This is a genomic window from Achromobacter sp. GbtcB20 (assembly GCF_019091095.1).
Classification (GTDB): Bacteria; Pseudomonadota; Gammaproteobacteria; order Burkholderiales; family Burkholderiaceae_B; genus Achromobacter; species Achromobacter mucicolens.
In genome coordinates, this window is sequence record NZ_JAGXJZ010000002.1 from 113121 (window position 1) to 170031 (window position 56911).

Sequence of the window (56911 nt, forward strand, 5' to 3'; positions counted from 1 at the left end):
AAATCGACGGTTTCCTGGTCGATGTCGGCCAGAAGCTCGTGCGCGATCTTGGCCAGGCGGATTTCGGTGTAACGCATCGCGGCGGCGTTGTCGCCGTCGATGGAACCGAAGTTGCCCTGCCCGTCGACCAGCATGTAGCGCATGGAGAAATCCTGCGCCATGCGGACGATGGTGTCGTAGACGGACTGGTCGCCGTGGGGGTGGTACTTACCGATGACGTCCCCGACGATACGCGCGGACTTCTTATAGGCGCGGTTCCAGTCGTTGTTCAGCTCGTGCATCGCGTAGAGCACGCGCCGGTGGACGGGCTTCAAGCCGTCCCGCACATCCGGTAGCGCCCGACCGACGATCACGCTCATCGCGTAATCGAGGTAACTGCGGCGCATCTCTTCTTCCAGCGATACCGGAAGCGTCTCCTTGGCAAAGGAATCCATATATATAACGACAGAATCGTGTAAGGAGGAACCCGGGCCGGGTAAACAGGAAATTCTATCATTCGATTGAGGGACCGGTCGGATGGGCCGTCGGAAGGCGCCGCAAGCGGACCGCGACGGATCGATTGGAAACGCCGCCCGGCCAAGCCCACCCGCGCCCCGCGGCCCTGTTGTCAAAAACCAACATGGGAAACGGCAGGAGTGCCGAAAACGTCATATCCAGCATTAATGCGCCTGTCCAGGGAAGCCAAAGCCCCCCAAATGCCTTAAGATTGTTTCCAGCACGCAGGAAACCCAGTAGCTATTCCTTTGAACCAGCTCTTGGCGTTGCTATACTGGCCCCGTTTTCCTGATATGCGGCGGGGGTTCGCTGCGAGTCACTTATCCAGCTTCAAGCTCAACGAGGAGAAACATGAACAAACCCTCCAAATTCGCTCTGGCGCTCGCCTTCGCCGCCGTCACGGCCTCTGGTGTAGCTTCCGCGCAAACCGTGGACAACTGGCGCAACCCGTTCGGTAACGTTTGGAAGAACGGTACGAACGAACTGTGCTGGCGCGATGCCTTCTGGACCCCGGCCACCGGCATCCCCGGTTGCGACGGCGTCCCGGTTGCCCAGCAGAAGGCGAAGCCGGCCCCGATGGCGGCAAAGGTCGTGTTCAATGCTGACACGTTCTTCGACTTCGACAAGTCGACCCTGAAGCCCGAAGGTCGCCAACTGCTGCAGCAAGTCGCTCAGCAAGCCAGCACCATCGATCTGGAAACGATCATCGCCGTCGGCCACACCGACTCGATCGGTACCGAACAGTACAACCAGAAGCTGTCCGAGCGCCGCGCCGCTTCGGTCAAGGCTTACCTGGTCAGCCTGGGCATCGACCCCAACCGTATCTATACGGAAGGCAAGGGCGAACTGCAGCCGATCGCTTCCAACAAGACGAAGGAAGGCCGCGCCCAGAACCGTCGCGTTGAGATCGAAATCGTGGGTAGCCGCAAGTAATTGCTGGACTAGCTACAATAAAGGGGCCTCGCATAGCGAGGCCCTTTTTTTCGCCTGCGCCGCGCCCATCGGGTGCGGTGCCGAGCCCTCTCCTCGCCTAGCGCGCTGGACCCCTCTATATATAGAGCAGCCTTACGCCGGACCGCCCATGAACACGCAAACTCACGACACCGCGCAAGCCTCCGTCAACGCCGACCAGGCCGAAATCGACAAGTTCAGCGCCCTGGCCAGCCGCTGGTGGGATCCCGAAAGCGAGTTCAAGCCGCTGCACGCCATCAATCCGCTGCGCCTGGAGTGGATCCAGGAATGCGCGGGCAGCCTGGCCGGCCGCAAGGTGCTGGACGTGGGCTGCGGCGGCGGCATCCTGTCGGAAGCCATGGCCCGCAGCGGCGCCGAGGTGACCGGCATCGACCTGGCCGACAAGTCCCTGAAGATCGCGCGCCTGCACGGTCTGGAATCGGGCGTGAAGGTGGAGTACCGCAAGGTGCCCGTCGAGGAACTGGCCGCCGAGCAACCCGGCCAGTACGACGTGGTGACCTGCATGGAAATGCTGGAACACGTGCCGGATCCCGCCTCGATCGTGCGCGCGTGCTCGACCCTGGTGAAACCGGGCGGTTGGGTGTTCTTTTCGACCCTGAACCGCAACGCCAAGTCCTTCGTGTTCGCCATCATCGGCGCGGAATATGTCCTGCGCCTTCTGCCGCGCGGCACGCATACCTACGACCAGTTCATCAAGCCGAGCGAACTGTCGGCCGCGGCGCGCGGCGCCGCGCTGGAGCCGGTGAGCATGCGCGGCATGGAATACAACCCGATCACCCAGATCTACTCGCTGTCGTCCGACACCTCGGTCAACTACCTGATGGCTACCCGTAAATGAGCGCCCTGATCCTGTTCGATTTCGACGGCACCCTGGCCGACACTGCCCCCGACCTGGCAGCCGCCGCGAACCGGCAACGCACCCGCCGCGGCCTGGAGCCAATGGCTTACGAGGCGCTGCGTCCCGTGGCGTCCCAGGGCGCGCGAGGCCTGCTGCGCGTGGCGCTGGACCTGCAACCGGGTCATCCGGACTACGAGCCCACCCGCCTGCAGTTCCTGGAAGACTACGCCGCCAGCTCGACGGTGCACAGCAAGCTGTTCCCGGGCATCGAGGAGCTGCTGGCCGATATCCGCAACCGGGGCATGTCCTGGGGTATCGTCACCAATAAGGTCACCTACCTGACCTTGCCGATCGTCGAATTCCTGGACCTGACGCGCGACAGCGCCGTGCTGGTTTGCGGCGATACCACGGCCCACGCCAAGCCCCACCCCCTGCCCCTGCAGCACGCCGCGCGCGAAGCGGGCTTTGAGATCGACCGCTGCGTCTACGTCGGCGACGACCTGCGTGACATTCAGGCTGCCCACGCCGCCGGCATGCCCGCCGTGGCGGCTGCCTATGGCTACGTGGGCGAAGAAGACAACGTCATCGCCTGGCAGGCGGAAACCTGCGCCAATTCGCCCACGGAATTGTGGGCGGCCATCGAGCCCTTGCTGCCGCGCGACCTGCGCTGACCGCCGCGCACGGGCGGCCCGCCGGCTGCCCGTCCCGCCGGGGCGGCGCCCGCACCTGCCGGGTGCCCGCCACTGTTCGGCCTTATTAGCGCAACTGACCGAACAATCTATCCGGACGCCGGGGCTTTATCCGCCCCGCAATCTCCCCTAAAGTGTGAACCGTACACCGCGCTCCGGTTTTTTCGGATCGCTTCGCTACCGGCGCATGCCGGCGTCGTGGCCCAAGCAGGCTGCGGCGACTTCCCCGTGCTGACGGCCCTCAGCATCCCGTCGCACCGTGCCCCGCCCGCCTGGCGTGGCGCACGCCAGACCTTTTAGACCTTGCCTTCAACTCCCTGCACGCGCGGCGCCTTCCGGCCTCGCGCCCAAGGAATGCCTATGCTTTTGCCCATCCTGCTTCTTTCCGCCGCCGGCTTCACCATCCTGACCACCGAGTTCCTGATCGTGGGCCTCCTGCCCGGCCTCGCCCGCGACCTGAACGTGACCGTTTCCCAGGCCGGCCTGCTGGTGACGCTGTTCGCCTTCACCGTCGCGGCGACCGGCCCCCTGCTCACCGCCCTCATGGCCAACATGGAGCGCAAGCGCCTGTTCATCGGCGTGCTGGTGCTATTTGGGCTGTCCAATGCGCTGGCGGCGGTGGCGCCCAACATCTGGATCATGGCGATCGCCCGCTTCGTGCCGGCGCTGGCGCTGCCGGTGTTCTGGTCGCTGGCCAGCGCCACCGCCGTGGAACTGGTGGGACCGGCACGCGCCGGACGCGCCATCTCGACGGTGGCCTTCGGCATCGTGGCCGCCACGGTGTTCGGCATTCCCATCGGCGTGCTGATCTCGGACGCCTTCGGATGGCGCGCCGCATTCTGGGTGCTGTCCGCGGTGGCATTCGCCAAGGCCCTGCTGCTGCTCCTGACCTTTCCCAGCACGCGCGTCAGGGCCGACAGCGTGCGCCTGGTCACGCAATTGCGCATCCTGCGCGATCCCATGGTGGTCAGTCACGTGTTGCTGTCGCTGCTGGTGTTCACGGGCATGTTCACCGCCTACACCTACCTGGCCGACATGCTCGAGCGCATGGGCGGGTTTGACGGCGAGACCGTCGGCTGGACAATGATGGCGTTCGGCGCGGTCGGACTGGCCGGCAACACGCTGGGCGGGCGCCTCGTGGACCGCAGCCCGCTGGGCGCCACGGCCCTTTTTTCGGCGCTGATGGCCGTGGGCCTGACGTTCGTTGCACCCGCCATGCAGTCGCATGGCCTGCTGGCCGTGGCGCTGGGAATCTGGGGCATCGCCCAGGCCGCGCTGTTCATCGTCTGCCACGTGCGGCTGATGAAGTCCGCCCCCGAAGCGCCCGCCTTTGCCGCGTCGCTGAACATCTCGGGCGCCAACATCGGCATCGGCCTGGGCGCCGTGGTGGGCGGGCACGTGATCGACCACTACGGCCTGACGGCGCTGGGCGGCGCAGCCGCCATCATCGTGGCGGTTTCCGTGGGCCTGGCCGCGCTGATGATGGCGGCGGCGCGCGGCCGTCGTCAGTCCAAGGCGGCGTGCGCCAACGCCGTCTGAGCCGGCGCCGGTGTCCAGGCCGCCACGCCGGTTCCGGCGGGCAATTGCGCGATGGCAGGCTATTGCGTTTGACAGTACAATAGAGGTTCTTGGGGCCGATCCGGATTCGACGTGGGTCGCGAAACAACTCAGGGCATGCCGAGCACCAGTACGCTCGTTAAACCACTGGAACACTACAAACGCCAACGACGAGCGTTTCGCTCTCGCCGCTTAAGCGGTGAGCCGCTGCACTGATCTGTCCTTGGGTCAGGCGGAGGAAGGCAACTTCCTAGGGGGGTAACCCTCGAACCGCAGCAGCGACATTCACAAGGAATCGGTCTGCGCTGGGGTCACACGGCTCAGATTTAAATTACGTGAATCGCTTTGGTCCGGCCTGTCGGTTGGCTAAGTCCAAAGTTAAAACCAAATAAATCGACTACGCATGTAGAACTGGTTGCGGAGGGCTTGCGGACGGGGGTTCAATTCCCCCCGGCTCCACCAAATTCCGTTCAGCAACGTCAGCTGAAACCAAAAATCCTCAAGGGTGCAAATCCTTGAGGATTTTTTTCGTCTGGGCCCGGCTGGCGCGCCGGCATTGCGGCGTCACTGCCGGTTGATCCAGTCTTGCGCGCCCTCAATGAACCACGGCAGATTCAAGCGTTCGCCCTCGCCGGACTGGATGGTCAGGCGCTGACCGGACGGGTTGGATTCTGCCCCTGCGGGGGAATCCAACGGCCGGCTGCGGTAGTCCACGTTGCTGCGCGGTTGCTGCGGCGTGTCGGCGCAGGCTGCGAGGGAGGCGAGGGCTGCTCCGGCAAGGAGCAGCCGCATCGCTGCGTGATGTGTCTTCATGGTGTGCGGGTTCCTGCTGGCGGCACAGGCCGGTGTGCCGGGCAATAAGGCCTTCCCCGTACCTTACTCGCATTGGGCTGCCCGCGTCAGCCTGCCCCCATCCGGCTGCCGCATCGACGACCAGATCAAGCTGCACGGCTACCGCATCGAACTGGCGGACTGGACGCACACGCTGGGCCGCCGGTCCTCGTTTGTGCGGGCGATCAATCCGCACGTGAATCCGCTGCAGGCGCAGGTCGCCCAAGGTCCGGTGCAGGAGATCGGCCCAGACCGGCAAGCCACCACCTACGCCATCGTGCAGGGGCAACCAGCCCTTTGACGTGCGCATCGACGGCAAGCTCGCCGGCACGCTGCAGGTGGCGCCCGACACGTTCAGCACGCTGGTGCCGCGGCGCGACGGCGGCAGGCTGTCCTTCAGCGCCATCGACGACAGTGCCGGCCTTGCAACCCAGTCACGCGCTTCATTGCCAGCGAGATCGCACCCCACTATGCCGAGTAGGAAGCCGGTGGCGTGACTCCGCGCGCGCTGTGGCGGCGCTCGGGTGAAGAGGGGTTGCTCAACTGCGCGCTGCCGGACCCCTATGGGGCAGGCGGCGACTTCGGTCATGCGGCCGCGTGATCGACTACCAGAACACCCGCTTCAACAGGCGAATGCGCGCGCGCTGCGCATCTTCGGGGGCACAAGCGAGGTCATGCTGGAAATCATCGGCCACAGCTTCAATTGACGCGGCGCGCGTCAGACGCGCGCGTCCATCCAGGCCTGCATCAAGGCCTGCGCCTCGGGCGTATCGCCGATCACCCACGGGTCCAGCGCGAAAGCCACGATGCGCTTGGCGCCATAGCCGCGCGCCACTTCCCATTGCTCGTACACCCGGGGAAAGTCGGCCGAACGGGCCTTGAACGTCGAGCCGTCAGTCGACCCCGACGGCAGTTCCTCGAAGAGCTCCAGGATCAGGTCGAACGACGCACGGCGTTCCAGCAGCATGTCGTGCAGCGGCGCCAGCGCGCGCAGATTGTCCATTCCCGCCACGCCCACGCCATCCTGGATCATGGGATGGATACCCACGTGGTCAAGAATGCGGCTCCACAGTGTCGCCAGCGACCCGTTGCCCGGCAGCCGGCTGAAATAGGTGGAGATGCAGGGCACGTTGCCGCTGGTCTCCTGCGCCGCGCGCGATAGCGCGTCCAGCCACGGCAGCAAGAGCGACTGCCGCTCGTCGGACGCCCAGTTGTACTGTTCCAGCTCATACGGCAGATACCATCCGCGGAAGGCGCGGCGCTGGTTCCAGCCGGATTCGCGCATGTACGCGCTGCCGCGCTCGCGTGTCTGGTCCAGGAAGGCGGCCAGCGCGGGGGTGTCGCCCCGGGCCAGCACGTCCCACCAGCGCTGGTCGTACGGCAGGCCGACGTGGATGCCCAGGCCCTGGTGCGCGGCTTCGTCGAACAGCGTGTCCAGCAGCGCGCCGGGCGCCATCCAGTCGTCTGGCCGCCCGCCTTCCAGGCCGGTCCATTGCAGGAAGATCTCGCGGCTGCCCAGCCGGCGGAAACTGCGCAGCCGCAGCCGCCAGTCGTCAGGCGTCAGGTCCGCGTGGCTGCGCCAGAGCTGCAGGAACGTGGCATTTACGGAAACTGGCGGCGAGCATGCCGCCAAGGGCGCCAGCGCGCCGAGGGCCAGCGCCTGAAACAGGCGCCGGCGCAGGGGGGACTTGAGCCGCGGATGTTCCAGAAGACTGCCCTGCCCTTATCCGCGGTTGCCGAAAATGCCCGAAAGCGAACCCAGCAGATCGGCCGGGTTGAAGGATTGGCCGGGTTGCACCGCGCCGTCAGGCGTGGCCTTGTCGACCAGTTGCGGCAGCAGGGCCGACAGGGAATCCAGCACGGCGCTCTCGTCTTGCCCCGTCTTGGCGGCCAGTTCGTTCACGACGCCGGGATCCAGCACGGCGCCGAGCTGGCTCGGGCTGACGGGCAGGTTCTGGCCCGTGCCCACCCAGGACGCCACGACTTCGCCCAGTCCGCCCTTCTGGAAGCTGGCGATCAGCCCGGTCAGGCCGCCGGGGTACTTGTTCAGTTGTTCGATCAGCGCGGGCAGCAGCGAGGCCGATCCGCCTTGCTGACCGCCGCCGGCCATCGAGGCCAAAGTGTCCAATAGGCTCATTGCCGCGCTCCTGAAAAAGTCGGGAAATCAGTATAGGCCCATGAAAAGCGCGGTGTGCGTCAATGCTGTTGCCGCCGGCGACGACTTTGCAAAAGTTGTAAATCGCGCGCGCGGCCTCGCGATCCGGTTCAGCCTTTGGCCGGCGCGGCCGATGCCCGCAGCGCCTTCAACGCCTTCTGGCCCGCGCGCCCGTCCGGCGGCAGCCCCAGTTCGCGCTGGGCGGCCTGCAAGGCCTGGCGCGTGCGGGCGCCGATCATGCCGTCGGGTTCGCCCAGGTCGTAACCCCGGGCGATCAATAGGCGCTGCAGTTCGCGCCGCTCGGCGCGTGACAGGCCAGGATCGTCCGTCGGCCAGGCCTGCAACAGCGGACCGCCGCCCCGCAAACGGTCCGACAGATGCGCGATCGCCAGCGCGTAGCTTTCGGCCGCGTTGTACGAGTACAAGGCGTCGAAGTTGCGCGTGACGAGGAACGCCGGGCCGTTGCGGCCGGCCGGCAGCAGCAGCCCGGCAGGGGTGTCGCCCGCCGGCAACGCCTGCCCGTCGGCGCGCGTCACGCCCTGTCTGGCCCACGCGGACATCGGGCGTTTGTTCTTGCGGCCTGCCCCGGCTGTATCCAGCCCGGCCGGCAGCTTGACCTCATAGCCCCAGACCAGTCCCGGATTCCAGCCCGCGCGCTTGAGGAAATTGGCCGTCGACCCCAGCGCATCCGGCACGCTGTCGACCAGATCCCGGCGGCCATCGCCGTCAAAGTCCACCGCCAGCCGCAGGTAGGTGGACGGCATGAACTGCGTCTGGCCGAAGGCGCCCGCCCAGGATCCGACAAGACGCTCGGGCGCAATGTGCTCGTCCTGGATGATCTTCAGCGTGGCAAAGAACTCGCCGCGGAAATACGCCTGCCGCCGGCCGTAGCACGACAGCGTGGACAGCGAGGTCAGCAACGGCCGGCCGCCCAGCGTGCGGCCGAAATTGCTTTCCACGCCCCACACCGCGGCGATGGTGGCCGGGTCCACGCCATAGCGCACCGAGGCCCGGTCCAGCTCGGCCTGCCAGCGCGCCATGCCGGCCTGCCCGTCGGCCACGCGCTCGTCGTCCACCAGGCCCGCCATGTAGTCCCAGATGGGCGTCTTGAATTCCGGCTGCGCGTCCAGCAGATCGATCACCGCCATGTCGGGCACAAGCTGGGCGGTATGCGTGTCGAACGTCGCGCCCGAGACGCCGGCCTTCAAGGCGGGCGCCCGCAGTGTCGACAGGCAGGCGGCAAAGGAGTCGGCCGCCAGCGCCGCAGGCGCGGGCAGGATCAGCGCGGCGGTCGTCATTGCGGCGGTCGTCACCGCGGCGCGGGCGCGCGCGCCGCTCAACAGGGATTTCATGCTTGGGATTCCTTGGGAGGTGCGATCGCGGCATCGCCTTGCAGGCGCCGCGTCCAGTCTTCGACTTCACCGGCACGGGCGCGCTTTTCAAACAGGGCACGCCAGTTGGGCGACAGTTCGGGCAGCGCGGCAAGGGCGTGCAGCACGTCGGGAGCGAGCACCCGGCGGTTCAGGATGTCCTGCACGCGCGCCAGCGTCCATTGCGGATGCAGCCGCTGCGCAAGCGTGAGGGTGTCGCCAGCCGACAGCCAGCCCGTCTGCAGCACGCGGTAATACCAGCCCGTCATGCCGCTGGCCTGAACCTGCGCGGCCATGCCCTTGTGCTGGAACCGGTGGTCCAGTTTCCAGCATGGCTGGCGCGCCTGCGACACCTGGATCAGCGCCGTGCCCGCGCGATAGATGTCGCCCACGCATACGTCGCTTTCGGTCATGCCGGTCGTGGAAAGATTTTCGCCGAAGGCGCCGGGCGCACGCAGCACGGCGCGTTCGCCCAGCGCCTGGCGCCACGCGGGATAGTGGTCGCGCGCATAGTGATGCAACGCCTTTTCCGGGCCGCCATGAAAGCGCCGGTCCGCCTGTTCGTCCCCGTCCAGCCCTTCCAGGCCCAGCCAGCGCCGTTCGGCAACCGGCTGCTTGTCGATGCCGCTATCGCGTCCCGAATCGCCCAGCGGCCGCACCGCGCCCGTCAGCAGGGCCTCGATCGTGATGTTCATCTTTCCGTCTTCCAATCAGCCGGCCTGTAGCGCGGCAAGCTCGTCGTCGTCGAATCCAGCGGCGCGCCGCGCCTCCAGGTTGAAGGGGCCACGCAGGCGGGGCGCCTGATAGCGCGCCGCCAGTTCGGCGTAGCAGGCAACCGGCTCCCTGCCCGCCAGCGCGCACTGCTGCTTGTACCAATGGTTGCCGATCGCGACATGGCCGATCTCGTCGCGCAGGATGATGTCCACGATGGCGGCGCTTTGCGCCTCGCCCGCGCCCGCCAGCTTGTTCCGGATCATGGGGGACGCGTCCAGACCGCGCGCTTCCAGCGTGCGCGGCACCAGCGCCAGGCGCGCCAGCAGGTCGTCCCGCGTGCGCTCGGCCATGTCCCACAAGCCGTTGTGCGCGGGGAAGTCGCCATAGACGAATCCCAGCGCGTCCAGGCGCTGGCGCAGCAGGTCGAAATGCAGCGCCTCTTCGCGCGCCACGCGCAGCCAGTCGCGGTAGAAGGCCTCGGGCATGCCGGCAAAACGCCACATGATGTCCAGCGCCAGGTTCACGGCGTTGAACTCGATGTGGGCCAGCGCGTGCAAGAGCGCCGCGCGGCCCTCCTGCGTGGCCATGGAACGCTGGCTGACCTGGGCCGGCGGGACCAGTTCGGGCCGCGGCGGGCGGCCAGGCAATCCCGCAACCGGCGCAAAGACGCGTGCGCAATCGAGCCGCGCATCGTCGGCAATGGCGTGCACGCGCGCCAGCTTCTCGGGCCATGCCGTGGCGGCCAGCGCCGCCAGCGCCTGCGCGCGGATGCAACGCGCATCGTCCTCCTGCCCGCCGGGGGCCGTCTTGCTGCTGTCCATGTTGCCGTCGTTCCCGGGCGCCGCCTGGGCGCCTCAAATCCCTGTCATTGCCATGGCTTGCACGCCAGGCATTGCCGAAGACTTTATCATTCGCGGATGGATCCCTTGCGCCTTACCTTGGAAACCGATCTATCCCGCATCGACGCCCGCCAATGGGACGCGCTGGCCGGGGATCAGCCTTTTCTGCGCCACGCCTTTCTGCTGGCGCTGCACGAGACCGGCTGCGCGTCGCGCCAGACGGGCTGGGCGCCGCATTTCATGGCGCTGTGGCGGGACGATGTGCTGGCCGGAGCGGTGCCGCTCTACCTGAAGTCGCATTCGCGCGGCGAGTATGTGTTCGACTACGCGTGGGCCGACGCCTTTCAGCGGCACGGCATGCGCTACTACCCGAAGCTGTTGTCGGCCATCCCGTTCACGCCGGTCACCGGCCCGCGGCTGTTGGCGGCCAACGACGAAGACCGCGCGACGCTGGTGCGCGGGCTGGTCGCGTTTGCCGAAGAGGTCAACGTGTCGTCGCTGCACCTGCTGTTCCCCATCGACGCCGACGTGCGCGCGTTGCGGGATGCCGGCTTCATGATCCGCGAGAGCGTGCAGTTTCACTGGACCAATGCGGGCTACGCCGAATTCGACGCGTTCCTGTCCGCCATGAGCCACGACAAGCGCAAGAAGATCCGCCAGGACCGCAAAAAGGTCGCGGCAGCGGGCCTCGCGTTCCGCTGGCTACGCGGCGGCGAAATTGGCGTGGAGGAACTGGATTTCTTCTACAGCTGCTACTGCCGCACCTACTTCAACCACGGCAACCCGCCCTACCTGAGCCGCGAGTTCTTCGAGCAGGCTCATCGCGACCAGCCCGACGCCTTCGTGCTGATCCTGGCCGAACGCGACGGCGAGCCGGTGGCGTGTGCCCTCAACCTGGCGGGCGGCGACGCCCTGTACGGGCGCTACTGGGGCGCGACGGAATACGTGCCGGGACTGCATTTCGAGACGTGCTACATGCAGTCGATCGCGTATTGCATCTCGCATGGCATTGCGCGCTTCGAAGGCGGCGCGCAGGGTGAACACAAGATGGCGCGCGGGCTGCTGCCTACGCCGACGTGGTCAGCGCACTGGGTGGCGCACCCGGGTTTTGCCGAGGCGATCCAGAACTTCCTGGACGAGGAAACCGCGGCAGTGACGGACTATCTGGGCGAACTGGAATCGCATACGCCGTTCAAGGGGCCGCGTGTCTGACACCGACTTTAAAAAGCCCGCCTGAACCGTCAGAGAAACCGGTCCAGCAGCTTGCGGCTGTGCTTGTCCAGCGACTGGATGTCGCGCACCAGGTAGAAGATGCCGTGGTTGTCGGCGATGAGCAGCGTCTGCGCGGACAGGCGGCGGATGTCTTCCTCGCCGCGCAGCGTGAACGAGGTGGCGCCGCGGTCGGTCTCGACCTTCCAGACGCTGGGCGTGGCGTAGGTGGACACGCTGGTCAGCTTGCGGATCTCGGGCATGAACTCGCGGCTGGCGAGTTCTTCTTCGATCAGGGCGCGCGGCTCGGCGGGGACGTCGGACAGGTGTTCGATCCACAGCAGCTCATGCCCGTCGCTGGTCACCAGCGACAGGCCGCGGCCCGCCTCGCTGATCGGGAAGGCGCGCACCGGCAGGACGCCTTCATGCGATTCGCCGTCGGCGGACTGGAACTCCAGCCGGCCAAAGGCGTTGCGGCGCAATTGAAAGAACGGCAAGGTCATGGCGAGGTTATTCCGTTTCCGCGTCAGGCCACGGCGGCCATGTCTTCGCTGCCCGACGCCTGGGCGTCGGCTTCCGCCTGGCGCGCCTGCGCCTGATAGAGGCGGTAGTAGGCGCCCTCGCGGGCCATCAGTTCTTCGTGCGGGCCCTGCTCCACGATCTGGCCGCGGTCCAGGACCACCAGGCGGTCGGCCTTGCGCAGCGTGCTCAGGCGGTGCGCGATCGCAATCGTGGTGCGGCCGCGCACCAGGTTGTCCAGGGCCTTCTGAATCTCTTTCTCGGTCGTGGTGTCCACCGACGACGTCGCTTCGTCCAGGATCAGGATGCGCGGATCGATCAACAGCGCGCGCGCGATCGAGATGCGCTGGCGTTCGCCGCCCGACAAGGCCTGACCGCGTTCGCCCACCAGCGAGTCGTAGCCGTGCGGCAGGCGCAGGATGAACTCGTGCGCATGCGCGGCGCGCGCCGCGGCCACGATCTCGTCACGGGTGGCGTCAGGCCGGCCGTAGGCGATGTTCTCGGCAATGGTGCCGAAGAACAGGAACGGCTCCTGCAGCACCAGCCCGATATTGCGGCGGTAGTCGGCCACGCGGACCGAACGGATGTCGGCACCATCGACCAGCACCGCGCCTTCGGATACGTCGTAGAAGCGGCAGATCAGGTTGATCAGCGTGCTCTTGCCGGAACCGCTGTGTCCCACCAGCCCGATCATTTCGCCCGGTGCGATAGTCAGGTTCAGCCCGCGGATGACCTGGCGGTTGCCATAGCGGAAACCGACGTCGCGCAGCTCGATGCGGCCATTGATGTGCGGCAGCTTGGCGGGGTTTTGCGGCTCGGGCACGCTGGACACATGGTCCAGGATGTCGAAGATGCGCTTGGCGCCGGCAGCGGCCTTTTGCGTGACCGACACGATGCGGCTCATGGAATCCAGGCGCATGTAGAAACGCCCGATATACGCCAGGAACGCGGCCAGCACGCCCACGGTGATCTGCTTTTGCGAGACCTGCCAGATGCCGAAGATCCACACCACCAGCAAACCGACTTCGGTCAGCAGCGTGACGGTGGGCGAGAACAGCGACCACGTGGTGTTGACGCGATCGTTGACTTCCAGGTTGCGGTTGTTGGCTTCACGAAAGCGCGCGACCTCGCGTTTTTCCTGCGCAAACGCCTTGACCACCCGAATGCCGGGAATGGTGTCGGCCAGCACGTTGGTGATCTCGGACCAGATGCGGTCGACTTTTTCGAAGCCGTGACGCAGGCGGTCGCGCACGGCATGGATCATCCAGATGATGAACGGCAGCGGCACCAGCGTGACGAGCGCAAGCCACGGATTGATGCTGATCAGGATGACCGCCGTCATGGCGATCATGAGGATGTCGGTGGCGAAGTCCAAGAGGTGCAGCGACAGGAACACGCAGATGCGGTCGGTTTCGCTGCCGATGCGCGAAATCAGGTCGCCAGTGCGTTTTCCGCCGAAATACTCAAGCGAAAGCTGCTGCAAGTGCGCATAAGTGGTGGTGCGCAGATCGGCCCCGATACGTTCGCTGACCCACGCCAGAATGTACGTGCGCGCCCAGCCCAGCCCCCACGCCAGGATCGCCGATCCCAACAGACCGCCCAAATACAGGCGCACCAGGCTGTAATCGATGGGTGCGCCGTTCTGGAACGGGATCAGCACGTCGTCCATCAAGGGCATCGTCAGGTACGGCGGCACCAGCGTGGCCGCGGTTCCCAGCAATGTCAGCAGAAAGCCGGCAAACAGCGGGCCGCGATAGGGCCGCGCAAACCGCCACAACCGCAGCAGCGCCCAGGTGGTCGACGGCGCGGCCTGTTCCTGGTTGCAGGTCGGACATTCTTCCTCGCCCGCAGGAATGACGTTATTACAGATGGTGCAGGTGCGCTCTTCCAGCGCTTCGGCCTGTTTGCCCGACAAACGGATGGACTGCTGGGTTTCAAACTGCGCCAAAAGCCGCAACGCCGCGGGATTGCACGCCAGCGTGAACCGCCAGACAGCAAGGCGCGCGCTGTCGTCATGCAGTTCCAGCACGGCGGCGCCGGCATGGTCGGTGAGGGATAGCTTCAGTTGGGGGCCATATGGCCAGGATTCCCAACCGGAATCGTCGGGAAGGCGGGCGATCAGCCGTTTATCGGTGACGGCGACCAGCCCCGGCTGGAACTTCAAGCGCTGATCGAGGTCTATTTCGACCCAGGCCAGAAGGGTTTCGTCATCCGCCAGTTCGGTGCGGATTTCATCCCGCCAGCGGGCAGGAAATGCGTCGGCAAGGCCGGAAAGCAGGTTTGGTTTTTTCATTGGAACGCATACCGGGCCAGGACTCTGCCCTACTAGGCGGCAACCGGTTTGACGCCAGGGGCGGCAAACGTGTCCCTTCCTTACAACACAACGAGTTCACGCCATGAAGGCGTCGTATAGTATCAGCCGATTTTTCTAATTAGGAACATCTGGGATCCCCCACTCGTTGGCATTATTCTTTAGGCGCAACCCCAATAAAATCGCGGTCTTGCATAGGGGCGTCCGCGCGTGCCAACCTGCTTCTCGAGCGAATTAAAACATGAAAAAGAAAGACATTGAATTTATCGATGTCGTGGCTTTGCGCGGCCCGAACATTTGGACGTATCGTCCGGTCCTTGAAGCATGGGTGGATATCGGCGAACTGGAGGACTACCCCTCCAACACGATTCCCGGATTTTATGAGCGCCTGACCGAATGGTTGCCGACCCTGATCGAGCACCGGTGCAGCCCCGGCGTGCGAGGCGGTTTTCTGGCCCGCCTGAAGGAAGGCACCTGGCCCGGCCACATTCTCGAGCACGTCACGCTTGAACTGCAGAACCTGGCTGGCCTGCGCGGCGGCTTCGGCAAGGCGCGCGAAACCTCCAAGCGCGGCGTCTATAAAGTCGTGGTGCGCGCCTGGCAGGAACAGGTGACCCGCACCGCGCTGAACGAAGCGCGCGACCTCGTCATGGCCGCCATCGAAGACCGCCCGTTCGACGTGTCCGCCACCGTCGCCAAGCTGCGCAGCCTGGTCGACCGCCATTGCCTCGGCCCCAGCACCGCGTGCATCGTGGATGCGGCCGACGACCGCGACATTCCGTATATCCGCCTTTTTGAGGGCAACCTCGTCCAATTCGGCTACGGCTCGGCGCAACGCCGCATCTGGACGGCCGAGACCGATCGCACCAGCGCCATCGCCGAGGGCATCTCGCGCGACAAGGACCTGACCAAGGAGCTGCTGTCGACCTGCGGCGTGCCGGTGCCCGAAGGGCGCCTGGTCGACAGCGAGGAAGACGCCTGGGACGCCGCCGAAGACATCGGCCTGCCCGTGGTGGTCAAGCCCTACGACGGCAACCATGGCCGCGGCGTCTTCACCAACCTGACGACCCGCGAGGAAGTGGTGTCGGCCTACCGCGTCGCCGTGGACGAAGGCAGCGGCGTCATCGTTGAACGCTTCGTGCTGGGCAACGAACACCGCCTGCTGGTGGTGGGCAACCGCATGGTCGCCGCTGCCGCCGGCGAACCGGCGTGGGTCACGGGCGACGGCAAGTCCACGGTCACCGAACTCATCGATAGCCAGATCAACACCGACCCGCGCCGCGGCCGCACCGAGAACCATCCGCTCAATTTTGTGCGCCTGGATTCCGCCGCCCGGCTGGAAATCGCGCGCCAGGGCTTCACCGAAGACAGCGTTCCACCCGAGGGCCAGCGCGTGCTGGTGCAGCGCAGCGGCAACGTCGCATTCGACGTGACCGACCGCGTCCACCCCAGCGTCGCGGCCACTGTGACGCTCGCGGCACGCATCGTCGGCCTGGACATTGCCGGCGTGGACCTGGTGGCCGAAGACATTACGCGCCCCCTGGACGAACAGCGCGGCGCCATCGTCGAAGTCAACGCCGGCCCGGGTCTCCTGATGCACCTGAAGCCCGCCGACGGCGCGCCGCGCCCGGTGGGCCGCGCCATCGTCGATCACCTCTTCCCGGAGGGCGAGGCTGGCCGCATTCCCATCGTCGGCGTGACCGGCACCAACGGCAAGACCGTCGTCGCCCGCCTTGTGGCGCGCCTCTTGCACCTGTCGGGCAAGCGCACGGGCCTGGCGTGCAGCGAAGGCCTGTATCTGGACCGCCGCCTGGTGCAAAAGGGCGACCGCGCCGACTACGCGTCGGGCACGCGCCTTCTGATGAACCGCAACGTGGACGCCGCCGTCATCGAGAACGACAGCGGCGTGATCCTGGGCCAAGGCCTGGCCTACGACCGCTGCCAGGTCGGCGTCGTCACCAACATCGATGACGGCGACCATCTGGGCGACTACGACATCAACGAAACCGAGCGCCTGTTCAACGTGTTCCGCACGCAGGTCGACGTCGTCCTGCCCGATGGCGTGGCCGTGCTGAATGCACGCGATCCGCGCGTGGTCGAAATGGCCGAGCTCTGCGACGGTTCCGTGATCTTCTTTGGCATCGACCCCGCCCTGCCCGCCATCGTGCAGCACCTGGCCCAGGACGGGCGCGCGGTATTCGTGCGCGACGGCAGCATCGTGCTGGCCCGAGGCAGCCATGAGGAACGCCTGGCCGACGTCGCCGCCATTCCGCTGACGCACGGCGGCCGCGTGGCCTTCCAGGTCGAAAACGTGCTGGCGGCCGTGGGTTCGGCCTGGGCGCTGGACATTCCCGTTGAATTGATCCGCGCCGGCATCGAGACCTTCGACATCGATCAGGCGGATGCCCCGTGGCAGTTCACGCTGTTCGAGCGCAATGGCGCGACCGTCGTCGTGGACGACGTGCACAACGCGTCGGCGCTGCGCCCGCTGATCGCCGCCATCGAGCAGTTTCCTTCCGCCAAGCGCGCCGCGGTCTACTCGGCCGGCGCGGACCGCCGCGACGCAGACCTGATCGAGCAAGGCAAGCTGCTGGGCGACGCCTTCGACCGCGTGGTCCTCTACGACGACGCGACGGTGCGCAGCAAGCGACCCGAGGGCGAGGCGCGCGCGCTGCTGCGCCAGGGCCTGGCGCAGGGCAGCCGCGTCAAGGACATCCAGGAAGAGCCTGACCACGGCAAGGCCATCGCCAGCGTGCTCGATGGCATCGGAAGCGGCGACTTCGCCCTGCTGCAGTCCGACGAGGCGTTCTCCGGCCCGACCATCGACCTGGTCCGCCGCTGGATCCAACAACACTGACACTATTGCGCACGCGTCCGCCCCCCCGTGGCGGACGCGCGCCAGACGACAGGAAACCCTGCCATGGAAGTCTCCCGTATCCGAGCATTGCGCGGCCCCAACCTGTGGAGCAAGAACACCGCCATCGAGGCCATCGTGTCTTGCAGCGATGCCGAATGCTCCATCGATAACCTGCCCGAGTTCGAAGCCCGCCTGCGCGCGCGCCTGCCGCAGACCGGATTGCTGCGTCCCGAAGGCCATCAGGGCGCGGTGTCGATCGCGCATGTGCTGCAGATCGTCGCGCTGACGATGCAGGCGCACGCCGGCTGCCCCGTCACGTTCGGCCGCACCGCCTCCACCATCGAGCCCGGCGTGTTCCAGGTCGTGGTCGAGTACAGCGAAGAAGAAGTCGGCAAGCTGGCCATGGAACTGGCCCAGGACCTCGTGCGCGCCGCGCTCGATGACACGCCGTTCGACATCGCCGACGCCTTGAAGCGTCTGCGCGAACTGGACGAAGACGTCCGCCTGGGACCCAGCACCGGCTCCATCGTGAACGCCGCCACGGCGCGCAACATCCCGTACCGCCGCCTGACGCAAGGCAGCATGGTGCAGTTCGGCTGGGGCAGCAAGCAACGCCGCATCCAGGCCGCGGAAACCGATCTGACCAGCGCCATCTCGGAATCCATCGCGCAAGACAAGGACCTGACCAAGATGCTGCTGGACGCCGCCGGCGTGCCGGTGCCGATGGGCCGTTCCGTAACCAGCGCCGAAGAGGCCTGGGAAGCGGCGCAGGAACTGGGCGGTCCGGTCGTGGTCAAGCCGCGCGACGGCAGCCAGGGCCGCGGCGTTGCGGTCAATATCGAGACCCGCGAGCGCGTGATCCAGGCCTTTGAAGTGGCCGAGGAAATCAGTTCCGAGGTCATCGTCGAACGCTACATTCCCGGCCACGATTTCCGCCTGCTGGTGGTCGGCGGCGCGCTGGTGGCGGCCTCGCGCCGCGATCCTCCGCAAGTCACGGGCGACGGCCAGCACACGATCCGCCAACTGGTCGATCAGGTCAACGCCGACCCCTTGCGCGGCGATGGCCACGCCACGTCGCTGACCAAGATCCGCTTTGACGACATCGCCCTGGCGACGCTGAAAAAACAAGGCTTTGACGCCGATTCCGTGCCGCCCGCCGGCACGCTGATTTTCCTGCGCAACAACGCCAACCTCAGCACGGGCGGCTCGGCCACCGATGTGACCGACGAGGTCCATCCGGAAATGGCGGCGCGCGCAGTGTCCGCGGCCCGCATGATCGGCCTGGACATTTGCGGCGTGGACGTGGTGGCCGAAAGCGTGCACTACCCGCTCGAAGAGCAGCACGGCGGCGTGGTCGAGGTCAACGCCGCGCCCGGCCTGCGCATGCACCTGAACCCCTCGTTCGGCAAGGGCCGCGCGGTGGGCGAAGCCATCATCGCCAACATGTTCGCGGACGGTGAGGACGGCCGCATCCCGGTCGTGGCCGTCGCGGGCACCAACGGCAAGACCACCACGGTGCGCCTGACCGCGCATCTGCTGGGCGTGGCCGGCAACCGCGTGGGGATGACGAACTCCGACGGCGTGTACGTGGACAACCTGCGCATCGACACCGGCGACTGCAGCGGCCCGCGCAGCGCGCGCAGCGTGCTGATGCATCCGGACGTGGACGCCGCCGTGTTCGAAACCGCGCGTGGCGGCATCCTGCGCGAAGGGCTGGCGTTCGACCGCTGCAACGTCGCCATCGTCACCAACATCGGCATGGGCGATCACCTGGGGCTGGGCTACATCAGCACGGTCGAGGACCTGGCCGTGGTCAAGCGCGTGATCGTCCAGCATGTGCATCCGAGCGGCATGGCGGTGCTGAACGCGGCCGATCCGATCGTGGCCGAAATGGCGTCGAGCTGCCCGGGCGCGATCACCTACTTTGCCGAAGACCGCAATCATCCCGTGCTGGCCACGCACCGGGCGCAGGGCCTGCGGTCGGTGTATCGCGATGGCGATGCCATCGTGGCGGCGCAGGGCGCCGACGAAGTGCGCTTCCCGCTGGCCGAGATTCCGCTCACCCGCAACGGCACGATCACCTTCCAGGTCGAGAACGCGATGGCGTCGATTGCTGCGGCATGGGCGCTGAACCTGGGCTGGGACGTGGTGCGCCGCGGGCTGGCCACGTTCGTCAACGATGCGCAGACGGCGCCAGGCCGCTTCAACGTGTTCGATTACCGCGGCGCGACCGTGATCGCCGACTACGGCCACAATCCCGACGCCATCCAGGCGCTGGTGCGTGCGGTGGACGCCATGCCGGCCAAGCGCCGCTCGGTCGTCATCAGCGGCGCGGGCGACCGCCGCGACGAAGACATCCGCATGCAGACCGAGATCCTGGGCGCCGCCTTCGACGACGTGCTGCTCTACCAGGATCAATGCCAACGCGGCCGCGAGGACGGCGAAGTGCTGGCCTTGCTGCAGCAGGGCCTGGTGGGCGCCAGCCGCACCACGCACATCGACGAGATCCACGGCGAGTTCCTGGCCATCGACACGGCGCTGTCGCGTCTGAACCCGGGCGATCTGTGCCTGATCCTGGTGGATCAGGTGGAAGAAGCGCTGGCGCACATCGCCCAGCGCATCGCGCAACCCTGACCGGGTCGCGGGATGAAGACGGGGCGCTCAGGCGCCCCGTTTTTTTGTCCTGACCGCCTTAGCCCTGCGGCGCGGCCACGGGCGCCGAAGCCTGATACCTGTCGGTCACATGGGTGCATCCCACGGCAGCCATGGCGCCCAGCGCCAGCAAGATCGCGCTGCAAAGTCGTTTCGTCATGCGGGCTTTCTCCCTTCGGATGTGTCGAACCGCCAGCCGGTTCCCCGTGGACTATACCGGCCCGCGGATCGCCCGGCCACCCGCGCCATTGCTGGCGTTCGAGCGGATCGGTTACTAGCCGCGCTCAAAAGGGGTCAAATCGTTGCTCAAATGTAACTCGGCACCCTTGCTCCGGGGACGCGATTTCTCGTCTCAAACACGGGGCTTTTTCCACATTGGCGCAGTTACATTTCTCCACAGCGTCGTTTGACAGCCCCAGGGGGCGACTCGTAGCTTAGAACCTAGCTGATCAGTACCCAACACACCGCGTCACGGCAGCTTCATAGGCCATGAACCTGCCGCCGCACGTAACCAGAGAGAGGTCACCATGAACAACGACATCATCGCCGGAAAGTGGAAGCAACTGACGGGCAAGGCCAAGGCGGCTTGGGGTGAACTCACCGACGACGAGCTGACCCGCACCGAGGGCAATGCCGAACGCCTGGCTGGTCTGATCCAGGAGCGCTACGGCAAGACCAAGGACGAGGCGCAAAAGGAAGTCCGGGATTTCTTCGACCGTAATCCCTGATCTACATAAACACCAGGAGAAGCTGTCATGTTGCATTACGCCGTAGTTTTCTTCGTCATCGCGATCATCGCGGCTGTCCTGGGTTTCGGCGGCATCGCCGCCGGCGCCGCGGGGATTGCCAAGATCCTGTTCTTCGTCTTTCTGGTTCTGGCACTGCTGTCCATTCTGGGCGGCGCCTTCCGCAAGAAATAGAACGAGCACCTGAACGTTTTTAGTTAGTCATTGCGTCTCGAACGCGCTGAACACCAATAAAAAGGAGCATTACTATGGAAATTCGCAAGCTGATCGCCGCCGCCGCACTGGGTACGGGCGCTGTCTTCACTTCCATGGCTTTTGCCGCCGACGACGGCAAGCCGAAACAGTCCGTGGGTGAATACGCGTCCGACGCCACCGTGACCACCAAGGTCAAGGCCGCCTTCGTGGCCGACAAGCAGCTGAGCGCGCTGGAAATCGCTGTTGAAACCAACAACGGCGTTGCCACGCTGACCGGTACGGTCGGTACCGCTGCCGAAGCGGATCATGCCGCGACGGTCGCCCGTGGCGTCGAGGGCGTGAAGCAGGTCAAGAACAACATCAAGGTTGATCCGGCCAAGAACCGCAAGTAATCAGGCATCGAACTTTCGACGCCGGATTTGAAAACGGCGCCTGTGAAAACACAGGCGCCGTTTTCACGTTCGCGATCCGGAAAACGCCAATGCTATAGCGTAACGGTCCCTCGCCCGATTTCCAGCGCGCGACCGCCCACCAGGATGCGGCCGTCCGCCGGAACATCGAGCAGCAGGCGGCACGGACGGCCGGTCCGGTCGCCCTGCTCGACCAGCACGCAGGCCGGCAGCGCCGCCTTGCGATGCAGCAGCCAGCCGCCCAGGTTGGCGCAGGCCGAACCGGTGCCGGGGTCTTCGTTGATGCTGCCGCCGGGCTTGGCATAGAAGTAGCGGGACACCACCACCTGCCGCCCCGCCTGAACATTGCCTTCGTCGAAGGCGAACAGATACATCGTCTTGCGCCCCAGGGCGCTGGCCTGCCAGCGGTTCAGCAGCGACACGTCCGGGACCGCGCGCCGCACTGCATCCACGCTGGCAACCGGCACGAGCAACTGGTCCGCGCCGGTGTCGACCCAGATCGGGTCGGCTGCCAGGTCTTCCTCCGACAGTCCCATCAGTTGCGCGATGCCCGCGCGGTCCAACGCCGGCGTGGCCGTGCGCACGCCGTCCGGACAAGGCGCGGTGAAGGTCCAGGCATCGCCCTGCGCCGTCATGGGCACGACGCCCGCCTGAAACTCCAGCGTCACCGCGTCTTCGGCCTGCCGCAGGTCACGCACGACCTGCGCGGTTCCGATGGCCGGATGCCCGGCAAACTTCATTTCAAAGCCCGGCGTGAAGACGCGCACGCGCGCGTCCGCCCGCTCGGACGGCAGGATGAACGTGGTTTCGGACAGATTGAATTGCGCCGCGAGATTGAGCATGGTGGCGTCGTCCATGCCGCGGGCGTCTTCAAAGACGCAGAGCTGATTGCCGCTGAATGTCGAATCGGCAAAGACGTTGAGAAGTCGGAACGCGTAAGTGGCCATGGCGAAAAGCTGAAAGGGATGACGCCGGCAACGCCGGCGCGGTTCCCAACTTTATCGCAGCGCTGGCACGCCCGCTTACCAGACCGCGAAGAACAGCACCCACGCGATGCAGAACGGCGCCAGACCTGCCGCCAGCACCAGGCCCGCGCCGAGCTTGCGCGCCATGCCAACCGGACGCGCGTTCAGCAGGCGGGCGTAGAGACGCAGCGTCCACAGCACCGCCAGCGTCAGCAGCGTGAACCGGACCGGCGTCGCCCATGCCGCCTGCACGCCTTCATGCTTTAGCAACGTGATCGTCGTGGCGGACAGGCCCAGGAACACGCCAATGCCGGCCGACGGAATCAGCGCCTGCGCCAGCTTGTGCAAGCCCGCCCGCCCCCAGCGCGATACGGGCGCATGGGCAGCATGAGAATTAAGGGGCGCCTGCGGCACGGGCGCAGCGGGCGCAATGCGGTCCGCAATCCACAGCGACAGGAATGTCGCGCCGCCCACGCACACCGTGGCGCCGACGACAAAAAGCAGGATGCCGGCGCCGTCCAGCCACGAGAAGCTGTCGTTCACGTCGGGGTAATGGGTCAGGATGAACCACGGCGCGTTGTCCATCAGCGGCCACAGGATGTCGTGCTCGACCAGCCACGTCGCGGCCCACTGCTTGGCCGTCACGAACCAGGGGCTGGCGCTCCAGAGGAACGCGCCGATCGCAATGCCCATCAGGCCGAAGCACAGCAACGCCGTTTGCCACGGGTCGCCATCGGCCACGTGCACGATCTCTTCCTCGGGCGAACGCGGCGTGAGCGCGATGGCGCCGCGATAGCCGCTGCAGCGGCCACAGACGTGGCAGTCGCCCGCGCCCTTCATGTGGCGCAGCGGCACCAGCGGCGCACAGTTGATGGGTTCGATGCGGATGACCGGATGGCGCCACTTTTCTTCGTCGACCTTGAAGTGCCACGGCGCCAGCTTGGCCAGAAGATTGAACACGCCATTGACCGGGCACAGGTACTTGCACCACACACGCTTGCTGCGGCCGTAACGCCAGCCGACGATCATGGCCGCCACGGTGGAGCCGCCCAGCACGGCCAGCACCGCCAGCGGGTACTGGTAGACGCTGACGAGCTGCCCGTAGATGGTCGTCAACGCGAAGGCCACGAACGGCCAGCCGCCCCAGCGCATCCATTTCGGAATGGCGCGGCCCTGGCCGCGCTCGCTGGCCCATTCGGTCAGCATGCCTTCCGGACAGAGCCAGCCGCACCAGGCGCGTCCCAGGATCGGCATGGAGATCAGCACGAACGGCCACCACACGCCCCAAAACGCAAACTGCGCCACGACGGTCAGGTTGTTGAACACCGACGCCGCGTTGTCGGGCAGCGGCAGCAGCGCCGGCACGATCAGCAGGAACGCGTACAACGCGACAATGCCCCACTGCAGCTTGCGCAACAGCGGGGCATGGTCACGGAGGAAGTCGGCGATGCGGGAGGTTGCCCTCCCGAGTGCAGCAGCCATGGTCAAACCTTCAAATATTCAGTCCGGAAAAAAACCGGAATCAGGATGCTCCCCGGGCGGCGGCCACGGGTGCGGGCCGTCCGCCCGCCCAGCGCAGGAGCGCCCAGACGATGATCCAGTAAGCCACCCACAGCAGCACCGAGGTCAGCGCCGGCAGTGCGCGGTAACCCGCGAAGTCGGCCAGCACCTTGCCCACGCCCGTGCTGTCGCTGAGCAGCCAGGAACTGTCCCACACCGGGTCCACGAGGGTCGGCAGGACATCCAGGGAAATCAGGTGATCCAGCCCGCCCACCAGCAGCGAGCCGGCCAGGAGCAGCAGCAGGATTTCGGTCACGAAGAAGAAGCGGCGCCACGTGATGAGCTTGCCGCCCAGTTGCAGCAGCCAGAACGTCAGCAGCGCCACGGCGAAACCCGCGATGCCGGCGACGGCCAGCATCAGCATGTCGCTGCCGCCCTCGCCCGCCGACACCGTGCCGTACAGGAACACGACGGTCTCGCTGCCTTCGCGGGCGACGGCGATGGCAACCAGCACCAGGAGGCCCCACCAGTTGTCGTTCGCCACGGAGGCGCGCGCCCCGCTCTCGAGCTCGCCCTTGAGCGTGCGGCCGTGCTTTTTCATCCACACGACCATCTGCACCACCAGCGCGCACGCCGCCAGCGACATGATGGCCTGGAACCATTCCTGGCCTTCATCGCTGAGCCACGAGGACACGCCCAGCAGCACCAGCGCCAGCGCGACGGCCAGCGCCAGCCCGGCCGCGACGCCGCCCCACAGGTAGGGCAGCCCGCGCTTGCCTTCCGGCGTGGCGCGCAGCCAGGTGTACAGGATGCCCACCACGAGCAGGGCTTCGACGCTTTCGCGCCAGACGATGAAAAGTACCTGTTCCATGCTTTGGTGCCGCGTTATTCCTTGGGCTTGACGACCAAGGTGCCTTTCACGCTCTGGTGAAAGTCGTCAAAAAAGGGATACTCGCCCGGACGCGAGATGGTGATGACCACGAAGGATTTCACCCCCGGTCCCAGGACTTTTTCCTTGCGCAGCGGAATGCTTTCGAATTCCACCGGCTCATTGCTTTCATTGATGAGTTCGATCTTGAAGCGGCCCGCCGGGACTTCGAGCGTGGCAGGCTCGAACGTGCCGTCGGGCTTGAACCGCAAGGTGAACGTGGGCAGCTCGTCCGCCTGCGCGGGCGCCATGCCCGCCACGCCGGCCAGGCCGATCAGCATTGCGGCAAGTACGCGAAGCAGGCGGCGCACGATCAGTAACCGCCCTTCTTGCCGGTGCCGGCGTACACAAATTCATATTCCAGGTCGAACGGCTCGAACCAGTCGGCCACGCCGGTTTCCTTGTCGATGTGGCGGCCGAAGTGGCTCATCTTGTTCGCGGTCGGCGGCAGGATCGTGTACTTGAGCTTGTACTTGCCCGGGCCTTCCAGCTTGATGTTTTCGCCGTAGTGCGGGCCGTCGTTGGCGACCATCGGCATGAACGTACCCTTTTGCACGTTCTGGCTGCCGACCTTCTGGATCTCGTAGTTCACGACCAGGTAAGGCACCCATTCGCCTTCCGGAAAGCCCGTCTTGTTGCCGGCGGTGGCGTGGATGTCGGCCTCCAGGTGCACATCGGAATCCTTGGCCGGACGCATCATTCCGGGCGGATCCATTTCGATCGGCTGCAGGTACACCGCGCCGATTTCCATTCCGCCCTTCTCGACAGGCTTGCCGATGGGGTATTCGGCGGCATGGGCGGCGGACACGCTCAACGCGACAATGGCCAGCGCCAAGGCTTTCTTGATCATGTGCATAATCCTTGAGACACAAAAGAAATAGCGGCTCTCAAAACACAAACAAGAACCGTTTTCATTAATTTAGTGGATTTTGCTGACACAACCCTGAACCTGGGCCGGCTAAAAGTGCCAGATCATTGCGTTCAGTCAATTGGCAAAAAGCCGCCTGGCATTCGCCAAGGCGGCTTTTTTGCACTACGGCGGGCCACATCGGCCCGGCATCTGGCGGGATTACTTGCGGCCGGAGCCCGGGTTGCTGCCCGGCGTGAACGGGAAGGTCGAGAACATGGCGCGGGTCTGATCCTGCATCTGGTCCTGCATCTGCACGAACAGATTTTTGCTCTGGTCGATGTAGTTGTTCATCATGTTCTGCAGCATCGGCGTCTGCACATTCATGAATTGCGTCCAGGCTTCCGGCCCGAACTGGCTGCCGTACAGGCCCTTGGACTGCTCGGCCATGCGCTGCTGGATCTCCATGAAGGCCTGGATGTTCTTCTCGAGGTAAGAACCCATGATGCCTTGCATGGCGTGGCCGTAGAAACGGATGATCTGCGACAGCATGTTCGAAGAGAACATGGGCATGCCGCCGCTCTCCTCTTCAAGAATGATCTGCAAGAGAATGCTGCGCGTGAGGTCTTCGCTGCTCTTGGCGTCGACGACCTGGAATTCCTCGTTGGCCAGGACCAGTTGCTTGACATCTGCCAGGGTGATGTAGGTGCTGGTCCGGGTGTCGTATAAGCGACGGTTGGGGTATTTTTTAATCAGGCGCAGGCTGGCGCCGGGTTGTGCTTGCGTCATGGTTGTCCCCGGATCGGGCGATCTCTTTAGGCTTCGAATAATGTGAGTGTAATGCCGTACGGCCCTCTGCCCGAAGCCGTACAGCGCCAGCGGGCCGCCCGGAGGCGGCCCACGTCGCGTCAGCCCATGTGCAGGCCGCCGTTCAGCGAGAAATCCGCGCCGGTCGAAAAGCCGGATTCATCGGACGCCAGCCACGAGGTCATGGAGGCGATTTCCTCCGGCGTGCCAAGGCGGCGCACCGGAATGGTGGCAATGATCTTTTCCAGCACGTCCGGCCGGATGGCGCGAACCATGTCGGTGCCGATGTATCCCGGCGAGATCGTGTTGACGGTCACACCCTTGCTGGCCACTTCCTGCGCCAGCGCCATCGTGAACCCGTGGATGCCGGCCTTTGCCGTGGAGTAGTTGGTCTGGCCGAACTGCCCCTTTTGGCCGTTGACCGAGCTGATGTTGATGATCCGCCCCCACTGGCGCTCGACCATGCCGTCGATGACCTGTTTGGTCACGTTGAACAGGCTGTTCAGATTGGTGTCGATGACCGCGCGCCAATCGTCGGCGCTCATCTTCCGGAACAACCCGTCGCGGGTGATGCCCGCATTGTTGACCAGCACATCCACCGGCCCGAGGTCGGCCGTCACCTTTTCAAAGGCGGCTACGGTGGAGTCCCAATCGGACACATTGCCCACCGACGCGTAGAACGTAAAACCCTGTGCGGCCTGCTCATCCAGCCATTGCTGGTAGTTGCGGCTGGGGCCGCAACCTGCCACGACGCGAAAGCCATCCTTGGCCAAGCGCTGGCAAATAGAGGTGCCGATCCCGCCCATCCCGCCTGTTACGTAAGCCAGTTTTCCGCTCATTGGACTTCCTCCTGTGTGCGACGGACGCCTCGTTGATTAAACATCTTTCTGCCGGGGACCGGACCGCGGTGCGCGGTATCAGGCCGCCCGGACCTTTACATATCTGCCAGGCGCCGGCTCGATCGGCCGATACTTGGCATTGCCTGCCTTTGCCCTCGCCTTGATCTGCTTGCCCGAATGTCCTGCCAGCCAACCGGTCCAATCGGGCCACCAGCTGCCGGGATGCTCCACCGCCTGCGAAAACCAGGTGTTGGGGTCGCCGGGCAGCGGCTGGCTTTGCTGTTCGAGCGCATCGGCCACCCAGTAACTGCGGCGCTTCTTGGCGGGCGGATTGACCACGCCCGCGATGTGGCCGGACGCGCCCAGCACGAAACGCTGCGGACCGCGAAGCACCTGCGTGGACGCGTAGGCCGACACCCAAGGCACGATGTGGTCCTCGCGCGAGCCGAATATATAGGCGGGCATGCGCAGGCGCGTCAGGTCCAGCGGCAGGCCGGCGGCCTGCGCGCGGCCCGGCACCTTGAGATTGTTCTCGAGGTAGGTATTGCGGAAATACCAGGAAAAGAAAGGCCCCGGCAGGTTCGTGCTGTCGCCATTCCAGAACAGGAGGTCGAAGGCCGGAGGCTTTTGCCCCTTGAGGTAGTTGCCCACCACGTAGTTCCAGACCAGTTCGTTGGGCCGCAGGAACGAGAAGGTGGTGGCGAGATCGCGGCCCGGCATCAGGCCGCCGTTGCCCAGTTGATGATCGCGCATCAGCGCGTGGGCCTCGTCGACGAACACGTTCAGGATGCCGGTGTCGTGGAAATCGAGCAGCGAGGTCAGCAGCGTCAGCGACGCCACCGGGTGCTCGCCGCGCGCTTCGGCCAGCGCCAGCGCCGAGGCCAGCATCGTGCCGCCCACGCAGAAGCCCAGCGCATTGACCTGCGGCTGCTTGGTGATGTCGCTGGCCACGCGCAGCGCCTGCAGCACCGCGTCGTCCAGGTAGTCGGACCAGGTGGCGCGGTCCACGCCGTCGGTATCGGCAGCAACCGGATTGCGCCAGGAAATCAGGAAGACCGTGTAGCCCTGCCCCACCGCGTGGCGCACGAAGGAGTTCTCGGGCTGCAGGTCCAGGATGTAGAACTTGTTGATGTTCGGCGGCACGATGACCAGCGGCCGGTCGTACACGGTGGCGGTCGAGGGCGCGTACTGGATCAGCTGGAACAGCTTGTTTTCGAACACCACGTCGCCGGGCGTCGTGGCCACGTTGCGGCCGATCTCGAACTGCGACTCGTCAGTCTGGGTGATGCGGCCCTTCTGCACGTCGCCCAACAGATTGGCCAGCCCTTCGTTCAGTGCGCGGCCGGCGCTTTCGACGATGGATTGCTGGGCATCGGGATTGAGCGCCAGGAAGTTGGCCGGCGACAGCGCGTCGACCCACTGCATGATCGAGAAGCGAAGGCGGTCGCGCATGGGCTCGCTGACCTGCGCGGCATCGACCATGCGCTGCATGGCGCGCGCGGACAGCAGATACGTGTGCGCCAGGAGCAGGTGCGAAGCATTCGCCGCCCAGGCGTCGCCGGAGAAACGGCGATCGGACGGCGGCGCCAGCGCGCCACGCCGGGCATCGTCGCAAAGGCGTTGCCATTCGCGCGAGAACTCTGCCTGGATGTCAGCCAGGACTTCCGGTGCCACGCTCACCGGAATGGGACCTGCGGAGAGATTGGCATTCACTTCGACACCTTGTTATCGAAACTTCGCGATTGATGTTGCATTCCGGGTTCAGGACTGTCAATGCGGGTATACAAGGAGGCTTACTACGGTAAAACGCAAGCCCGGCGCTGGCCTTTGCGCGACGTCAAACCGGGCTTAACCAGGCCAGCAGCGCCATGCGTCCGGTCACGCCGTCACGGCGGTAGGAAAAGTACCGGTCCGCGCGGGTCACCGTGCATTCCCCACTGAGGGACACTTCTTGTACCCCGGCACGCCGCAGCCGGAAATCGGCCAATCCGGCGAGGTCGGCCAGCCATTTGCCGGCAAGGCCGGGGCGCGGCGCAAAAAAGCGTGTCGTCGCCGGATCGTCGGCGGTGAACGCGTCCAGCACGTCCTGTCCGACTTCGAAGTGCTGCGGCCCGATGCCGGGTCCGACCCAGGCGCGCCAGCCGGACGCCTGCGGCGCCTTGGCCCGCATGGCCTGCAGCGTGTTTTCAAGCACCCCGCCCGCCAGGCCGCGCCAGCCGGCGTGCGCCGCACCCAGCACGGTGCCCTCGGCATCGGCAATGACCACCGGCAGGCAATCGGCCACCATGACGGCCAGCACGCGGCCGGGTTGGGCCGTGACGCTGGCGTCGACCGCGGGCTCGGCCGGCACGTCCGGCGCGTCCGCGTCGACGACCTCGCTGCCATGAACCTGGCGCAACCAGAGGGGATCGGCGGACACTGCGGCGCAAACCCGGCGCCGGTTCTCCGCCACGGCCTCGGGGTTGTCCTCGGCACGCAGGCCCAGATTGAGGGTGTCGTGCGGAGCCACGCCCACGCCGCCGGCGCGGGTCGTGCAAAAGTAGCTCACGCCCTGCCAGTCGGGTCCCGTCACGACGGGCAGGCCTGCGATCAGGCGTTCCATGCAATGTTCTCCTGGACCTGCGCCATGTCGGCGGGCACGGGCGCGGCGAACTGGACGTCGCCCTTGCCGCCCGGGTCGTCGAAATGCAGCGCGCGGGCGTGCAGCATCTGGCGCGCTGCCCCCGCGATGTTCTTGCCGCCATAGATCGTGTCGGCCAGCAGGGGGTGTCCCAGGCTGGCCATGTGCACGCGGATCTGGTGGGTGCGCCCCGTTTCCAGCCGGCACACCACTTCGGTCACCCGCCCGCCCGGATCGACCGAGCCGCGGCGGGCCGGCGCGTAATTGGTGATGGCCGGCTTGGGCGCGACGGGGCGCTCGACGCTCATGCGCACCGGCACGCGCGCATCGCGCCCGATGGCGCGGTCGACCTTGCCCGCAGCGGCCAGCCATCCGTGCGCCAGCGCCACGTACTCGCGGCCCATGGTGCGCGCCTGAAGCTGGCGCACTAGGTGAGTCTGGGCGATTTCGTTACGGGCCACCACCATCAGGCCGGAGGTGTCCTTGTCCAGCCGGTGCACGATGCCCGCACGGGCGACCTGTGCGAGTTCCGGATAACGATGCAGCAGGCCGTTGAGCAGCGTGCCGCTCCAGTTGCCGGCGCCCGGGTGGGTAACCAAGCCCGCCGGCTTGTTGACGACGATCCAGTCGGGGCTTTCGGCCACCACGCCGAATTCCACGGGTTCAGGCATGAAGGCCTGCGCGTCGGGCGCGGGCTGGGCCCAGATGGTGAGTTCGTCGCCAGGGCCGACTGTTTGGCGGATCTTGCCCGGCGTCCCGTTGACCAGGACGTTGCCGGATTCGATCCAGCCTTGCAGGCGATTGCGGGAATGGTCGGGCAAGAGGCCCGCCAGGACCTTGTCCAGCCGGTCAGCGCGCGTGGCCGACGGCACGGTTACAAGTTGCGGCTCGGGGCGGCCGGATTCGTCGAGATTTTCGTCGGCGCTCTCGTCGGAAACAAGATCTGCGCGGGCGGCTGTATCAGACATGGAGACAAATCATATAATCAGCCTGCCATGCTAACACCAAGGATACGATTCTCGTGATTCACCACCCTGCAGCTCCCTCGAACCCCGCATCCCGCAGCGGGTCGGTTTTGCGCGTGGTCATCGCGCTTTTTGCCGTCATCGTCATCGCTGGTTGCAGCGGGGCGGACAGCAAGTACGACAAGACCACCAACTGGAGCGCAGAACAACTCTACGCGGACGCCAAGGCCGAAATGTCGTCGGGCGGCTGGAAGGAAGCGCGCGAGCGCCTGACCGCCATCGAAAGCCGCTACCCCTTCGGCGTCTACGCGCAGCAGGCCCTGCTTGAACTGGCCTACGTCAACTGGAAAGACGGCGAGAACGAACAGGCGCTTGCCGCCATCGACCGCTTCCAGCAGCTGTACCCCAATCACCCCGGCACCGATTACGCGCTCTACCTGAAGGGCCTGATCAACTTCACGCCGGCCAGCGCCTTCATGAGCAACCTCACCGGCCAGGACCCGGCCGAGCGCGACCCCAAGGGCCTGCGCGCGTCCTATGACGCCTTTACCGAGCTGATCAAGCGCTACCCGGAAAGCAAATACAGCGTCGACGCCGAAAAGCGCGTGGCCTGGCTGGTCAACACCATTGCCATGAACGAAGTCCACGTGGCCCGCTATTACTACGAGCGTGGCGCCTACGTGGCCGCCGCCAACCGCGCGCAGACCGTCATCACCGACTTCGAGGGCGCCCCCGCCACCGAAGAAGCGCTCTACCTGATGGTTCAGTCGTACGACAAACTCAACATGACGGACCTGAAGAACGACGCGCAGCGCGTCTACGACAAGAACTTCCCGAACAGCGAGTTCCGCACCAAGGGCCTGAAGGCCGACAAGAGCTGGTGGAATCCCTTTAACTGATTCCGCTCGCATGGGAAGAGAAAAGCCCTTCAAGATTGAAGGGCTTTTTTTTGCCTGCGCGGCGCGGACGGCGCCGCCTGGAGCCGCGTTCCTTGCGCCGGTCTATTCGTCGTCCGGTCCGCGCTTGCGACGGTAGAACGCCAGCACCTCTTCCAGCTCGCGCGTGCGCGCAAATGGCGGCAGACCGCGCCACAGGCGCTTGCCGTAGGGCTTTTCCACCAGCCGGGCGTCACCCACCATCAGCACGCCCCAATCCGATTCCGTGCGGATCAGCCGGCCCGCGCCCTGCTTGAGCGAGATGGCGGCTTCCGGAAGCTGGTATTCCGCAAACGGGTTGCCGCCCTGCGCGCGGCAGGCGCGCAGACGGGCCTCGATGACGGGATCGTCGGGCGGCGCGAACGGCAGCTTGTCGATCGCCACCAGCGTCAGCACGTCGCCCGGCAGGTCGATGCCTTCCCAGAAGCTGGCGCTACCCACCAGCACCGGGTGCTTGAGCTTGCAGAAGCGGTCGAGCAGATCGCGGCGCGTGCCCTCGCCCTGCTTGAGCAGCGGCCAGTCATGGCCCGCATCGTCAAAGGCATCGGCCAGCAGATTGGCCACCTTGTCCACGGCGCGCAGTGTCGTACAGAGCACCAGCGTGCCGCCCGGACTGGCCTCCAGCAACGGCATGAGGGTCTGCACGAAGCGGTCCAGGAACTGCGGCGATTGGGGTTCGGGCATGCCGCGCGGCACGAACAGCAGCGCCTGCTCGGGGTAGTCGAACGGGGACTCCCACTTGCCGGTGCGCGCGGACTCCAGGCCAAGCTGGCTGGTGAAGTGCGTGAATTCACCGTTCACCGACAGCGTGGCCGAGGTCATGATCCAGGCCTGGCCAGGCTTGCGGAATTTGGAAAAAGCCTGCGCCACCGACAGCGGCGCCGAATGCAGGCGCACGTGGTGCAGTCCGTGCTCGACCCAGCGCACGGCCGGGCCGGTCCATTGCTCGGCCAGCGCCGCGCCTTCGAGCAGGGCCGCGGGGGTGGAGGGACCGTCGCCGAGCGGGCTTTGCACGGGCGCCTGGTCGTCGCGGCCCCAGCCCTCGTCGTCGTGCACGCCGGTACTGCGGCCGGGCGTTGCCCAGCGCTTGAGCTTGACCGAGATCTCGGCCCCCATGCGCGCAGCCGCGAGCAGGTCCGGGTGTTTTTCGGCCACCGCGCCCAGCGCCTTGGTGGCGCTGTCCACGGCCTCGCGCAGCGACAGCAGCGCGACGTCGAATTCCTCGGGGTTGGGAATGGCCTCGAACGTGGCCTTGCGGCCCGGCATCTTGTCCAGCGGCGCGCAGACCAGCCGCAATTCGCGCGCGGCGGTTTCCAGTTGGCGGCTGACGTCGCTCCATTTGGCGGCTTCGCGCGCGTAGGCCAGCCCCGCGACTTCCAGCGCGCGGCCAAAATCCATGAGCTGGTGCGTGGACACGCTGCTGCCCAGAAAGCGCGTGGCGGTATCGGGCAATTGATGGGCTTCGTCGAAGATGACGGTGTCGGCTTCGGGCAGCAGATCCGTGACGCCTTCTTCGCGCAGCATCAGGTCGGCCATGAAGAGCGCGTGGTTGACGACGACGACGTCGGCCTCTTGTGCCTGGCGGCGCGCCTTGACGACAAAGCAGTCGCGGATGCGCGGACATTCCTGGCCCAGGCAGTTTTCGCGGGTGGATGTGACGCGTTGCCAGATGTCGGCGTCTTCGGGCACCTGCGCCAGGTCGCCGCGGTCGCCCGTTTTGGAGATGCCCGCGAACACCTGGATCTGGCGCAGCTGCTGGATCTCGGAGCGGGATTTGAGCGCGCGTTCGTCGCCCTGCAGGCGCTCCAGGTGGTAATGACACACGTAGTTGCCGCGGCCCTTGAGCAGCGCGGCCGTCACGGGCGCGGCCAGCGCCGCGCGCACGCGCGGCAGGTCGCGCGCAAAGAGCTGATCCTGCAGGGTGCGTGTGCCGGTGGAGATGAGCACCTTGCCGCCCTGGATGAAGGCGGGTACAAGATACGCCCAGGTCTTGCCGATGCCGGTGCCGGCCTCGGCCACCAGCGTGGCGCGGTCCTGGATGGCCTGGCCGATGGCCTGCGACAGTTCCACCTGCGATGGACGTGGCTTGTAGCCGGGCAAGGCCGTGGCCAGCGGCCCGTCCTCGTCAAAGAATTCGGATATGTCCAGGTCCAGCATTACAGCAGCCTTGTGTAGGGCCCCAAATGATACCTGCTGCCGCGTCGTTTTCCGGCTTGCGGCCTGCCGCAACGCCGCTGGCAGAGGGACGGATCAGTCCCTTCTGCCACGTTCCGTAACAACGGCTTATGGCACAATCCGCCCCTTGTTTTCCCTTTTTGCCGTCGTATAGAGATGTCTGAAACTTCCACTATCACGAACGTCGCCGCCGGCGTCGACAACGCCCGCATCGTCGCGCAGCTCGCCACCGAGCTGGGCGCCCGCGCCTCTCAAATCGCTGCGGCGGTGGAACTGCTGGATGACGGCGCGACCGTGCCCTTCATCGCCCGCTACCGCAAGGAAGCGACCGGCGGTCTGGACGACACCGTGCTGCGCAACCTGGAAGTCCGCCTGGGCTACCTGCGCGAGCTCGAAGACCGCCGCGGCGCCATCCTGGAATCCATTTCGCAGCAAGGAAAGCTGACGGCCGAACTGCAGCAGGAAATCGCTTCGGCCGACACCAAGCAGCGCCTCGAAGACTTGTACGCGCCGTACAAGCCCAAGCGCCGCACGCGTGCGCAGATCGCCCGCGAAGCCGGCCTGGAACCCCTGGCCGACGCCATCCTGGCCGATCCCGCCTGCGATCCCGCAGCCCTGGCCGCGCAGTACCTGAATCCCGAAGCCTCCATCAACGACGCCAAGGCGGCGCTCGATGGGGCGCGCGACATCCTCGCTGAACGCTACGCGGAAAACGCCGACCTGCTGGCCGACATGCGCGAGCACCTGTGGTCCACCGGCCTCGTGTACTCGAAGATGATCGAAGGCAAGGAAACCGAAGGCGCCAACTTCCGCGACTGGTTCGACTTCAACGAGCCGCTGCGCACCCTGCCCTCGCACCGTATCCTGGCGCTGCTGCGCGGCCGTCAGCAAGGTGTGCTTGAACTGCGCCTCGGCCTGGAAGCCGACCTCGAAGCGCAGACGCCGCATCCGTGCGTGGCCCGCATCGCCAACTTCCTGAAGCTGGGCAACGGTCTTTTCGCGCTGGACGCCACGCCGCGCGCGCGCTGGCTGGGTGAAGTCTGCCGCTGGACCTGGCGCGTGAAGCTCCTGACCGCCTTCGAAAGCGAACTGATCGGCCGCCTGCGCGAAAGCGGCGAAGCCGAGGCAATCCGCGTGTTCGCCGCCAACCTGAAAGACCTGCTGCTGGCCGCCCCCGCCGGTCCCAAGGCCGTGCTGGGCCTGGATCCCGGTATTCGCACGGGCTGCAAGGTCGCGGTCATCGACCAGACCGGCAAGGTCGTCGACACCACCACCGTGTACCCGTTCGAACCGCGCCGCGACCGCGACGGCACGATCAACACGCTGGCCGCGCTGGTGGCGCGCCACAAGGTGGACCTGATCGCCATCGGCAACGGCACGGCTTCGCGCGAAAGCGAAAAGCTCGTGGGCGACATGATGGAGCGTTTCCCCGACCTGAAGGTCACCCGCGTCGTCGTGTCCGAGGCAGGCGCGTCGGTGTATTCGGCATCGGAAACCGCCGCCCAGGAATTCCCCGACTTGGACGTCACGCTGCGCGGCGCCGTGTCCATTGCACGCCGTCTGCAGGATCCGCTGGCCGAACTGGTCAAGATCGACCCCAAGGCCATCGGTGTCGGCCAGTACCAGCACGACGTCAACCAGCGCGAACTGGCGCGTTCGCTGGATGCCGTGGTCGAAGACTGCGTGAACGCGGTGGGCGTGGACGTGAACACGGCATCGGCCGCGTTGCTGGCCCGCGTGTCCGGCCTGAATTCGCTGCTGGCCAAGAACATCGTCGCCTTCCGCGACGAGAACGGTGCGTTCCCCACCCGCGACATCCTGCGCAAGGTGCCGCGCTTTGGCGACAAGGCGTTTGAACAGGCCGCGGGCTTTCTGCGCATCCCCAACGGCGACAACCCGCTGGACGCGTCGGCGGTGCACCCGGAAGCCTATCCCGTCGTCGAGCGCATCGTCGCCAAGATCAAGACCGAGGTCAAGCAGATCATCGGCCAGCGCGAGGCCCTGAAGGGCGTGTCGCCGTCCGACTTCACCGACGAGCGCTTCGGCCTGCCCACCGTGAAGGACATCTTTGCCGAACTCGAAAAGCCCGGCCGCGACCCGCGCCCGGAGTTCAAGACGGCGCAGTTCAAGGAAGGCGTGGAAACGCTGAACGACCTGTACCCCGGCATGGTGCTGGAGGGCGTGGTGACCAACGTGGCCAACTTCGGCGCGTTCGTGGACATCGGCGTGCACCAGGATGGCCTGGTGCATATCTCGGCGCTGGCCGAGAAGTTCGTGAAGGATCCGCGCGATGTGGTGCGCGTGGGCCAGACGGTCAGCGTCAAGGTGCTGGAAGTGGACGCCGCGCGCAAGCGCGTGGCGCTTACCATGCGCCTGAACGACACCGCCGCGCCGGCCCGCCGCAGCGCCGATGCGCCCAAGGGCGGTGACCGTCCCCGCCGTCAGGGCGATGGCGGCCGCAACGCCGGTGGCGCGGCCGGATCGATGAACAGCGCCATGGCCGACGCGTTCGCCAAGCTCAAGCGCTGATCCGCCGATCCGCTGCACTGCCCAGATCCCGGCGCCCGATGCGCCGGGATTTTTTTTGCACTGTTAATGGAGCAAGCAGCTGAACTGCATGCGCGACGGCGCGGATTGCCCGCGCCGTCTTCGGCTGCCGTTTATTCCCGCGCCAGCGACAAGAGCGCTTCGCGGGTGCGGGCGAGGCGCGCCGCGGGCTCGCCCTGCATGCCCTCGGGCGCGGTGGCGACGGTCACGCCATCGATCACCGCCGCATAGCCCTCTGTCTGCGCCTGCAGGACGCTGTCAGCGGGTTCGGACTGCAACCGGCGCATCAAGGCGCCCGCTTCCTTGGGATCGGCAAAGCGCTGCGACAACAGCAGTTCCTCGCCGTCGGCCGCCAGCAGGCGGAAGCGGAAGCCGCCGTCCTCGTCACGGAAGCTGACGAAGCGCGCGCCCTTGGATTTTTCCTTCTTGCCCTGCGCGCCCTTGCCGGCCGTGGCGGCTGCGCTCAGGTTGCGCAGGCCCACGGCCTCGCGCAGTTCCTGCATGAAGGGCACGGCAAGCTTGCGCGCCTTGGCCGCGCCGGCTTGCAGGATGTCTTCGATGCGGCCCGGATTGGCCATCAGGTCGACGTACTTTTCGCGCATCGGCGCAAGCAGCGCTTCCAGGTGCTCGAACAGCGCCTGCTTGGCGTCGCCCCAGCCCATGCCCGCTTCGAGCTGCTGGCGGAACGCCGCCGATTGCTCGGACGTGGCGAACGCGCGGTACAGCGTGTACAGGTGGGAGGATTCGGCATCCTTGGGTTCGCCGGGTTCGCGCGAATCGGTCACGATGCGCATCACCGAGGCGCGCAATGCGCTCTTGCCGCCTTCGAACAGCGGAATGGTGTTGTTGTAGCTCTTGGACATCTTGCGGCCGTCCAGCCCCGGCAGCGTCGCCACGTCTTCTTCGATGACCACTTCCGGCAGCGAGAAATAGTCGCGTCCGTACAGGTGGTTGAAGCGCTGCGCGATGTCGCGCGCCATTTCAAGATGCTGGATCTGATCCCGGCCCACCGGCACCTTGTTGGCGTTGAACATCACGATGTCGGCCGCCATCAGGATCGGGTACGAGAACAACCCCATGGTGATGCCGTCGTCCGGATCCACGTTCTTGGCCACGTTCTGGTCGACCGACGCCTTGTACGCATGCGCCCGGTTCATCAGGCCCTTGGCGGTCACGCAGGTCAGCAGCCAGCTCAGTTCGGGGATTTCGGGAATGTCCGACTGGCGGTAGAACGTCACGCGTTCGGCGTCCAGACCGACCGCCAGCCAGGTGGCGGCGATTTCCAGGCGCGAGCGCGCCACGCGTGCCGGATCGTCGCACTTGATCAGCGCGTGGTAGTCCGCCAGAAAGAAGAATGCGTCGACGCCGGGCTGCGTGCTGGCCTGCACCGCCGGACGGATCGCGCCCGCGTAGTTGCCGAGATGGGGGGTTCCAGTCGTGGTGATGCCGGTAAGGACGCGGGTATTCATGAGGCGAGAAGGCGGTTGCTAGGGGAAGCCGTCAGTGTAACGTGCCGCAGCGCGGCCCTGCCCGCCCGCCACGCAGCCTGCGCCTACCAGACCGCCAGCACGGGCGCGGCCAGCGCGCACAGGCCGCCCGCGGTCAGCGCCGCGCGCGGACGGAAGGTCAGGAACCAGATCAGCAGCAGGCCGGCAATGCTGAGAATGCCGATCCATTCGACCGTCCCGTAGCTCCAGCCCCAGACCGCCGCGGACGCCCACAGCGACAGCGCAAGCGCCGTCCAGCCGAACAGCCGCAACGGCAACCGATGACGGCGCGGCAAGGCGCGGTCGAACAGATCTTCGTAGTGCCGGTCCATGGCCAGGCACAGAGCGGAAAACCCGGCATAGGCCAGGCAGAAGGCGGCAAGCGTCATGGCGTATCACCTCGCGGTTCGAAAGCGGTGCGGTGCACGGCGGCCGGAACGGCGGGGTCGTTCGGGGCGGGCGCAACGGCAGCGGACTTGACTGCCTGGGCGCGCGCGGCGCGCGGCTTGCCCGCGGATCTGGCGGGCGCCTTGCGGGCCCGGGCAGCCTTCCGCGCCATCCATGCAAAAAACAGGGCGCTTGCCAGGCACGTCAGGTCAAAACCCGCCATCACCCAGTCGCCCTGCGGCAACGAGACGCCCAGGTGCCGGTGCGTGGTCAGCGCATTGACCACGGGCACCAGGGCCAGCGCGGCCGCGGCCACCGCCAGCAGGTCCTGCCATTTGCGCCGCTGGAAGAGAAACGCATAGACCAGCGACAGGCCCCAGGCGATGAAGAACGCGCGCACCTCCCACACTTGGCGGCCGGGCATGTCGGCGGGCAGCAGCCGGTTGGCCAGGAACACCGCCGCCACGCCGAACACGACCCCCGTGATGGTGCCCGCGTTCAGGCCGTCCACCAGCCGCAGCGAGAACGCCTCGCGCGCGTCGCCCGGCCGGGCCTTCTGGCGGCGCTTGGCGATCCACAGCACCAGGCCCGTGGCCACCATGGCCGTGCCGGCCAGGCTGACGATGAAATACAGCCAGCGCAGCACCGGTTCGGCGAACAGGCCAAGGTGCAGGCCGGTGATCACGCCAGCGGTCAGGGCGGTCGCGCTGCGGCCGGCCTCGGACTCCTGCAGCGCGCCCGTCACCCCGTCAAAGCGCATGAACGGCGCCATCAGCCCGTACGACACGCCGTCGCCCACGTGGCGGCTGATGGTGATGGTGGCGCCCGCGTCATTGGGATTGTTGACGGTCACCCGGCCGACGCGGCCTTGCCACTGCTGCTCGGCCTGCGCCACCAACGGGGCAATCAGAACCAGCGGCGCGGGCTGGTTCAGCGGCGGCGTGACCTTGAAGGCCTTGAAGACCTCGTTGGTGTAATCGCGCGGATTGTCGTAAACGGCCTGGATGCCGGCCGGCATCAGCATCACCATGAACAGCACCAGGCCGCTGAAGGTGATCATCAGGTGAAACGGCAGGCCCAGCACGGACAGCACGTTGTGGCCATCCATCCATGCGCGCTGGCCGCCCTTTCCGGGCCGGAACGTGAAGAAATCCGTGAATATCTTCTTATGCGTGATGATGCCGCTGATGATCGCCACCAGCATGAACATGCCCGCGATGCTGGCCAGCCAGCGTCCCCACGGAAACGCGGTTTCCAGCTCGAAATGGAAGCGGTAGAAGAAGTCGCCGCCGCGGGTCTGGCGCGGCGTCACGGCCTGGCCGGTGGCCGCGTCCAGCTTGACGCGCACGAATCCGCGCTCGCCCGGCTTGGGCTTGGGGGTCTGGTACAGCAGCTGGATGAGGGGTTCGCGGTCGGACGGCGGCGTGATGAACCAGCGCTTGGCGTCAGGCGCGTTTTCCGCCAGATAGCGCTGCGCCGTGGCGACGGCCTGAACGGCAGGCGCCGGTTGCACCTGGATCTCGGGCTGCATCCAGCGCGTGATCTCGGGCCGGAAGAACGCCAGCGAGCCGGTCAGGAACATCGCGAAGAGCACCCAGCCGAAAATCAGCCCGGCCCACGTATGCAGCCACGACATCGACTGGCGCAGGCCCTCTTCGCCGGGATGCCTGGTCTTGGCCGCCTTCATGCCGCCCCCACGAGCCGGTGCGCGAGAAACATGCCGCCCAGCAGCGCGGCGGGGACCAGGATGCCCGCCCAGGCGCGCCAGGCGTTGCGCGTGGCGAACACCCAGATCACGCCGCAGGCATAGACCACGAAGGACAGCAGCTGCGCCGCGGTCACGGCATCGGGCCGCCCCAAAGGCAGCCAGACCGCCAGGCAGGCGGCCGCCGCCGAGGCCAGGGCATAGCCGCCCAGGATGGCGGCCGTCGCGCGGGAGAAGACGGCCAATCGGTAGCGCATCATGCCTGCGCCGGCTGCGGGAGCTTTCACGGGAGTTCTAGGTGGTTGCGGGGACGTGGCCGGCCTGAATTATAACGATTCTCGTTAATACAGGAACGGCCAACCTGCTTACCAGCGATATCGCAGGCTCGCCTTGATGGAGCGCTGGTAGCCGAACCAGCACCAGGACTCGCCGGAGCACGACGCGATGTACTCCTTGTCGAACAGGTTCTGCACGTTCAGCGCAACCTGCATGCCCTTGAGGGCGGGCGAGGCGCGGCCCAGGTCATAGTCCAGCATCAGGTCCACCAGCGTGACTTTCGGCACCTTCAGCGTGTTGGCCTCGTTGGCGTACGACGAACCGATGTACCGCACGCCGCCGCCCACGCCAAGGCCGGCCAGCGGGCCTTCCTGAAGCTGGTAGCGCGCCCAGGCCGACGCCTGCTGCGACGGCAGCGCGGCGGGGGTCTTGCCGGTCAGGTCAAAGCCCGCCGCATTCGGATAGGCCTTGGTGTATTCGTTGTTCATGACCGAGTAGGCGGCAATCAGCGACAGGCCGCGCATCGGCTCGGTCTTGGCCTCGAGTTCGATGCCCTGCGTGCGCAGCTCGCCCGCCTGGATCGAGCAACGTCCACCCGCCGTGCCGCACAGGTGCGTCGGGTCCGGGTCGGTGGTCGTCATGTTCTCGCGGCGGATGTCGAAGGCCGCGAAGGTCAGCATCGTGGCCGAGCCCGGCGGCTGGTACTTGATGCCCACTTCGTACTGCTTGCCCTCGATCGGCTTGAACGGCGTGTTGTTCCAGCCCGTGCCCGACTGCGGCTCGAAGGATTCCGAGTAACTGAAGTACGGCGCCACGCCGTTGTCGAAGTTGTAGATGGCGCCGAACCGGCCCGAAAACGCTTCGGCGTTCAGCTTGGACGGGGTGACGCGGCCCGAGGCGATCGCCGTCGTCTCGCCCACGTTGCGCGACCAGTCGTAGCGCCCGCCCAAGAGGAACGACAGACGGTCGATCTTGATCTGGTCCTGGAAATACACGCCGGTCTGGTACTGCGTGGTGGTCGCGTCGCTGGAGAATGCCGGCACGGGAATGTTCTGGAAATTGTCCGGATTCTTCACGTAGAGCGCCGGCGCGGAACCAAATCCCGACAGCGTGTCGGTCTTGACGTGCTGGTAGTCGAATCCCACCAGGACGTTGTGGCCGATCTTGCCGGTGTTGAAGCGGGCCTGCAGGTTGTTGTCGATGGTCAGCGCCCCCACATCCACGTCGGTCGCGATCGAGGCGCGCTGATGGTACAGGTAGGTCCTGTCCGTATAGCCGTAGTAGTTGGTCATCGCGCCATAGACGCTGCGGTACTTGGCGTCCGAGTGCGTCCAGCGCAGGCTTTGCGAGGCCTTGAACGTGTCGTTGAAGCGATGGTCCAGGATGTAGCCCAGCGAGTAGCTCTTGCGGTCGCTCTTTTCGAAATTGGCGTCGCCATCGTAGTAATCGGCGGGCAGCCGGAAGCCGTCGGGCGCGCGCAGCAAGGTGCGCATGGCCGGCACCGCGCCGTACGACCCCATGTCGGGATCATGCTGGAAATTGGTCAGGATGGTCAGCGAGGTATCGGCATTGGGTTTCCAGGCGAACGCGGGTGACACGAAGTAGCGGCGTTCCTTGGTGTCCTGCACCTGGCCGTCCGACATGTAGCCCGATCCCACCAGGCGATACAGGTACTTGCCCTCTTCGTCGATGGGGCCGCCGAAGTCGAAGTTGGCGCGGCGGAAGTCGTAATTGCCAACCTGCAGTTCCACCTCGCGCAGCGGCTCGTCCAGCGGCCGCTTGCTGACCTGATTCACCACGCCGCCCGGACCGCCCTGCCCGTACATGACCGACGCCGGCCCCTTGAGCACGTCCACGCGCTCAAGGCGGAAGGCATCGACCTGCGGCAGCGCATCGCGGCCGCCGAACACGCGTAGCCCATCAAGGTACGTGGACGCCGAGAATCCGCGCACGTTGAACTGGTCCAGGCGGGTCGCCGTGGCGCCGCGCGACTCGGTGGCCACGCCCGCCGTGTAGCGCAGCACCTGATTCAGCGTCTGCGCGCCCTGCTCGGTGATCTGCTCGCGCGTGACCACGGACACCGACTGCGGCGTCTCGATCAGCGGCGTGTCCGTCTTGGTGGCGCTGGCGCTGGCGGTAGCCACGTAGCCCACCGTGGGCGCATAGGCGCTGTCCGACATGCCCGTGACCGTCACGGGCGCCAGCGTATGCGTATCGCCCGCGGAGGCTGGCGCGGGCGCCAGCGTCCACGTGTTGCCCGATTGCGCGCGCGCCTGCAGGCCGCTGCCCGCCAGGATGCGCGAGAAGCCCGCGCCCACCGTATACGCGCCGTTCAACCCGTCCGAACGCCGCCCCCGCACCAGCGCCGGATCGAACGACAGCACCACGCCCGCGCTGCGCGCGAACTGCGTCAGCGCATCGGCCAGCGGCCCTGCCGAAATCTGGAAACTGCGCTGGCCATTGGCGGCTGCCGCCGCGTCTGCGGCTGGCGTGGACTGCGCCCAGGCCGCGGGCGCGCCGGCGGCCAGCGCTCCGGCGCACGACACGGCCAGGACGGCTTGACGGCCGGCGGTCAGCGGTGCGCGCAGGCGGGTGTGGATTGAAGCGGACACAAACATCTCCCTGTACGGTGGTTTCTTTCTGCTTTCCGTACGGGGATGCAAAACCTGCAATGCGCCGGCAGGAAATTTGTAACGGTCAGGCGTCGCGCGGTCCGACCTGCAGCCAATAGTGCGTGTGGCGCGTGACGGTGATCGGCAGGGAGTGTTCCAGCGCATTGAGCGCGCGCTCGGCGTCGTCCAGCGGAAACACCCCGGAAAGCCGCAAGGCCGCCACCACGGGATCGACGCGGATGACGCCCACGCGCTGGCGGGCCAGGTATTCGGCAAAGTCGTCCAGCCGCCATTCCTTGGCCACCACCATGCCGTCCACCCACGCGAGCCGGTCCGGGTCCGTCGCGCCGCGCTGAAGTTCGCCGTCTTCGGCAGGGAACAGCCGTTCACCGGCGGCAAGCTGCGTCAGGACGCCATCGCGCAGCAGCGCCACGCTGCCTTCGTACACGCCCACGCGCGCGCCTTGCGCCGTTCGCCGCAGGTCGAACCGCGCGCGCTCGGCCTGCACTTGGCCGTCGCCGGTGTCCACGCGCAGCGTCCGCGCGCCCGGATACGGCTCGGCCTGCACCAGCATCTCGCCGCGCAAGAGCGCAATATCACGTACGTTGCCGCTGACGTTGACGCGCACGGCAGAATCGCTGTTCAGGGTGACGCGCAACCCGTCCGCCAGCGCAAGGGCCTGGCGTTCGCCCACGCGGGTGCTGTAGTCGGCGACCAGCCGCTGCCAGGGCGCATGACGGTAGCCGGCCCACCCGGTGGCGGCCACGCCGGCCACGGTCAACAGGCTGCGCAGCGCGGCGCGCCGGCTGCGCGAGGCGGGCGCGTTCAGCGCCGTGTGCGCCAACGCCGCCGGCACCCGGCGCGCATCGCGGCCGATGTCCTGCAGGCGGTCCCACGCGACGCGATGCGCGGGATCCTGCGCAATCCAGGCGCGGCACGACTCGCGCGTTTGCAGGTCCGCCACGCCCGATTGCAACCGGGTCCACCAGACAATGGCCTCGCGCACGACGGCCTCCGAAGGGGCGGCCTCCGAGGACCTGCCTGCGGGGGGCATGAGCTTCAGCGCGTCAGGCATGGATCGCCGCATAGCACGCGGACATCGCGCGCACCATGTATTGCTGCACGGAGCTCAACGACACATCAAGGCGTTCGGCGATCTCGGGATACGTCAGGCCGTCAAGCTGCGACAGCAGGAACGCGGCGCGCGCCTTCGGCGGCAGGCCGTCCAGCAGGCGATCCAAGTGCACCAGCGCCTGCAATTGCTCGGCCTGCGCCTCGGGCGACGGCGCATAGGTCTCGGGCACGCCGGCCAGATAGGCAAGGTACGCGTGTTCCAGCGCGGCGTGGCGCTGGTGGTCGACGACCAATCCCTTTGCGATGGTGGTGAGGAGCGCCCGGGCCTCGCTGGCCCGCACCTGCTTGCGGCCCTGGATCACCCTGACGAAGACGTCCTGCGCCAGATCCTCTGCACGGTGTTCGCAGCCCAGCTTGCGGCGCAGCCATCCGAACAGCCACGGGCGGTGATCTCGGTACAGGCCATCGACAGGCGCGACCTGGGCGTCGACGCACGGGGCCGATGAGGAAAGCAAGGTGGAAGACACGGATGAGACTGCGGCGCGGGACCAAAAGTCTCAAAATCTTAATTGATAATGACTTGCATTAACAATGATTGACCTCACCCGGCCCTGAAATTGCGGGCCGGGTGACGCATTACTACAACGTCGCGGCCAGGCGGCGTTCGGATTCCAGGTATTCGCGCGACTGCATTTCCATGATGCGCGAGACGGTCCGGTGAAACTCGTTGGCCAGCGCGCCTTCCGTGTAGATCTCTTCGGGCTCGCACTCGGCCGACATGATGAGCTTGACGCGATGGTCGTAGAACACGTCGATCAGCCAGGTGAAGCGGCGCGCCTCGGACGCCTGGCGCGGGCCCATGCGCGGCACGCCCGACAGGATCACGGCGTGGAAGCGGTTGGCCAGTTCCAGGTAGTCGTTCTGCGAGCGCGGACCGCCGCACAGCGTGGCAAAGTCGAACCACACCACCGAGCCGCCCAGCGCCAACGCGCGGATCTCGCGATGCTCGATGTGCAGCACGGGCTCTTGCGGAGGCGTGTCGGCCAGCGCGTCGAAGGCCGCCTGCAGCGCCTTCTGCGCATGCTCGTCCAGCGGCGTGTGATAGCTCTGCACCTGCTCCAGCGAGCGGCGGCGGTAATCGATGCCCGCATCCACGTTCATCACGTCCATGCGCGACTGGATAAGCGCGATGGCGGGCAGCACGCGGTCACGGTGCAGGCCGTCGGTATACAGCGTGGAGGGTTCGTAGTTGGACGTCATCACGAACGACGTGCCGTATTCGAACAGCTTGAGCAGCAGGCGGTGCAAGATCATTGCGTCCGCCACGTCGGACACATGGAATTCGTCAAAGCAGATCAGCCGGTAGCGCTTGGCCACGCGCTTGGCGACCTCGTCCAGCGGATCCTGCATGCCCTTGACGTCCTCGAGCTCGCGATGCACACCGCGCATGAATTCGTGAAAGTGCAGGCGCGTCTTGCGCACCACCGGCACGGTGGCATAGAACGCATCCATCAGGAAGCTCTTGCCGCGGCCCACACCGCCCCACAGGTACACGCCGCGCGGCACGTCGGGACGGTTCAGCAGCTTTTTCAGCGCGTTCGAGCGCATCGACTTGAACTTGACCCATTCGTCGTAATAGCGCTGCAAGCGGTCGATCGCCTTCTTCTGCGCGTCGTCGGGCTTGTAGCCGCGTTCGGCCAATGCGTGTTCGTAGTAGTCGCTGACGTTCATAGGGGAACCGGATCAGGCTGAAATGGTAATGGCGGTAAAGAAAAGGGCGGGTCCTGGAACCCGCCCCCGGTCTTGCAGCAGTCAGTCGCGGCTTAGAAGTTCAGCGCGCGCTTGTCCACGGCCAGCGCGGCTTCCTTCACGGCTTCCGACAGGGTCGGGTGCGCGTGGCAGATGCGGGCGATGTCTTCGGCGGCGCCGCGGAATTCCATGATGGTCACGGCTTCCGAGATCAGTTCCGAGGCCATCGGGCCCACGATGTGCACGCCCAGGACTTCATCGGTCTTGGCATCGGCGATCACCTTGGCAAAGCCGGTGGTGTCGCCCAGCGCGCGGGCGCGGCCGTTGGCCAGGAACGGGAAGCTGCCCGCCTTGTACTCGCGACCTTCGGCCTTGAGCTGCTGTTCGGTCTTGCCGACCCAGGCGATTTCCGGCGAGGTGTAGATGACCCACGGCACGGTGTCGAAGTTGACGTGGCCATGCTGGCCGGCGATACGCTCGGCAACCGCCACGCCTTCTTCTTCAGCCTTGTGCGCCAGCATCGGGCCGCGCACCACGTCGCCCACTGCCCAGACGTTCGGCAGGTTGGTCTTGCAGTCGCCGTCCACGGCCACGAAGCCGCGTTCGTCCAGCTTCAGGCCCACGGCGTCGGCGTTCAGGCCGCCGGTGTAGGGCACGCGGCCGATCGAGACGATCAGCTTGTCCACGACCAGCTTCTGCTCGGCGCCCTTGGCGTCGACGTAAGGCACGGTCACGGACTTGGCGGTCGCCTTGATCTCGCCGATCTTGACGCCCATCTGGATGTTCAGGCCTTGCTTGGTGAAAGCCTTCAGGGCTTCCTTGGCCACTTGCCCGTCGGCGGCAGCCAGGAATTCCGGCATCGCTTCCAGGATGGTGACTTCCGAACCCAGGCGGCGCCACACGCTGCCCATTTCCAGACCGATCACGCCAGCGCCGATGACGCCCAGCGTCTTGGGCACGGCGCCGATGTTCAGTGCGCCGTCGTTGGACAGCACGACCTTTTCGTCGAACGGCAGGCCGGGCAGTTCACGCGCCGACGAGCCGGTGGCGACCACGACGTGCTTGGCAACCAGGTCTTCCTCGGCGGTGCCGGTGACCTTGATGGCCCAGCCGCCTTCCACCTGGCCGCTGAACGCGCCCTTGCCGTGGAAGAACGTGACCTTGTTCTTCTTGAACAGGTACAGGATGCCGTCGTTGTTCTGCTTGACCACCGTGTTCTTGCGGCCGATCAGCGTGTCGAGCTTCAGGCTGACGCCCTTGACTTCGATGCCGTGCTCGGCGAAGTGGTGGTTGGCTTGCTCGTAGTGTTCCGACGATTGCAGCAGCGCCTTGGACGGGATGCAGCCGACGTTGGTGCAGGTGCCGCCGGGAGCCGGGCCGCCTTGGCCGTTCTGCCAGGCGTCGATGCAGGCGACCGACATGCCGAGCTGCGCGGCGCGGATGGCGGCGATGTAGCCGCCGGGGCCTGCGCCGATCACGACGACGTCAAATTGTTTGGACATAGTGTTCTCGCGAATGAGGGGTGAAGAAGCGCACTTCCTGCCCAGCGGGGTCGTGCTGCGGGCCGGCGGGGAGCCGGCCCGGGCGCCGCGCGACTTGCGGGTCGCGTTCGGCGCCGGCCAGGGGCGTCGAGATTACAGGTCCAGCAACAGGCGCTGCGGATCTTCCAGGGCGTCCTTCATGGCGACCAGGCCCAGCACGGCTTCGCGGCCGTCGATGATGCGGTGGTCGTAGGACAGGGCCAGGTAGTTCATCGGGCGGATGACGATCTGGCCGTTTTCGACGACGGCGCGATCCTTCGTGGCGTGCACGCCCAGGATGGCCGATTGCGGCGGGTTGATGATCGGGGTCGACAGCATCGAGCCGAACACGCCGCCGTTGGAGATCGAGAACGTGCCGCCGGTCATTTCTTCGATGCCCAGCTTGCCGTCAGCGGCGCGGCGGCCGAAGTCGGCAATGGTCTTCTCGATGTCGGCGATCGACAGCTGGTCGGCGTTGCGCAGGATCGGCACCACCAGGCCACGCGGGCTGCCGACAGCGATACCGATGTCGAAGTAGCCGTGGTAGATGATGTCCTTGCCGTCGATCGAGGCGTTGATCAGCGGGTACTTCTTCAGCGCGGCAACGGCGGCCTTGACGAAGAACGACATGAAGCCCAGCTTGATGCCGTGTTCCTTTTCGAACTTGTCCTTGTACTTGGCGCGCAGGTCGATGACGGCCTGCATGTTGACTTCGTTGAACGTGGTCAGGATCGCGTTTTCCTGCTGCGATTGCAGCAGGCGCTCGGCGATGCGGGCGCGCAGGCGGCTCATCGGCACGCGCTGTTCCGGACGGCCGTCCAGCGACAGCGTGGTCGGGGCGGGCGCGGCGGCAGCCTTGGCCGGCGCGGCCTTGGGCTGGGCGCTGGCGGCCAGGGCGTCGCCCTTGGTCACGCGGCCATCGCGGCCGGTGCCCGACACGGAAGCGGCGTCAACGCCCTTCTCGGCCAGGATCTTCGAGGCGGCGGGCGAAGCGACGCCGGCAGCGGCGGTCGAGGCCGGGGCGGCAGCGGCGGGCGCCGGCGCGGCGGCGGCTTGCTCAGCGGCCTTGGGGGCTTCGGCCGGTGCGGTGGCGGCGGCGGCAGCCTTGGCGGCGGTGTCGATGCGGGCCAGCACTTCGCCGGAGGTCACGGTGCTGCCATCGCCCTTGACGATTTCGGACAGCACGCCCGAGGCGGGGGCCGGCACTTCCAGCACGACCTTGTCGGTTTCGACTTCGATCAGGATTTCGTCGGCTTCAACGGCAGCGCCCGGCTGCTTCTTCCAGGTCAGCAGGGTGGCTTCGGAAACGGATTCGGAAAGTTGGGGAACGACGACGTCGGTAATAGCCATTTTGTTTATTCCGTAGAGAGTGTGTTCTTGTCACGCGGCGCGGCAAGGTTCGAAACGGGGTTCCGGAACGCTTGCCGCCCGCGGCGCGTGCATCAAGCAAGAGTTACTTCGTCAACATGACCTTGAACTTGGGCGCGAAGGCCGTTTCGATCAGGGCCTTCTGCTGCTCCTGGTGCTTGGCCAGGTAGCCCACGGCCGGCGATGCCGACGCGGCACGGCCTGCGTAGCCAAGCTTCTGGCCTTCGACCATGTTCTCGTACACGTGATGCTGAACGTAGAACCAGGCGCCTTGGTTCTGGGGTTCGTCCTGCACCCAGATCACTTCGGTTGCCTTGGGGTACTTGCGCAGTTCGGCTTCGAACGACTTGTGCGCAAACGGATACAGCTGCTCGACGCGGATGATGGCGACGTTGTCGGCGCCACGCTCGCGGCGGGCGTTGACCAGGTCGTAGTAAACCTTGCCCGAGCAAGCCAGCACGCGCTTGACCTTGCTGGCGTCGATGGCCTCGTCGACCTCGCCGATGACCGGGCGGAAGCTGCCGCCGGCCAGATCGGTCAGGGGCGATCCGGCGTCCTTGTTGCGCAGCAGCGACTTCGGCGTGAACAGCACCAGCGGCTTGCGGAACGGACGGATCATCTGGCGGCGCAGGACGTGGAAGATCTGCGAAGCCGAGGTCGGCTGAATCACCTGCATGTTGTTGTCGGCGCACAGCTGCAGGAAGCGCTCGATGCGGCCCGACGAGTGCTCGGGGCCCTGGCCTTCGTAGCCGTGCGGCAGCATCAGCGTCAGGCCCGACTGGCGGCCCCACTTGGCTTCGCCGGAGCTGATGAACTGGTCGATCACGACCTGGGCGCCGTTGACGAAGTCGCCGAACTGGCCTTCCCAGATGACCAGCGTGTTCGGTTCGGCGCTGGAGTAACCGTATTCAAAGCCCAGCACCGCCTCTTCGGACAGCACGGAGTCGATGACGGTGAACGGCGCCTGGCCTTCCGACACGTTCTGCAGCGGAATGTAGGTGCCGTCGTTCCAGCGTTCGCGGTTCTGGTCGTGCAGCACGGCGTGGCGGTGCGTGAACGTGCCGCGGCCCGAATCCTGGCCGGTGATGCGGATGGCGTAGCCCGAGGACACCAGGGTCGCGAAGGCGAGGTGTTCGCCCATGCCCCAGTCCAGGTTCATTTCGCCCTTGGCCATCGTGCGGCGGTCGTTCAGCAGCTTGGCGACCAGCGGGTGCACCGTGAAGCCTTCCGGCACGGTGGTGATGCGTTCGCCGATGCGCTTGAGTTCAGCCAGCGGCACGGCGGTGTCGGCCTGGTCGGTCCACTTGGCGCCCAGGAACGGCGACCAGTCGATGGCGTACTTGCTCTTGTAGTCGGTCAGCACCGGTTCGATGGTGCGTTGGCCGTCTTCCATGAGCTGGCGGTAGTCCTTGACCAGCTGATCGGCTTCGCCGTCGGCCAGCACGCCTTGCGTGGTCAGCTTGTCAGCGTACAGCTTGCGCGTGCCGGGGTGGTGGCCGATGCGCTTGTACATCAGGGGCTGCGTCAGCGACGGGGTGTCCTGCTCGTTGTGGCCCAGCTTGCGGAAGCAGACGATGTCCACGACGACGTCGTGGCGGAACTGCAGACGGTAGTCCAGCGCCAGCTTGGTGACGAACACCACGGCTTCGGGATCGTCGCCGTTGACGTGGAACACCGGGGCTTCGATCATCTTGACCACGTCGGTGCAATACAGCGTCGAACGCGAGTCACGCGGGTCGGACGTGGTGAAGCCGATCTGGTTGTTGATGACGATGTGCAGCGTGCCGCCCGTACCGTAGCCGCGCGTCTGCGCCAGGTTCAGGGTTTCCATCACGACGCCCTGGCCGGCAAAGGCCGCGTCGCCGTGCACCAGCACCGGCAGCACTTGCTTGCCTTCGGCATCGCCGCGGCGTTCCTGGCGGGCGCGTGCGCTGCCTTCGACGACGGGGTTGACGATTTCAAGGTGCGACGGGTTGAACGCCAGCGACAGGTGGACGGGGCCGCCGCGCGTGGACAGGTCGCTCGAGAAGCCGTTGTGGTACTTCACGTCGCCGTCGGTCAGGCCTTCGGCGTGCTTGCCTTCGAACTCGGCGAACAGGTCGCCGGGCATCTTGCCCATGATGTTCACGAGCAGGTTCAGGCGGCCGCGGTGGGCCATGCCGACCACGATTTCCTGGACGCCGTTTTCACCGGCGTGGTTGACTACTTCGTCCATCGAGGCGATGAAGCTTTCGCCGCCTTCCAGCGAGAAGCGCTTCTGGCCGACGTACTTGGTGTGCAGGAAGCGTTCCAGGCCTTCGGACTCGGTGAGCTGCTGAAGGATGTGGCGCTTTTCTTCCGCGGTGTACGTGGGCGCGCCCAGCGTGGTTTCCAGGCGTTCCTGGATCCAGCGCTTGGCGGCGGGGTCGGAGATGTGGGTGAATTCTGCACCGATGCTGCGGCAGTAGGTGTCGCGCAGCGCCTTCAGGATGTCGCGCAGCGTCATCGTGCTGGCGGTCGTGAAGTAGGTGTTGGTGGCCGAGTACGTCTGGTCCAGATCGGCTTCGGTCAGGCCGTAGAAGGCGGGATCGAGCTCGGGGATCGGCGGACGTTCCTGGCGCTTGAGCGGATCGAGGTCGGCCCAGCGCGAACCCAGCGAACGGTAGGCGGCAATCAGCGATTGCACCGAAACCTGCTTGCTGGCCACGCTCAGGTCGGGTTCGGCGCAGCGTTGCACGAAGGCATTGGCCTTGGCGCGCTGGGCGAACGATTCGACGATGGGAGCGTGGGCCTGGTCGCGAGTGGATTCCTGGCCGTCGGTTGCGGGAGCGTGCTGCAATTGGTCGAAATATTCGCGCCAGTTGTCAGGTACCGAACCGGGGTTATCGAGGTAGGCTTCGTAAAGCTCCTCGACATACGGGGCATTACCCCCAAAGAGGTAAGACGTGGATAGAGATTCTATTTCCGAAGACATATCGCTTCACCTTTACGAGTGCTTCACTCGAGACGATGCAGGAAAACCTTCCGCGACACGGGCTTCCCGTTAGGCGGATAGCAGGGGCAGAAGGCGCGTACAAGCCTTGAAAGCCTATGGTCGAGAAGTATAACCCTTTGAGTTTACGGGCGTCTTCCCGCATTTCCGTGACGCGAAAGCCCTTTCGGAATGCCGTCATGCAGCAACGGAATGTCCGTCCAACCCCTTCCAATGCGCCGTCTACGCGCCACCAAAATCGGTCAATGCAAAATGCCGCAGCGCGTCATTTTGAATAGCAGAAAAGGCAAGTGTTGCATTTACGCCGCGTCAAACAGGCAGCGCAGTGGTCGACATGATCTCTTTCAGTACGAAAAAGGTGCGAATTTGGCGTACGCCAGGCAGCTTGATGATCTCGCCCGCATGCAGCTTGTTGAATCTTTCCAGATCGCGGATGCGCAGCATCAGGAAGTAGTCGAATTCGCCTGCCACCAGGTGGCATTCCAGGCAGCCGCTGATGCTCTTGGCCGCTTCCTCGAAGTCGGTGAACGAGTCGGGTGTGGAACGGTCAAGCACCACGCCCACGATGACTAGCGTGGCCATGTCCACGTCGGCAGGTTCCAGCAGCGCGACCGTCTTTCGGATGATGCCTTCGCTTTTGAGCCGCTCGACGCGCCGCAGGCACGCCGCCGGACTGAGATGCACGCGCGCGCTCAGGTCCAGATTGGTGATCTGCGCGTCGTCCTGAAGAATGCGCAGGATCTGGCGGTCGATGCGGTCCAGCGTGAACACGGCGGCCATGGAATGCGTCCCTGAAAATTAAATTTGGTCGCGGTTTTTAATTTAGAAATATTAATTGCATAAACACCAATAAACGAAGTTTCGATTTGGCGGATTGAAAAAAAACGCAATTGACCCCTCAAGCCCATGATTTCTATGATTTTTGCGAACCCTGCCAAAAAGCGCAGGCCGCCCGAATCATCAGGAGCCACCATGGATCTGCAACGCTTTCCCCGTCATCGCCTGACCTTCGGCGATACCCCGATCGAAAAGCTGGACCGCCTTTCACAGCATCTGGGCGGCAAGGTCGAGATTTACGCCAAGCGCGAGGACTGCAACAGCGGCCTGGCATTCGGCGGCAACAAGCTGCGCAAGCTTGAATACCTGATCCCGCAGGCGCTGGAGCAAGGTTGCGACACGCTCGTCACCATCGGCGGCATCCAATCCAACCACACGCGCATGGTCGCGGCCGTGGCCGCCAAGCTGGGATTGGCCTGCGTGCTGGTGCAGGAAAACTGGGTGGATTATTCGGATGCGGTCTACGACCGCGTCGGCAACATCATGATGAGCCGCCTCATGGGCGCGGACGTGCGGCTGGTCGACCAGGGTTTCGACATCGGCTTTCGCCGCAGTTGGGAAGAGGCGCTTGAAGAAGTGAAACGCCGCGGCGGCAAGCCCTATGCGATTCCCGCGGGCGCGTCCGACCATGAGCTGGGCGGGCTGGGCTACGTGGGCTTTGCCGAAGAGGTGCGCCGCCAGGAAGCCGATCTGGGATTCAAGTTCGACTACATCGTCGTCTGCGCGGTCACGGGCAGCACGCAGGCCGGCATGGTCGTGGGCTTTGCCGCCGACGGCCGCGCCAACCGCGTCATCGGCATCGACTCCTCCGCCACGCCGGAGCAGACGCGCGCCCAGGTCCTGCGCATCGCGCGGCGCACCGCCGACCTCGTCGGACTGGAAAGACCCATCGAAGACAAGGACGTGGTGCTCGACACACGTTACGCCTATCCCGCGTATGGCCTGCCGTCAGCCGAAACCAACGATGCCATCCGTACCTGCGCCCGCCTGGAAGGCATGATGACCGACCCGGTGTACGAAGGGAAATCCATGCAGGGGATGATGGACATCATCCGCAAAGGCGAGATTCCCGCCGGTTCGAAGGTTCTGTATGCGCACCTGGGAGGGGTGCCGGCGATCAACGCCTACAGCTTTCTCTACCGCAACGGATAGCGGCGGCTTCGGCGTCATGGGGTGGCTTTGCGGGGACTTGCGGTGATGCCGAGCTCCCCATAGGGCAACCCAGGATGGCGCGGTAGGGACATTTGATGTACATACTTTGTATACACAAATCCACCCGCGAATCGTGTGTTGCCATGCCACGGTTTCGCGTTCCCCCGCCCGCCCATGCCCGCCTACGATTCCACCAAGCCCTACCCCCGCGACCTGGTCGGCTACGGCCGCAATCCACCTCACGCGCAATGGCCAGGCAACGCGCGGATTGCGGTGCAGTTCGTCCTGAATTACGAGGAAGGCGGCGAAAACAGCGTGCTGCATGGCGACGCCGGCTCCGAGCAATTCCTGTCCGAAATGTTCAGCCCCGCCAGCTATCCGGACCGGCATCTCAGCATGGAAGGCATCTATGAATACGGTTCGCGGGCGGGCGTGTGGCGCATCCTGCGGGAATTCGAAAAGCGCCAGCTGCCGCTGACGGTGTTCGGCGTCGGCATGGCGCTGCAACGCCATCCGGACCTGACCGCGGCGTTCGTGGAACTGGGGCATGAAATTGCCTGCCACGGCTGGCGCTGGATCCACTACCAGAATGTGGATGAAACCACCGAGCGCGAGCACATGCGCCTGGCTATCGACGCCATCACATCGCTGACCGGCACGCGGCCGCTGGGCTGGTACACCGGCCGCGACAGCCCCCGCACCCGCACGCTGGTCGCCGACGACGGTGGATTCGAGTACGACAGCGACTATTACGGCGACGACTTGCCCTTCTGGATGCAGGTGCGCAAATCGGATGGCGCCACGGCGCCGCAGCTCATCGTGCCTTACACGCTGGACTGCAACGACATGCGCTTCGCGCTGCCGCAGGGCTTTTCCCACGCAGATCCCTTTTTCCAGTACCTGAAGGACAGCTTCGACGCGTTGTATGCCGAAGGCGGCGAGGCGCCCAAGATGCTCAGCATCGGCATGCACTGCCGCCTCTTGGGCCGGCCCGGCCGCATCGTTGCCCTGCAGCGTTTCCTGGATCACATCGCGCGCCACGATCGCGTCTGGGTGTGCCGCCGGCTGGACATCGCGCGGCACTGGAAAACCACCCACCCCTACCTCTCCGACCGTTGAACAGGACGACCATGACCAACAATCTGAACGAGCCGAACGTCGAGCCGCGCCCGCACAGCCGCCACGGCGAAACCGGCATGGGCAGCGACATCTGGGACTGGCACGAGGCGCTCAGCGTCTACAGCGATCCGGGCTACGCCGAAAAAGGCCAGCTCACGGTCACCTACCTGACCGACGCGCACCGCGCCTGCGCCGCGCGCATCTCGCAATGGATGCGAGACTGCGGCTTTGACGAGGTCGGCATCGACGCCGTCGGCAATGTGGTGGGACGCTATCGCGCCGCCCAGTCCGGCGCGCCGGTCCTCATGACCGGCAGCCACTTCGACACGGTGCGCAACGCCGGCAAGTACGACGGCCGGCTTGGCATCTTCGTGCCCATGGCCTGCGTGCGCGCGCTGCATCGCGAGAACCGGCGCCTGCCGTTCGACATGGAGGTGATCGCCTTCGCCGAGGAAGAAGGCCAGCGCTACCGGGCCACGTTCCTGGGCTCGGGCGCGTTGATTGGCAGCTTCAATCCCGACTGGCTCGCGCAGAAGGATGCGGACGGCATCACCATGCGCGAGGCCATGATGCACGCGGGCCTGGACATCGACGGGATTGCCCGCCTGCGGCGCGATCCGGCCGATTACCTGGGCTTTGTCGAGGTGCACATCGAGCAGGGTCCGGTCCTGTATGAAATGGGGCTGCCGCTTGGCGTCGTCACGTCCATCAACGGCTGCGTGCGCCATCAGGTGCAGATCCTGGGCCTGGCCAGCCATGCCGGCACCACGCCCATGAACCGGCGGCGCGACGCGGCCGTCGCGGCCGCCGAGCTGGCGCTCTATGTTGAACGCCGCGCCGCCCGCGATGGCGATTCGGTCGGCACGGTAGGCATGTTCGAGGTGCCCAGCGGATCGATCAACGTCGTGCCGGGCGAGTGCCGCTTCAGCCTGGACCTGCGCGCTCCCAGCGATGTGCAGCGCGACGCGCTGGTCGATGACGTGCTGGCCGAGCTGGCCGCCATCTGCGCGCGGCGCGGTCTGCGCTATTCGATTGAAGAAACCATGCGCGCCGCCGCCGCGCCCAGCGATCCTCGCTGGCAGCAGCGCTGGGAGCGCGCGGTCGACGCGCTGGGCGTCCCCGTGCACCGCATGCCCAGCGGCGCCGGCCACGACGCCATGAAGCTGCACGAGATCATGCCGCAGGCGATGCTCTTCGTGCGCGGCCAGAACAACGGCATCAGCCACAACCCCCGCGAATCCACCACCAGCGACGATATCGAACTTGCCGCGCAAGCCATGCTGGGCTTGCTCGACGCGCTGGCCAACGAAACCTCGACATAATGCCATGACCGATTACGCCCGACTCGACGCCTGGGTGGACGCCCATTTCCACGAAGAAGTCCGCTTCCTGCAAGAACTGGTGCGCGTGCCCACCGACACGCCGCCCGGCAACAACGCCCCGCACGCCGAGCGCACCGCGCAACTGCTGCAGGATTTTGGCCTGCACGCCGAAGCGCACCCCGTGCCGGCCCAGGCCGTCGCGGACTACGGCATGCAGTCCATCACCAACCTCATCGTGCGCCGCGAATACGGCGGCGCAGGCCCGCGCATCGCGCTCAACGCGCACGGCGATGTGGTGCCGCCCGGCGACGGCTGGAAGCACGATCCCTACGGCGCCGAGATCGAGGACGGCTGCCTGTACGGCCGCGCCGCAGCCGTCAGCAAGAGCGACTTCGCCAGCTTCACGTTTGCGCTGCGGGCGCTGGAAGCCGTCGCCATGCCGTCGCGCGGTGCGGTGGAGCTGCACTTTACGTACGACGAGGAATTCGGCGGTCTGCTGGGTCCGGGCTGGCTCCTGGAGCAGGGATTGACCCGCCCCGACCTGATGATCGCGGCCGGCTTCAGCTATGAAGTCGTCACCGCGCACAACGGCTGCCTGCAGATGGAAGTGACGGTGCACGGCAAGATGGCCCACGCCGCCATCCCAAGCAGCGGCGTCGACGCCTTGCAAGGCGCCGTCGCGATTCTGAATGCGCTGTATGCGCAGAACGCGCATTACCAGGCGATCACGTCGCAGGTCCCGGGCATTTCGCATCCGTACCTGAACGTGGGGCGGATCGAAGGCGGCACAAACACGAACGTGGTCCCAGGCAAGGTCAGCTTCAAGCTGGACCGCCGCATGATTC

48 protein-coding genes, 1 other RNA gene and 1 pseudogene (2 of these 50 only partly in view) are annotated in these 56911 nt (G+C 65.9%); 18 read left to right on the top strand and 32 right to left on the bottom strand.

The features are described 5' to 3' along the window. Window positions 1-434: the 5' end (the start) of a DNA gyrase subunit A gene (gene gyrA, locus KVT32_RS03330; protein WP_152383767.1), read on the bottom strand. Its footprint begins 2227 nt before the window's first position; the window shows 434 of its 2661 coding nt (coding positions 1-434); its start codon is at window positions 432-434; the stop codon falls past the left edge of the window. 412 nt (window positions 435-846) lie between these two features. On the opposite strand from gyrA, the gene ompA reads away from it, so the two are divergent. The 5 genes from ompA to ssrA all read left to right on the top strand — a co-directional run bounded on the left by ompA (window position 847) and on the right by ssrA (window position 5013). Then, the gene (gene ompA / locus KVT32_RS03335) at window positions 847-1428 is read left to right on the top strand and encodes an outer membrane protein OmpA (RefSeq protein ID WP_056322232.1); all 582 of its coding nucleotides are present in this window, start codon (window positions 847-849) and stop codon (window positions 1426-1428) included. A gap of 148 nt (window positions 1429-1576) precedes the next feature. Beyond that, window positions 1577-2305, top strand: coding sequence for a bifunctional 2-polyprenyl-6-hydroxyphenol methylase/3-demethylubiquinol 3-O-methyltransferase UbiG (gene ubiG, locus KVT32_RS03340; RefSeq protein ID WP_056322229.1), 729 nt, complete (start codon window positions 1577-1579; stop codon window positions 2303-2305). Next, entirely contained in the window at window positions 2302-2976 is a 675-nt protein-coding gene (locus KVT32_RS03345; protein ID WP_062838600.1) for an HAD-IA family hydrolase, read from the top strand. The genes ubiG and KVT32_RS03345 overlap by 4 nt, the downstream gene beginning before the upstream one ends. 378 nt (window positions 2977-3354) lie before the next feature. Continuing rightward, entirely contained in the window at window positions 3355-4533 is a 1179-nt protein-coding gene (locus tag KVT32_RS03350; protein WP_217617711.1) for an MFS transporter, read from the top strand. Window positions 4534-4624: 91 nt separating this feature from the next. Then, window positions 4625-5013: a transfer-messenger RNA gene (gene ssrA / locus KVT32_RS03355) on the top strand. Window positions 5014-5115: 102 nt separating this feature from the next. Here the strand turns inward: ssrA and KVT32_RS03360 are convergent. Next, window positions 5116-5364, bottom strand: coding sequence for a hypothetical protein (locus tag KVT32_RS03360; RefSeq protein ID WP_152383764.1), 249 nt, complete (start codon window positions 5362-5364; stop codon window positions 5116-5118). Here KVT32_RS03360 and KVT32_RS03365 point away from each other — a divergent pair. Further along, the gene (locus tag KVT32_RS03365; protein WP_175156259.1) at window positions 5363-5683 is read left to right on the top strand and encodes a hypothetical protein; all 321 of its coding nucleotides are present in this window, start codon (window positions 5363-5365) and stop codon (window positions 5681-5683) included. The two genes, KVT32_RS03360 and KVT32_RS03365, sit on opposite strands and share 2 nt — an antisense overlap. A gap of 417 nt (window positions 5684-6100) precedes the next feature. On the opposite strand, the gene KVT32_RS03370 is transcribed toward KVT32_RS03365, so the two are convergent. From KVT32_RS03370 to KVT32_RS03390, 5 genes are all read right to left on the bottom strand, one after another. After that, complete coding sequence (locus KVT32_RS03370; RefSeq protein WP_227741187.1) at window positions 6101-7015, bottom strand: DUF4434 domain-containing protein; 915 nt, start codon at window positions 7013-7015, stop codon at window positions 6101-6103. A 90-nt stretch (window positions 7016-7105) separates the two neighbouring features. Next, window positions 7106-7519 (bottom strand): YidB family protein, encoded by a 414-nt coding sequence (locus tag KVT32_RS03375; RefSeq protein WP_056322216.1) that lies wholly within the window; start codon window positions 7517-7519, stop codon window positions 7106-7108. Between the two features lie 128 nt (window positions 7520-7647). Next, window positions 7648-8889: a lytic murein transglycosylase gene (locus KVT32_RS03380; RefSeq protein WP_152383761.1), complete on the bottom strand. Its 1242-nt coding sequence runs from the start codon at window positions 8887-8889 to the stop codon at window positions 7648-7650. Then, complete coding sequence (locus tag KVT32_RS03385; RefSeq protein WP_152383760.1) at window positions 8886-9602, bottom strand: MOSC domain-containing protein; 717 nt, start codon at window positions 9600-9602, stop codon at window positions 8886-8888. The genes KVT32_RS03380 and KVT32_RS03385 overlap by 4 nt, the downstream gene beginning before the upstream one ends. A 15-nt stretch (window positions 9603-9617) precedes the next feature. After that, window positions 9618-10442 (bottom strand): ferritin-like domain-containing protein, encoded by an 825-nt coding sequence (locus KVT32_RS03390; protein ID WP_217617712.1) that lies wholly within the window; start codon window positions 10440-10442, stop codon window positions 9618-9620. 96 nt (window positions 10443-10538) lie between these two features. On the opposite strand from KVT32_RS03390, the gene KVT32_RS03395 reads away from it, so the two are divergent. Next, window positions 10539-11672 (top strand): GNAT family N-acetyltransferase, encoded by a 1134-nt coding sequence (locus KVT32_RS03395; protein ID WP_175156261.1) that lies wholly within the window; start codon window positions 10539-10541, stop codon window positions 11670-11672. Between the two features lie 29 nt (window positions 11673-11701). Here KVT32_RS03395 and KVT32_RS03400 read toward each other — a convergent pair whose 3' ends face one another. Continuing rightward, window positions 11702-12172 carry a DUF1854 domain-containing protein gene (locus KVT32_RS03400; protein WP_056322203.1) on the bottom strand — a complete coding sequence of 157 codons (471 nt, stop codon included), beginning with the start codon at window positions 12170-12172 and terminating at the stop codon, window positions 11702-11704. Between the two features lie 23 nt (window positions 12173-12195). Continuing rightward, window positions 12196-14481 carry an ABC transporter ATP-binding protein gene (locus KVT32_RS03405; RefSeq protein ID WP_152383757.1) on the bottom strand — a complete coding sequence of 762 codons (2286 nt, stop codon included), beginning with the start codon at window positions 14479-14481 and terminating at the stop codon, window positions 12196-12198. 259 nt (window positions 14482-14740) lie between these two features. Here KVT32_RS03405 and cphA (KVT32_RS03410) point away from each other — a divergent pair, with 259 nt between their 5' ends. From cphA (KVT32_RS03410) to KVT32_RS03430, 5 genes are all read left to right on the top strand, one after another. After that, a complete protein-coding gene (cphA, locus tag KVT32_RS03410) occupies window positions 14741-17356 on the top strand; it encodes a cyanophycin synthetase (protein WP_152383756.1) in 2616 nt (871 codons plus the stop codon). 63 nt (window positions 17357-17419) lie between these two features. Beyond that, entirely contained in the window at window positions 17420-19990 is a 2571-nt protein-coding gene (gene cphA, locus KVT32_RS03415) for a cyanophycin synthetase (protein ID WP_152383755.1), read from the top strand. A 545-nt stretch (window positions 19991-20535) separates the two neighbouring features. Next, on the top strand, window positions 20536-20736 hold the full coding sequence (locus tag KVT32_RS03420; RefSeq protein WP_006218180.1) for a CsbD family protein: 201 nt from the start codon (window positions 20536-20538) through the stop codon (window positions 20734-20736). A 27-nt stretch (window positions 20737-20763) separates the two neighbouring features. After that, the gene (locus KVT32_RS03425) at window positions 20764-20928 is read left to right on the top strand and encodes a DUF1328 domain-containing protein (RefSeq protein ID WP_006389411.1); all 165 of its coding nucleotides are present in this window, start codon (window positions 20764-20766) and stop codon (window positions 20926-20928) included. Between the two features lie 74 nt (window positions 20929-21002). After that, the gene (locus KVT32_RS03430) at window positions 21003-21341 is read left to right on the top strand and encodes a BON domain-containing protein (RefSeq protein ID WP_056322192.1); all 339 of its coding nucleotides are present in this window, start codon (window positions 21003-21005) and stop codon (window positions 21339-21341) included. Between the two features lie 92 nt (window positions 21342-21433). Here KVT32_RS03430 and KVT32_RS03435 read toward each other — a convergent pair whose 3' ends face one another. The 10 genes from KVT32_RS03435 to KVT32_RS03480 form a co-directional block, all read right to left on the bottom strand. Continuing rightward, the gene (locus tag KVT32_RS03435) at window positions 21434-22306 is read right to left on the bottom strand and encodes a PhzF family phenazine biosynthesis protein (RefSeq protein WP_152383754.1); all 873 of its coding nucleotides are present in this window, start codon (window positions 22304-22306) and stop codon (window positions 21434-21436) included. Window positions 22307-22381: 75 nt separating this feature from the next. After that, window positions 22382-23806 carry a 4Fe-4S binding protein gene (locus tag KVT32_RS03440; RefSeq protein ID WP_217617713.1) on the bottom strand — a complete coding sequence of 475 codons (1425 nt, stop codon included), beginning with the start codon at window positions 23804-23806 and terminating at the stop codon, window positions 22382-22384. Window positions 23807-23846: 40 nt separating this feature from the next. Further along, entirely contained in the window at window positions 23847-24695 is an 849-nt protein-coding gene (locus KVT32_RS03445; RefSeq protein ID WP_062838576.1) for an FTR1 family protein, read from the bottom strand. A gap of 14 nt (window positions 24696-24709) precedes the next feature. After that, entirely contained in the window at window positions 24710-25033 is a 324-nt protein-coding gene (locus tag KVT32_RS03450) for a cupredoxin domain-containing protein (protein ID WP_056322182.1), read from the bottom strand. Between the two features lie 32 nt (window positions 25034-25065). Then, window positions 25066-25602, bottom strand: a complete 537-nt coding sequence (locus tag KVT32_RS03455; protein ID WP_152383752.1) for an iron transporter — start codon at window positions 25600-25602, stop codon at window positions 25066-25068. 219 nt (window positions 25603-25821) lie between these two features. Further along, window positions 25822-26388: a polyhydroxyalkanoate synthesis repressor PhaR gene (phaR, locus tag KVT32_RS03460; protein ID WP_056322176.1), complete on the bottom strand. Its 567-nt coding sequence runs from the start codon at window positions 26386-26388 to the stop codon at window positions 25822-25824. A 119-nt stretch (window positions 26389-26507) separates the two neighbouring features. After that, a complete protein-coding gene (locus tag KVT32_RS03465) occupies window positions 26508-27245 on the bottom strand; it encodes a 3-ketoacyl-ACP reductase (protein WP_056322174.1) in 738 nt (245 codons plus the stop codon). A gap of 78 nt (window positions 27246-27323) precedes the next feature. Beyond that, window positions 27324-28958 (bottom strand): class I poly(R)-hydroxyalkanoic acid synthase, encoded by a 1635-nt coding sequence (gene phaC / locus KVT32_RS03470; RefSeq protein WP_152383751.1) that lies wholly within the window; start codon window positions 28956-28958, stop codon window positions 27324-27326. A gap of 124 nt (window positions 28959-29082) precedes the next feature. Further along, the gene (pgeF, locus tag KVT32_RS03475) at window positions 29083-29847 is read right to left on the bottom strand and encodes a peptidoglycan editing factor PgeF (RefSeq protein ID WP_152383750.1); all 765 of its coding nucleotides are present in this window, start codon (window positions 29845-29847) and stop codon (window positions 29083-29085) included. Further along, window positions 29835-30833: an RluA family pseudouridine synthase gene (locus KVT32_RS03480; RefSeq protein WP_152383749.1), complete on the bottom strand. Its 999-nt coding sequence runs from the start codon at window positions 30831-30833 to the stop codon at window positions 29835-29837. The genes pgeF and KVT32_RS03480 overlap by 13 nt, the downstream gene beginning before the upstream one ends. A 107-nt stretch (window positions 30834-30940) precedes the next feature. Between KVT32_RS03480 and KVT32_RS03485 the strand changes: the two genes are divergently transcribed. Beyond that, the gene (locus tag KVT32_RS03485) at window positions 30941-31729 is read left to right on the top strand and encodes an outer membrane protein assembly factor BamD (protein WP_056322165.1); all 789 of its coding nucleotides are present in this window, start codon (window positions 30941-30943) and stop codon (window positions 31727-31729) included. A 102-nt stretch (window positions 31730-31831) separates the two neighbouring features. Here the strand turns inward: KVT32_RS03485 and KVT32_RS03490 are convergent, their stop codons facing one another. Beyond that, a complete protein-coding gene (locus tag KVT32_RS03490; protein ID WP_152383748.1) occupies window positions 31832-33922 on the bottom strand; it encodes an ATP-dependent DNA helicase in 2091 nt (696 codons plus the stop codon). 174 nt (window positions 33923-34096) lie between these two features. Here KVT32_RS03490 and tex point away from each other — a divergent pair, with 174 nt between their 5' ends. After that, window positions 34097-36469 carry an RNA-binding transcriptional accessory protein Tex gene (gene tex, locus KVT32_RS03495; RefSeq protein ID WP_062838569.1) on the top strand — a complete coding sequence of 791 codons (2373 nt, stop codon included), beginning with the start codon at window positions 34097-34099 and terminating at the stop codon, window positions 36467-36469. A gap of 131 nt (window positions 36470-36600) precedes the next feature. On the opposite strand, the gene KVT32_RS03500 is transcribed toward tex, so the two are convergent. From KVT32_RS03500 to KVT32_RS03555, 12 genes are all read right to left on the bottom strand, one after another. Further along, a complete protein-coding gene (locus KVT32_RS03500; RefSeq protein WP_152383747.1) occupies window positions 36601-37956 on the bottom strand; it encodes a tryptophan--tRNA ligase in 1356 nt (451 codons plus the stop codon). An 83-nt stretch (window positions 37957-38039) separates the two neighbouring features. After that, entirely contained in the window at window positions 38040-38363 is a 324-nt protein-coding gene (locus tag KVT32_RS03505; RefSeq protein ID WP_056322155.1) for a DUF3325 domain-containing protein, read from the bottom strand. Further along, window positions 38360-40048 carry a PepSY domain-containing protein gene (locus KVT32_RS03510; protein WP_217617714.1) on the bottom strand — a complete coding sequence of 563 codons (1689 nt, stop codon included), beginning with the start codon at window positions 40046-40048 and terminating at the stop codon, window positions 38360-38362. The genes KVT32_RS03505 and KVT32_RS03510 overlap by 4 nt, the downstream gene beginning before the upstream one ends. Continuing rightward, entirely contained in the window at window positions 40045-40326 is a 282-nt protein-coding gene (locus KVT32_RS03515; RefSeq protein WP_175156310.1) for a DUF3649 domain-containing protein, read from the bottom strand. Before KVT32_RS03515 ends, KVT32_RS03510 begins: the two co-directional genes overlap by 4 nt. A 105-nt stretch (window positions 40327-40431) precedes the next feature. Next, window positions 40432-42960: a TonB-dependent siderophore receptor gene (locus tag KVT32_RS03520; RefSeq protein WP_152383744.1), complete on the bottom strand. Its 2529-nt coding sequence runs from the start codon at window positions 42958-42960 to the stop codon at window positions 40432-40434. A 79-nt stretch (window positions 42961-43039) separates the two neighbouring features. Further along, the gene (locus tag KVT32_RS03525; protein ID WP_152383743.1) at window positions 43040-44029 is read right to left on the bottom strand and encodes a FecR domain-containing protein; all 990 of its coding nucleotides are present in this window, start codon (window positions 44027-44029) and stop codon (window positions 43040-43042) included. After that, window positions 44022-44555, bottom strand: coding sequence for a sigma-70 family RNA polymerase sigma factor (locus tag KVT32_RS03530; protein ID WP_152383742.1), 534 nt, complete (start codon window positions 44553-44555; stop codon window positions 44022-44024). The genes KVT32_RS03525 and KVT32_RS03530 overlap by 8 nt, the downstream gene beginning before the upstream one ends. A 112-nt stretch (window positions 44556-44667) precedes the next feature. After that, a complete protein-coding gene (gene zapE, locus KVT32_RS03535) occupies window positions 44668-45759 on the bottom strand; it encodes a cell division protein ZapE (protein WP_152383741.1) in 1092 nt (363 codons plus the stop codon). A gap of 92 nt (window positions 45760-45851) precedes the next feature. Next, the gene (gene lpdA / locus KVT32_RS03540) at window positions 45852-47279 is read right to left on the bottom strand and encodes a dihydrolipoyl dehydrogenase (protein ID WP_056322141.1); all 1428 of its coding nucleotides are present in this window, start codon (window positions 47277-47279) and stop codon (window positions 45852-45854) included. A 132-nt stretch (window positions 47280-47411) separates the two neighbouring features. After that, on the bottom strand, window positions 47412-48647 hold the full coding sequence (odhB, locus tag KVT32_RS03545; protein WP_056322139.1) for a 2-oxoglutarate dehydrogenase complex dihydrolipoyllysine-residue succinyltransferase: 1236 nt from the start codon (window positions 48645-48647) through the stop codon (window positions 47412-47414). Between the two features lie 103 nt (window positions 48648-48750). Next, on the bottom strand, window positions 48751-51618 hold the full coding sequence (locus KVT32_RS03550) for a 2-oxoglutarate dehydrogenase E1 component (RefSeq protein WP_152383740.1): 2868 nt from the start codon (window positions 51616-51618) through the stop codon (window positions 48751-48753). A 327-nt stretch (window positions 51619-51945) separates the two neighbouring features. Further along, entirely contained in the window at window positions 51946-52416 is a 471-nt protein-coding gene (locus KVT32_RS03555; RefSeq protein WP_217617715.1) for an Lrp/AsnC family transcriptional regulator, read from the bottom strand. A 192-nt stretch (window positions 52417-52608) separates the two neighbouring features. On the opposite strand from KVT32_RS03555, the gene KVT32_RS03560 reads away from it, so the two are divergent. From KVT32_RS03560 to KVT32_RS03575, 4 genes and pseudogenes are all read left to right on the top strand, one after another. Continuing rightward, a complete protein-coding gene (locus KVT32_RS03560) occupies window positions 52609-53625 on the top strand; it encodes a 1-aminocyclopropane-1-carboxylate deaminase (RefSeq protein ID WP_217617716.1) in 1017 nt (338 codons plus the stop codon). A 174-nt stretch (window positions 53626-53799) separates the two neighbouring features. After that, window positions 53800-54744, top strand: coding sequence for an allantoinase PuuE (gene puuE, locus KVT32_RS03565; RefSeq protein WP_217617717.1), 945 nt, complete (start codon window positions 53800-53802; stop codon window positions 54742-54744). After that, a pseudogene (locus KVT32_RS03570) lies at window positions 54708-56066 on the top strand (hydantoinase/carbamoylase family amidase); the annotation flags it as partial. The gene puuE and the pseudogene KVT32_RS03570, both read left to right, overlap by 37 nt. Before the next feature lie 4 nt (window positions 56067-56070). Further along, on the top strand, window positions 56071-56911 hold the 5' portion of the coding sequence (locus KVT32_RS03575) for a M20/M25/M40 family metallo-hydrolase (RefSeq protein ID WP_217617718.1). The gene runs 386 nt beyond the window's last position; 841 of the gene's 1227 nt are visible here — the first part of the coding sequence; its start codon is at window positions 56071-56073; its stop codon lies beyond the right edge, outside the window.

What these genes read in the sequence shown, in the direction of transcription:
- ompA (WP_056322232.1), top strand. Translation starts at nt 847, where the DNA reads ATGAACAAACCCTCCAAATTCGCTCTGGCGCTCGCCTTCGCCGCCGTC.
- ubiG (WP_056322229.1), top strand. Translation starts at nt 1,577, where the DNA reads ATGAACACGCAAACTCACGACACCGCGCAAGCCTCCGTCAACGCCGAC.
- KVT32_RS03345 (WP_062838600.1), top strand. Translation starts at nt 2,302, where the DNA reads ATGAGCGCCCTGATCCTGTTCGATTTCGACGGCACCCTGGCCGACACT.
- KVT32_RS03350 (WP_217617711.1), top strand. Translation starts at nt 3,355, where the DNA reads ATGCTTTTGCCCATCCTGCTTCTTTCCGCCGCCGGCTTCACCATCCTG.
- KVT32_RS03365 (WP_175156259.1), top strand. Translation starts at nt 5,363, where the DNA reads ATGGTGTGCGGGTTCCTGCTGGCGGCACAGGCCGGTGTGCCGGGCAAT.
- KVT32_RS03360 (WP_152383764.1), bottom strand. Translation starts at nt 5,364, where the DNA reads ATGAAGACACATCACGCAGCGATGCGGCTGCTCCTTGCCGGAGCAGCC.
- KVT32_RS03375 (WP_056322216.1), bottom strand. Translation starts at nt 7,519, where the DNA reads ATGAGCCTATTGGACACTTTGGCCTCGATGGCCGGCGGCGGTCAGCAA.
- KVT32_RS03380 (WP_152383761.1), bottom strand. Translation starts at nt 8,889, where the DNA reads ATGAAATCCCTGTTGAGCGGCGCGCGCGCCCGCGCCGCGGTGACGACC.
- KVT32_RS03385 (WP_152383760.1), bottom strand. Translation starts at nt 9,602, where the DNA reads ATGAACATCACGATCGAGGCCCTGCTGACGGGCGCGGTGCGGCCGCTG.
- KVT32_RS03390 (WP_217617712.1), bottom strand. Translation starts at nt 10,442, where the DNA reads ATGGACAGCAGCAAGACGGCCCCCGGCGGGCAGGAGGACGATGCGCGT.
- KVT32_RS03395 (WP_175156261.1), top strand. Translation starts at nt 10,539, where the DNA reads ATGGATCCCTTGCGCCTTACCTTGGAAACCGATCTATCCCGCATCGAC.
- KVT32_RS03400 (WP_056322203.1), bottom strand. Translation starts at nt 12,172, where the DNA reads ATGACCTTGCCGTTCTTTCAATTGCGCCGCAACGCCTTTGGCCGGCTG.
- KVT32_RS03405 (WP_152383757.1), bottom strand. Translation starts at nt 14,481, where the DNA reads ATGAAAAAACCAAACCTGCTTTCCGGCCTTGCCGACGCATTTCCTGCC.
- cphA (WP_152383756.1), top strand. Translation starts at nt 14,741, where the DNA reads ATGAAAAAGAAAGACATTGAATTTATCGATGTCGTGGCTTTGCGCGGC.
- cphA (WP_152383755.1), top strand. Translation starts at nt 17,420, where the DNA reads ATGGAAGTCTCCCGTATCCGAGCATTGCGCGGCCCCAACCTGTGGAGC.
- KVT32_RS03420 (WP_006218180.1), top strand. Translation starts at nt 20,536, where the DNA reads ATGAACAACGACATCATCGCCGGAAAGTGGAAGCAACTGACGGGCAAG.
- KVT32_RS03425 (WP_006389411.1), top strand. Translation starts at nt 20,764, where the DNA reads ATGTTGCATTACGCCGTAGTTTTCTTCGTCATCGCGATCATCGCGGCT.
- KVT32_RS03430 (WP_056322192.1), top strand. Translation starts at nt 21,003, where the DNA reads ATGGAAATTCGCAAGCTGATCGCCGCCGCCGCACTGGGTACGGGCGCT.
- KVT32_RS03435 (WP_152383754.1), bottom strand. Translation starts at nt 22,306, where the DNA reads ATGGCCACTTACGCGTTCCGACTTCTCAACGTCTTTGCCGATTCGACA.
- KVT32_RS03440 (WP_217617713.1), bottom strand. Translation starts at nt 23,806, where the DNA reads ATGGCTGCTGCACTCGGGAGGGCAACCTCCCGCATCGCCGACTTCCTC.
- KVT32_RS03445 (WP_062838576.1), bottom strand. Translation starts at nt 24,695, where the DNA reads ATGGAACAGGTACTTTTCATCGTCTGGCGCGAAAGCGTCGAAGCCCTG.
- KVT32_RS03450 (WP_056322182.1), bottom strand. Translation starts at nt 25,033, where the DNA reads ATGCTGATCGGCCTGGCCGGCGTGGCGGGCATGGCGCCCGCGCAGGCG.
- KVT32_RS03455 (WP_152383752.1), bottom strand. Translation starts at nt 25,602, where the DNA reads ATGATCAAGAAAGCCTTGGCGCTGGCCATTGTCGCGTTGAGCGTGTCC.
- phaR (WP_056322176.1), bottom strand. Translation starts at nt 26,388, where the DNA reads ATGACGCAAGCACAACCCGGCGCCAGCCTGCGCCTGATTAAAAAATAC.
- KVT32_RS03465 (WP_056322174.1), bottom strand. Translation starts at nt 27,245, where the DNA reads ATGAGCGGAAAACTGGCTTACGTAACAGGCGGGATGGGCGGGATCGGC.
- pgeF (WP_152383750.1), bottom strand. Translation starts at nt 29,847, where the DNA reads ATGGAACGCCTGATCGCAGGCCTGCCCGTCGTGACGGGACCCGACTGG.
- KVT32_RS03480 (WP_152383749.1), bottom strand. Translation starts at nt 30,833, where the DNA reads ATGTCTGATACAGCCGCCCGCGCAGATCTTGTTTCCGACGAGAGCGCC.
- KVT32_RS03490 (WP_152383748.1), bottom strand. Translation starts at nt 33,922, where the DNA reads ATGCTGGACCTGGACATATCCGAATTCTTTGACGAGGACGGGCCGCTG.
- tex (WP_062838569.1), top strand. Translation starts at nt 34,097, where the DNA reads ATGTCTGAAACTTCCACTATCACGAACGTCGCCGCCGGCGTCGACAAC.
- KVT32_RS03500 (WP_152383747.1), bottom strand. Translation starts at nt 37,956, where the DNA reads ATGAATACCCGCGTCCTTACCGGCATCACCACGACTGGAACCCCCCAT.
- KVT32_RS03505 (WP_056322155.1), bottom strand. Translation starts at nt 38,363, where the DNA reads ATGACGCTTGCCGCCTTCTGCCTGGCCTATGCCGGGTTTTCCGCTCTG.
- KVT32_RS03510 (WP_217617714.1), bottom strand. Translation starts at nt 40,048, where the DNA reads ATGAAGGCGGCCAAGACCAGGCATCCCGGCGAAGAGGGCCTGCGCCAG.
- KVT32_RS03515 (WP_175156310.1), bottom strand. Translation starts at nt 40,326, where the DNA reads ATGATGCGCTACCGATTGGCCGTCTTCTCCCGCGCGACGGCCGCCATC.
- KVT32_RS03520 (WP_152383744.1), bottom strand. Translation starts at nt 42,960, where the DNA reads ATGTTTGTGTCCGCTTCAATCCACACCCGCCTGCGCGCACCGCTGACC.
- KVT32_RS03525 (WP_152383743.1), bottom strand. Translation starts at nt 44,029, where the DNA reads ATGCCTGACGCGCTGAAGCTCATGCCCCCCGCAGGCAGGTCCTCGGAG.
- zapE (WP_152383741.1), bottom strand. Translation starts at nt 45,759, where the DNA reads ATGAACGTCAGCGACTACTACGAACACGCATTGGCCGAACGCGGCTAC.
- lpdA (WP_056322141.1), bottom strand. Translation starts at nt 47,279, where the DNA reads ATGTCCAAACAATTTGACGTCGTCGTGATCGGCGCAGGCCCCGGCGGC.
- odhB (WP_056322139.1), bottom strand. Translation starts at nt 48,647, where the DNA reads ATGGCTATTACCGACGTCGTCGTTCCCCAACTTTCCGAATCCGTTTCC.
- KVT32_RS03550 (WP_152383740.1), bottom strand. Translation starts at nt 51,618, where the DNA reads ATGTCTTCGGAAATAGAATCTCTATCCACGTCTTACCTCTTTGGGGGT.
- KVT32_RS03555 (WP_217617715.1), bottom strand. Translation starts at nt 52,416, where the DNA reads ATGGCCGCCGTGTTCACGCTGGACCGCATCGACCGCCAGATCCTGCGC.
- KVT32_RS03560 (WP_217617716.1), top strand. Translation starts at nt 52,609, where the DNA reads ATGGATCTGCAACGCTTTCCCCGTCATCGCCTGACCTTCGGCGATACC.
- puuE (WP_217617717.1), top strand. Translation starts at nt 53,800, where the DNA reads ATGCCCGCCTACGATTCCACCAAGCCCTACCCCCGCGACCTGGTCGGC.